Source organism: Pseudoalteromonas sp. Z9A5 (assembly GCF_011378875.1).
GTDB lineage: Bacteria > Pseudomonadota > Gammaproteobacteria > Enterobacterales > Alteromonadaceae > Pseudoalteromonas.
This window is the reverse complement of the sequence record NZ_WTLC01000025.1, coordinates 1,360-59,030: the sequence shown is the minus strand read 5'-3', so window position 1 is coordinate 59,030 and position 57,671 is coordinate 1,360. Positions and strand designations below refer to the sequence as shown.

Genomic DNA, 57,671 nt, shown 5'->3' with positions numbered 1-57,671 from the left:
AACCTTCATCGTGAGTAACCAAAATAAGGGTAGTTCCATGCTGGCTATTTAAATCAAATAACAACGTTTCAATCATTTTGCCATTTTTGCTATCTAAATTAGCCGAAGGTTCATCGGCAAATAATATTTTAGGCGTACCAATAAATGCACGCGCTATAGCAACACGTTGTTGTTCACCGCCAGATAGTTGCGACGGGTAGTGATCAACTCGATGGCTCAAGCCCACCTTTTCGAGCAACGCAAGGGCTTGCTCTTTCGCATCGCTTTCACCAGCAAGCTCTGCTGGTAGCATAACGTTTTCTAGTGCAGTTAAACTTTGCACCAACATAAACGACTGAAAAACAAATCCAATTTTTGCCGCTCTAAGGGCCGCACGTTCTTCTTCATCTAAATTATGAAGTGGCTCACCATCTAAAAATATTTCACCACTGCTAGCAGTATCAAGCCCTGCTAATAAACTAAGTAACGTAGATTTACCTGAGCCAGACGTGCCCACTATTGCAACAGACTCACCATGCTTGACATTAAAGCTGATGTCGCTGAGGATGGGCAACTCTCCTTCAAAGGTAGAGACAACTTTAGACAAACCATTTACTTGAATTATATTTAATTGAGAAAGCGCTGACATATGACTCATTCAATCCTACGTTTAGTATTCATTTTATTTTTAGTTATCAAACCACTAACAGCAGCAGCCGACAACACGATTTTAATACTCGGTGACAGTTTAAGTGCAGCCTACGGTCTTCAACAAGAAGAAGGCTGGGTAAAGTTGTTACAAGATAAATACGACGCAGAACAAAGCGATATTGTACTTATCAACGCCAGTATTAGTGGCGAAACATCTGGTGGCGCCCTACGTCGTTTAGATGCATTGCTTGAGCAATACGAACCCACTCATGTACTTATTGAGCTAGGTGCCAACGACGGTTTACGTGGTTTTCCAGTTAAAAAAATGCAAACTAACTTAACCGCTCTCGTTAAAAAAAGCCAAGCAGCTAATGCGATGACCGCCTTAATGGAGATTTACATTCCACCTAATTACGGTCCGCGTTACAGTAAGATGTTCACAAGCAGCTTTACACAAATTAGTGAAGATACAAATGCTCACTTAATGAACTTTTTTATGCTCGATATTGCTAGCAAATCTGACTTAATGCAGAACGACAGTTTACACCCTAACAAAAAAGCTCAGCCATTAATACGAGATGAGATGTATGACTCGATCAAAAAGTGGTTAAATAACGACTAGTAAATTAATACAGCGCAAGAGCGCTCTTTTAGGGCTCTTGCGTAATAAATACTCAAACAAACAATCGTTTATTGATTTTTAAAAAAATACACGTACTATTGCAATCAAAGTCGGTATGTGGCGCAGCTTGGTAGCGCACTGTCATGGGGTGGCAGGGGTCGAGAGTTCGAATCTCTCCATACCGACCAATTTATAACACCCTCTCAAGTCTCTAATTATCTATGTTCATCTAAATCTATTTATTAAATCTCTTCTTGTATTATTTATACTTTGCTTCTCAATCATTCCAACATTATTTACGCTCTTAGCTTAAAGTTTTACACATTTAAGGAACCATTTTTATTAAAATGTTTCTTAGCTTAGCTGTAATATAAATTGATGAGCTAATTATCGTTTCTGTGAATTAGTGAATAAAATCATATGCAATTGATATAACGTGATTTATATCAACCACTAAGTTTAAAAACAGATAATTAAGCGTATGATTTTTGCTCAGATATTAATAATAGGTTTTTGTTACCAGTGTACGATACAACTCCACAAAACTAAGTTGAATTTAAGACTACGCATTAAGTAACTTAGAATAACGATGATTTCAGTCATTCTGTAAAGGAAATAAAATGAAAATAGGGATAGATCTCGGCACAACTCATAGTGTGGTCGGCATTTGGCAAAATAACGCCGTTAAATTAATTCCAGATATGGAGGGGAACGTTCTTGTCCCTTCAATTGTTGGCTTGTCGGAAGACAATTATATTCTTGTAGGCCAAGCAGCTAGGGATCGATTAGCAACCCACCCCGCACACACAATTTGTGAATTTAAACGTTTTATGGGCACTGATAAAACCTTTTCATTGGGCGAGCAAGATTATAGCGCAACTGAACTCTCTGCCATTTTATTAAAAAGCCTTAAAGAGCAAGCTGAACATTATTTACAAGAACCAATAACTGAAGCCGTTATTTCGGTACCTGCCTATTTTAATAATAAACAACGCCAAGCAACGCAACAAGCGGCTTTACTTGCAGGCCTTAAAGTTGAGCGATTACTTAATGAACCCACAGCCGCTGCACTCGCTTATGGGCTCGATAATAAAGACTGTGAGCAAACTTACTTAGTACTGGACCTTGGTGGCGGTACATTTGATGTGTCGGTTATTGAGGTATTTAACGACATATTTGAAATACACGCCTCAGCAGGTGATAACTATTTAGGCGGTAACGACTTTACTAACGTAATTGAAGAGGACCTTTATAAGAAGAACGATTTATACAGAGGTTTTTTCTCAGATAGTGAAAACCGTAATATTTGGTCTTTGTGTGAGCGCTTAAAGTGCCAATTAACTAACGAGCCAGTAGCGAGTTTTAACTTTGAATATAAAGAAAAAACATACCCATATACTCTTACGCTGGAAAATTACCGTACATTATGTAGCGAGTTAATTGAACGTATTAAGTTTCCTATTAACCGTGCAATGTCGGATGCTGATTTAAAACTTGATGAGATTGATGGGCTAATTTTTGTTGGTGGCGCTACACGTATGCCTATTTTTCAGCAGCAAATTAGTCGTGTATTTTCGCGTATTCCGCAAACCCAATATAACCCTGATCATGCCATTGCTATTGGCGCTGCAATTCAAGCAGGAATGAGCGCACGTGATAAAGAATTGAAAGATGTAATAATGACTGATGTGTGCCCTTATACACTCGGTGTAGAAGTAAATAATAAACATAATCAATCAGAATTCTTACCTATTATAGAGCGTAATGCCACTATTCCTGTTAGCGAAACCCGCTCTGTTTATTCAAGTCATCCACAGCAAGAAAAAGTGCTTATTAAAATTTACCAAGGTGAAAACTACCTTCCCAAAGATAATGTTTTTTTAGGTGATTTAGAAATTGAGCTTGAACCGCTAAATACAGTACAAGAGTTTTACCTAACCTATACCTACGATCTTAATGGTGTGCTAGAAGTTGAAGTGACTAATGTTAAAAGTGGCAAAAAATACTGCACTTATGTAGGCGAGAAAGAAGAAAGCGTGAGCGAAAATGAGCTGCGTGAACGTTTTGCACGTCTTAACGCACTTAAAGTTTTACCTAAAGACAAACTTGTAAACACTGCATTTAAAGCAAAATTAGAGCGTTTATTCCAAGAAAACCTAGGGGATAAAAGGCGTGAAATTGGTGAGGCTATTGGTCAATTTATGGATGTATTAGAAACTCACGATAATCATAAAATTGAACGTATGATCGAGAATATAAAGCATTATTTAAGTTTTTAATATTAACTGATAAATAATTTAATTAATAAATATCACAAGCATTAAATAAAGAGTGAAGTAATGAACCATTGGAAAATACTAGGCATTGAAGCCACTACAGATAAACGGCTAATTAAACTCGCTTATACAGAGCTTCTAAAAAAAACATCGCCAACTGAGTTTCCCGAAGAGTTTAAAAATTTACGAAAAGCGTACGAGTTAGCAAATAAAGAAGCTAAACGACCTACTCAAAATGAAAACAAAGCACCCAATCAAGTATTTGAAGATGAGTATGAAAAACAAGGGGTTGTTGATGAGTCATTTTTTGATGAAGAAGAGCCCTCGCCTGCACTTACACAAGTTGAAGTAGTTAAGCCACAACCTATCGAGTTAAATTCTGTTAGTTCTATTTCACAGCTACAAATAGCGCTCAATGAATTATATTGTAATGTGACATCTCGCAGCGATGTTGAACAATGGAAGTTATTATTTTCATCGCCTTTATTTTGGGATGTTGACCAAAGTCAGCAAGTCTCATTCACTTTAATTGATTTCTTTTCAGAGCATTACTTTTTATCAGCCATGGTATTTAGGTTTTTAGATGAGAGTATGAAAATCTCTAGTGAACTCGTCACTAGTAAAAACAATCATTATCGCGAACTTGCCATTGCACTGCATCATTATATTAAGAGCCTCCCACTGCGCATAGATTCACCATCAAATATTGATGTGAATATCAGCTTTGAACAACTGCAGCAGCATCTTCAGCTACGTAACTTAATAGAAGAGCAATGTATATATTCTAAGCTTACAGCTGAGCAGCTAATTACGCTAATGCAGCGGGTCAACTTGGTATTTTATAATGATGAGTCACTGTATCTTTATGCTGCTAACTATTTATGGACATTGGGTGCATACACAGAAATCAGTAAGTTACTTGGCTCATTACCACCACCTACCGATGCAAGCATAGAACATCTGCGAGATTTACAAGCACACGCAGAATTTAAGCTTGAAAACTATGATATAGCACTCAATATTTATCTTGCGCAGCGAAAACTTATAAAAAGTTTTTATGCGATGAAGATGACTAAAGAGATTGGCCTGTGTTATTTGCACCTTAAAGATTATGAAAAAGCTTATATATTTTTAAACTCTTATTTTTATGTTTGCCCTGAGGATATAGACCTACGCTCTTCTTTGATTATCGCTCGTCGATACTACATAAAAGATCTTAAAAAAAATGAGGAAAGTAACGCGCTTAAAATAGCGACGTTGCAATTTGAAAATGGTCGCTATCAAGATGCGTTAATAACGACTCAAACATACTCTTTGGTTTTTGACGCTAATTGCAATTATTTACAGGCTTTATGCCTTGCTAAGCTAGAACGCTTAGATGAAGCATTTGACGTTTTTATCGCCTTTATGAATCTACATTTACAAAAACAGATAGATCCTTGGCCACTACTGGTTGATTTATTTATATATTGCCCAGATTCAATTGATTTCAATTTGATAATGGAAACTATCGCAAAAAAAATAAAACCATCTCCTAACACGTTTTATAAAACCCCTCGCGTGCTAGGCTCTGTACAAGAGAATATATACTCAGAATTAGAACTCAAAACATTAGATCTTCCAGCGACTGATCATGATGGAAAACCCAATAAACCCAAGGGTTACGCCCTCTATGCTGATTTAGACTATAAACAGCAATATGCGTGGGCAATGCTACATGCGTTAATGGCTAAATTAGTAAATATCGAAAACGAAGCGGTTATGAAGCAAATAAAACAAGCCGCTATTTATGCGATTAAGCAAGCTATGCCAAAAATCACACACCAACCAAGTTGGAGCTTAAAGTTTATTCACATAGCTTTTGATATAGATGATTTTGATACCTGTATTAAGCTCGCAAACATCACGATTAGCACGTTTTCTAATTTACCACAAACCTACTATTACAAAGGGCGATCGCTAGCTGCCTTAGAGCAATATGATGCAGCAATACCCATATTAATATTAGCCGCAGATAAATACGGACATCAGAGGCTTGGGATATACTCACTTGAATTTGCAGTGGAATGCTGTGAAAAACTCGTTGAATTTGGACAGCCAATGCATCCTAATTACAATGAGATATGCCTAAAACTGCAAACAACAAAGGAGATTGTAGATGCACAATCAAAGTGAAGTACCTTGTGTAATTGCGGATGATACGGACTTAAGTTCAGAGCAAAAATTATGGCTTATTAGCCTCTCAGGGCACCTTTCAATGCAAAATGGCTATTCATTGAATACCTTAAAGCATCACAATAAAAACTACACTGACGAGTCAGTTGCTAACGGTAATTTAAGTATTTTAGATAATGCTTATGGCGTTACAACAAAAGAAGAATTGATTAAAACTTTAAATGTTTTTTATAACACATCAAATAGTCAAGTTTTCATGAGTTGTATGGCTGAACTCACCAGAAATGATTTATTAGCAAGATACTACATTGAAAATAAATTTACCGCCTATCAAAATACGCCTATAGGTATTATGTCGGACTGGGCAGGAATACATAAATTCTCACTGGCTCGTTGTGGTATTAGAGCTTTTGATATTGGTCGCTATGCTTTTTTATGTCGTTGTGGTGTTAGCGTCAATTTTTTAACCGAAGAAGAAGCATGGCATTACCTTAAGCCTATTGGAAAACTGGCACAAACCTTATTTATTAGCTGGCAAGAATATGCAACTAGTTATGTAGTTGGTCGGTGTATATGGCAAAAGATTACAACTCAAGAAACGTACAGCGAGCCAAACCCTGACTTTAATTTTAGTCATGATTTATTTGAGAAAATAAATGATACGGCTGCTACATTACAAAGTATATTAGCTGATGACGAGCACCCTTGGTGCCAATTAGATTGGGAGATACACTTTTAATTTCAATCAAAATTGTAGTATTTTGATTTTATGGATACTTACTGAATAACGCCTTTTTGCAGTGGCGTTATTCAGTAAAATTAATATTAGTGCTTGCGCCCTACACCATTTCGTACCATGTCTTGCCCTGTTTGGAATACGTCTTCTGTAATCATGCGTGCTAAAAGTAGCTTTTGATTATCGTCAAACACAGCAACAAAACGGCTGCCATCTTTGTTATTAGTTGCCATACCAACACCTGCAACACCTTTAAGTCCAAAACCACCGTTTTCGACATCTATTAAAAAGCTTTCTAGTTCAGCTAAAGTATCAATTACGTCACTTTCATTATTCATTTTAAACTCTTTTATTAATGCCCCACACTGACTGAAGCTTTTAAATCATTTATGGATACTATTTTATAGAGTACAGCTAAAAACTTAAACCCTTTGTTGAGCACTAGGTTCTAAATTTGGGGTATAAATAGTGGGGTTACTATATTTTATGCAGTTTTATTTCTATTGAGTAAAGTAAAAGCGCTTTAGTAATTATTCTAATCAAAATAGTTAATCCCATTTCCTAATACAAATCTCAGCGTTAAAAAGGCAATAAGCGCTGTAACACTTATTGCCTTTAATTAAATTTAACTATTTTTTGTTTTATATTCATTCTTTAATTCAGCGTTGAGTTTAAGAATGAACAGTCGTTATCTCCGATTTTTTTGTAAAACGTCCTTTATTGTCATTTTAACTTTTTCATACTTTGATGACTCAACAAAACCAATCGAAAATGTTTGTGGCGTACTAAGGTATTTATTTTTATTACTCCGCCCAAAACCAAATACGGTCATGTCTGGCCTGCTTACATAATTATCTGGATGGTTATCATCTTCATGGTGTAAAAGGTAAAGCACGCGCGGGCTTTTTTCATCCCCAAATGCTATCCATTCTGGGGATGGTAAATCACTTAAAAATGGCTCATTAATTAAGTGTTTTTTATTATTAGCGCTATTAAACCAAAAATCAGTATCATCCATTTCACCAAAAGGTACACCTTCGTATTGAATCCAATATTTATAACCTGCACTTACTTTACTCATAGTAAAGTCTAAGCGCTCTGGGTAAAAGTCCCATTGCCCTTCCCACTTTTTATTTGCTGAGGTGAAAGTAATACGAACATGTTGCGCAGTATTAATATCAATTACTGACGTTGATAAATCTGTACCTGCATTTAGAGCATGAAAATAATTTCCATCCTGTTTATGAATTGCATTTGGAAATCCACGATACTCCCCTTTATGCCCAGACCCTTTTGCATTATGAAAACCAATCCAATCAATTCCATCACTATCTAACAAACTTGATAAACCACCGCCTTGTTTTTCAAGGTAATAAGTCGCGTTAGCTGTTTTAATAATATAGCTGGGTACATCACCGGCTGAGCTATCAATACCATGAGTAAGTAGAACCGTTTGTTTTTGTAAAACCTGTTGATTTTCAGTAGTGCAGCCATAAACAAAAAACATTAAACCTGATAATAAAACCAACCATTTTATTTTTATTAATATTGCTAATCTCATATACATCCCTTCAAAACTTATATTGCCAGTGTTATTATTTTTATAAAAGCGCTACATTAGTAATGAATATATGTAGCGCCAATAAAATTAATAATTACATTAAAGTTGTGCTGTAATTTGTGTTGGCTTTGCGCTTTTTTTCAATAAAAACCCCGTGCTTAAAATAATTAATGCACAACAAACAAAAATTAAGCGCCCCCATAACGGATTAGGTATTAAAGCCATAAAAATAATACCGCACCCCATGTATATCACCATAGATCCCAGTTTATTACGTTGTTGGCGGTCATAATCATCTTGCTCGTTATCAGCAATTACTGGCGTTTCTAAATCTTTAAAGAAGTCATCTGTTTGCTCTTTGTATTTATCGTTTTCTTCTTTATAAAACAATGAAGTTAAACAGAAGAAACCGGCTGTTATTACTAAGTGAGCGCCTATGGTCAATATTAAATTCATGTCTGTTGCTTCTCTTGATGTAAATTCGTCTATACCAATAAAGCGCGAAAAAACATCAGGTGTTAAAACGCTCATTACCAACCAAGATACAAACAAGCCAATTAATACAGTTACCCACGGAGCCCAAGACGGTGTTTTCTTAATAAATAAACCAAATATTAATGGGATAAGAATAGGCACTTGAATCATTACTGAAAAAGACATCATTAAATCAAACAAACTAAGCTCTTTTAATGACTTGAAAAACAATGCCATTACAATAACTAGTAAGCCGCTGATAAAACTTAATATTTTACCCATTTTAAGTAAATGTGCGTCATCAACTATTCTATTGCGTTTGGCTAAAAATGGTTGATAAATACTACGGATAAAAATACCTGAATTTTTATTAAGTGCTGAATCCATTGACGACATAGAGGCCGCAAATAAAGCAGCAAGTAATAAGCCAACGGTACCAATAGGCATCGCGTTTCTTGCAAAAACCAAGTACACAGCATCCGATGCTTTATTACCAAGTTCTGCATAAGCTAATGCCGCATCGGGGTATAAAATGGCTGACGCCCAAGGAGGAATAAACCAAATAATGCTACCAACACCCATTAATACCATGGCAAGTAGTGATGCTTTTCGTGCATTATCAGAATCTTTAGCGTTTAAAAAACGAAATGAATCATTTAAATTCATAATGGTTATGAGTTGCTTAGCAAGAAAAAATACAAAGGTGCCGACTAATAGCAAACCATAGTTCATATCTGGTCCCATAATAAAATCAGACGGGAACTTAGTAACCAACTCAACAGGTCCACCTACCATTACAAGCGCGACAATTGCACACGCAATAGATACCACTGCAACCACTAATGTTTGTACAAAGTCGGAAGCAACGACCCCCCAAGCACCCGACAATACTGAAATAAACAATACAGCTAGGCCAGTAACAATAATCGTAACGTTAATATCTGCTTCAAACACGGCGCTTGTAAATACACCTAAAGCATTTAACCAAATACCCGCGTTTAAAAAGCTAAATACAATTAAGGCGCATGAAAAAAACAATTCATTTTGACTGCCAAAACGGCGCTTAATTCCCTCTGTTGGTGTATCTACACGCATTTGACGAAAGCGGTAAGAAAAATATGCCCAACCGCAAAAGTAGGCAAAGGTATTTGCAAAAAACACAAGGCTTACAGCAAAGCCATCGGTAAAGGCTTTACCTGCTGCACCTGTAAAAGTCCATGCAGAAAATTGTGACATGAAGGCAGTTGAACCCACCATCCACCACAACATTCTACCGCCACCACGAAAGTAGTCACTCGTTGATTTAGCTGCCATTTTTTTGAAGGTAAAACCAATACCTACAACTAAAAGGAAATAACCAACTATTACCGCGTAATCATAGATCATGTTATTACCCTTTGATTAAAGTTTACTTACATCTACCCAGTAATCATTTTTACGAATTAAATCGATGAGTTGCTGATATTGGCTGCCTTCTTTGAAAGTTTGATAAGGCGCTACGTCTTCACCTTTAATATCATTAACTAGCTCGCGAATAAGGTAACGCCAGTTACGCTCTGTATCGCCTTCAACATCAGGTACATCTGCAGCAATATCGGCAGGTAATGCTTGCTCTAGCCATTCTTTATGGTCACCACCATTGTTTTCACCATATAAATAAAGCGGACCCGCACCGTAATGACCTTTAATATAAATAGCGCCTTTACTACCATAAAAAACGATATGATCTTCGTTAAAACGAGGGTGTAAACCACCATGTTTAAACATCACAGAAACCGGTTTTTTAGCAAATTCGCTTTCTAATTGAGCTAGCACGTTATATGACCATTCAACGTTAGATTCGCCCCACTCTAATGATGGATCGTTAATATCTTGCGGGATGAAGTCGCGGCGGGTTTTAAAGTTATGAACGCCCTCAACAATAGGTGCTTTACCTAAGTCGTCACGTACTTCACCCATAATTGACAATATTTTTTCACCTACTACAGACGTTACAATCGACATCATATGCGTAAAGTTATTATTTAAACGACCACCCCCCTCTTCTTGACGATGTGACCAACCAAAGGGAATATCACGCTCTAAATTAAAGTGAGATATGCATTCAACTTCTAATGGCTCACCAATTGCGCCTGCGGCAACTAACCGTTTTGCGTGTAATATTTCAGGCATGTATCTAAAGCTTGAAGCGAAGGCTGTTTTCACCCCTTTTTCGACAGCTAATTTGTATAATTCTTTTGAAGTACTGCCGTCAGCTGTTAGTGGTTTATCTGAAAAAACATGACATCCAAAAGCAATCGCTTGTTTTATTGGATCAACATGCGCACCACCTGGTGTAGCAATAGACACAACATCAGGTTTGCAGTCCTCCAGTGCCTTTTGCCAATCAGTTCCTGAGTAAGGAATTGCCATATCTTTGGCAACTTGTTGCACAACACTTTGTGTTCTTCCTACTATTCCTACTATTTCTGCACCAGCATATCTAAAAGCTTCAGCGTGACCTTGACCTGCGAATCCTGTTCCATGTATTAATACTTTTACTTTGTTACTCATGTCTTAATCCTAATTCTTTTAAATTATTTATTGTTACAACCATTATTTTTATGCGCTACCAGTTCCAAAGAGTACCGTCTTCTAAACGGCTAATAGGCAAATACGAACGTTTGTATGGGTACTGTGCTGCGGCTTCTTCATCAAACTCAACACCTAAACCGGGTGCTTCGCTCATCATGCCCATGCCATTTTCGATAGTGAAGTTATGCTTAAATATGCGATTTAACGCTTCGTTACCAAAGCCAACGAATTCTTGAATACCAAAATTAGGCGCCCAAATATTTAAATGCATGTGCGCGGCAAAACACACAGGTGACAAATCAGGCGCGCCATGTGGTGCAGTTTTAACATTGTAAACACTGGCAAAATCGGTGATTCTTTTAAGTGCAGTGATGCCACCAGCATGAGTTGCAGCGACACGAATATAGTCAATCAACTGATTTTGAATAAGATCTTTGCAATCCCAAATAGTATTGTAGGTTTCACCAATAGCTAAAGGAGTGGTAGTGTGATGGCGAATAATTTTGTAGCTGTCTTGGTTTTCTGCAATAGCTGCATCTTCAAGAAATAATAAGTTGTATGGCTCTAATAATTTACCTAGCTTTGCAGCTTCAATGGGGGTTAAACGACTATGAACATCATGCGTAAAATGTACTTCGTAACCAAAGCGTTCACGCGCCTTTTTGAATAGCTCAACAATTGAGTTAAAGTATTTAGCGGTTGACCACTCTTCTTCTGGGGGTAACGGACGGCTACCTTGTAATTCAAAGTAATCTTTTTTATCGCCTAGTACACCATAAGTTACTTTTAAGCCTGGGATGGCTGACTGTAAACGAATCGCTTTAAAACCACTTTCAATATGCTCTTGTGCTTTATCTAATGTATCGTCAATATTTTCACCGTTAGCGTGTGCGTAAAACGTAACTCCTTTGCGGCTTTTACCACCTAATAATTGATACACAGGTAAATTAGCAACTTTGCCTTTAATGTCCCAAAGCGCCATGTCTATTGCAGCAATAGCTGCCATTGTAATTGGGCCTTTTCGCCAATAAACACCTTTATAAAAGTATTGCCAAATATCTTCAATTTCTTGCGGATCACGACCAATCAAACAAGGAGCAACGTGTTCTTCTAAATAAGCAACTACGGCCATTTCTCGACCATTTACTGTTGCATCACCCAAACCATAAGTACCTTCGTCGGTGATTACCTTAACCGTTACGAAGTTTCTTCCGGGGCTACACACAAATACTTTTATTTCTTTAATTTTCATTGGTTTTCCTTGTATAGGTTACCAATCTTAAGGGTAACTAAATCGGTTTACTAAGCAATTATCTTACTGTTGTAAAATGACTTGGTCAACTAAATTTCTACAACCGAGCAAACCACAAACTAGATCTGTAGCCACCCTCTCCGATAAAAATATAAATACTGATGGGCATAAAAACATAACAAAATAATTTCAAAACCTTGTAGCGTTTCGGATCTTCTTTAAGGCTTTTATATGACAAAGGTCTAATCGTTAGAATGTTGACATTTGGTTAATACATGTTAAATTCGCTTAAGTAAATCGGTTTAGTAAAACGATTTGTTTGTGGTTTTACGCTTATAAACGATTTATTTAAATAAACACTAAATACAACATCACGTAGTAAAAGAGGAATTTATGAAAAATAAATTAAATAAAATAAGCTCTGTACTGCAAAACCGCAGATCACACACAATGCTTTATAGTGCGGCTTTGGCCACATTATTAGCGACCCCATCTGCTTCAGCACAAGAAGCTCAATCAACACAAAATGCCCCTGAATTAGAAGTAATAGAAGTTAGTGGGATCCGGGGGTCACTCTCCAGCGCCCTTTTAGAAAAACGCGATTCTAATAATCTTGTTGAAGTAATTAAAGCCGTTGATATTGGTAAGTTACCAGATCAAAACTTAGCTGAAGTGCTTGAAAATGTAACAGGAATACAAATCACCCGAACAGCAGGAGTAGGAACCGGTGTACAAATTCGCGGCACCAACGCTAATAGAACAGAAATAAATGGCGTTTCGACTGTAGGCTCAGGTACTGGTCGAAGTGGTATAAACTTTGAAGATGTTTCTGCAGGAATCATTGCCGAAGTTGAAGTGACTAAAGCTTCCGAGGCAAAAACGATTGAAGGCTCAGTAGGTGGAACAATTAATTTAAAAACTATCCGCCCTCTTCAATTAAGTGACACATTAGCAACTTTAAGAGTACAAGGTGAAAATAGTAGCCTGTCAGATGATAGTGGTTTAAAACCTAGAATATCAGGTACTTTTGGAGATAATTGGTACACTGACTTAGGTACTTTTGGTGTTGTTATCAGTGCCAACTATGCAGAGCAAGAAGCAACAGCATTTCGCCCCAGATCTGATCGAGACAACTCAGTAGCATCAAATAGCGGTGCTAATAGCGCTCAAGAATTTGATTTTTTGCCTATACAGTTTTTTGTTCAAGATTATGATAATTACGAATCTGAAACTATTAATATAGCCTCTTCTATAGAGTGGGCACCAAATGACAATACCAAATTATATTTTGATGCTGTTATTAACGATCAAGAACGCAGAGAAGAAAGCTCAAGAGTACAAGCCTCTGGTGTGAGCGATCTGATTAGTGAGTCAATTCCTACTGAATTTGAAAATGTTAATTTTGGCGTAATAGACGGCCAAAATCTAGGTTCTATTCAAGCTGCTGTTAAAGGAGTAATTCCGGTTGAAGATGGCGGTGCCGATCCAAATCTTCGTTTTTCTGGTGATACAAACTCACGTTTAACCAGAAGCGAAATATTTAGAATTGGTGGCGAGTGGCAAGGCGATAACCTTAAAATAAATATAGAAGCCTCGTCGTCAAAGTCAGATACAACTACGCCTAGCTTTAACTCGACTCTTAATTTTATTAATCCAAATGTTGCATCTAATGCATCGAATGAAAATGGCACGCCTTTTCAATATGATCTGACAGGCGGTTCGCTCGCATTTGGCATAGCATCAGGTGAAGCAAATGCACCAACAAGCGCTCAATTACTTGATCCAAGCAATACTGTATTACGTGATGTGGAAATAGGTAAAAGCACGGCTAAAAATCGTGAAGATGCATTTCGTACAGATTTTAGCTATTACTTCGACTCAATTATAACCTCAGTCGATTTTGGTTACCGTTATAGTAAAACATCAAGCGTGCAAGATACTGTTATTAGCAGTATTGGTTTAAGAAACATGTCTGACAGCCCATCTGGGGATCTATTTTCGGAGCTTTTAATTGCGGGTCCAACTAACTTTAACGACGCTGATGGAAGAGAGTTATTTGTCCGCGATTACCTACAACTTAATCCAGAAATTGTTGCTAATGATCAAGATAATGCTTTAGCTATATTACAAAGCGCTATCGATACCATTGGTGGCTCTATTGCGCTCAATGCACCAACATCAAGCTCTGACGGATTTTTTGATATTGAAGAAAAAACAAATGCGCTTTATGTGCAAGCTAATTTTGAATACCATATGTTTCGAGGCAACTTTGGTGCACGTTACCTCAAAACTGACGTTAAATCTGTCGGTAATTCAACCACTACAGATGCCAATGGCAATAACTTAGTTTCACAAATAACAACAACCGGTGACTATGACTTCCTATTACCAAGAGTAAACCTAAGCGTTGATTTAACTGACGATATAGTTATACGTTCGGGCTGGGGTAAAGATATTCGACGTCCTGATTTTGACGATCTATCGACCTCATTCACATTTGATACCAGTCCAAACCCTGCTGTGGCTATCGGTAATCCTAATTTAGTACCTGAGGAAGTTACTTCATTTGATCTTTCTGCAGAATGGTATTTTGCCCAAGCGAGTGTATTAAGTGTCGGTATATTCCATAAAAAGCGTAGTAACCTTCATGTTAGCCAACAAGAAGACCCTAGTGAAGACTCTACTACTGGGTATCGTGATTTAACAGATCCATGTGAAGCGGGTGGTATTTTTAACCCTATTGCAGATATAAATGTATTTGGACCTGATATTGGCGTAGGTGTATGTGTTCCCTTTGCGACCACTATAAACGACACAGGTGAAACCACGCAAAAAGGTATAGAAATAGCCGTTCAATATGACCTTGCAGGGTTTGAGGACGATTTAGGCTGGGCTTCTGGGTTTGGTATTATTGCTAACTATACTAAGCAAGAGTTCTCAGGTGGTGAAGCATTTGATACAGCAACTAGTCGTGCAAATGATATTTTTGCTTTAACAACAGGTATTGAAGGTATAAACGTTACCCGTGTGCAAGGGCTTACTGATTTATCTGAGAATGCTTACAACTTCACTCTTTACTACGAAAAATATGGTCTTTCAGCGAGAGCTCGCTACACATGGCGCGAAGCATATCGTTCAGAAGACTTTGGCAGCACAACAAGCTTCCCGTGGGGTTTTCCTGTTGTACAAGAGGACCGAGGACAACTTAATGCCAGCATTAGTTACGATATTAACGAGCAATTTAATGTGGGTATTGAAGCTGTAAATCTTACTGAATCAGATATAACACAATCATGTGTTAATGAAGGCGGATTACTTTGTTATCAAGGTTTAACAGAGCGTCGTATTACTTTAGGAGCCAGTTACCGGTTTTAATACAACACTGTAAAACTTTAAGCTCTGTGGTATTAGCAATACCTACCACAGAGTTTTATAACAATAAAATATCCGTACCTCACTAAACGTAAATCCCCTTTAAAACACCTCCAACATTACTATTATCAACTCACTGTTTATGTTGTTTGTAAGCGGCTCATATAAGCTTTTTTGTAGCGGTAAAACGGAATGATTTTGAGGAGCTCTTCGATGGGGATCATTGCGAAAGCCCAAAAAATAGAGACTTTAAAGTACAAAACTAATAATGCGCAAATTGGCAGCGATATGCTCCATTGCGTTATAAAATGAATTTTAAGAACTAAATTACTATTGCCCAATGCTCGAAGAATATTACCCGCAACGGTATTATACGCTCGAATAACGGGCAAAATAATATACAGAGGCATAATGACCATTAATGCTATTTTCGTTTCAGGGTCAATATCTGGATAAACGAATTCAATGCACTGGCTAAGCACAAAAAACAACCCTGCAATAATCACCGACAACGCCATTCCTACTTGTGTACAACGAGTAATAAATAACGTGAGATTATCGGTTTTGTTTTGCCCCAAAGCCTGGCTTATACTAATTGCCGATGCTTGAGCCCAAGCATTAGGAAATTGCGTGCCAGCACGCACCCAAGGAAAAATCAGAGTAATAGCAACAAATGAGAAAAGATCTAGCTGAGCAAACAACAACTGATAAACCGTTGCCCCAACTGAGAGAACAAAAAAATTGGCTGCAATAGGATATATTTCACGGTATTGCCCTCTAATTTCTGTCCAAAAATATTTGTGCTTAGGATATGTTAAATCAATTTTGTCATCCGTTTTTAAAGCAAAATAGAAAAATATCGCTCTTAATAAAACCGCAATCAAACTACCCCAAGCAGCACCCTCAACACCAAGCCCTTCATGTGCTGCAAACCCATTTATTAAAAAATAGCTGAGGACTGCATTAACCGGTAACTCAATCATAAAACCTTTTAGTGGCACCTTTGAATCGCCTTTACCATTACAAAAAGCGGTGCAAACTTGAGTATATGCAGTTACCACTACAATATATTTGGTAATTGATATGTACTTATCTGCTAGCTGCGCTAAATCACTGTCGTCAGTGATTGCAGCCACCAGCTCAGTGCTCCAAAAGGTTAAAATAAAGAAAAAGATTAATGAAGTAGAAACATTGATTAATAAACCAGACCAATAAGCAATTGCTAAATCGACCTTATTTTTAGATCCAAAAGCCCTGCCTACAAGTAATTGAATACCATTACCAATGGCAATCTCAAGCCCCAGTACAAATGCCACTATAGTCGTTGCAATACCCATAGCTGCAACGGGCAGCTCTCCTAGGGGCGCAACTAGCAATGTGTCAATCATCAACATCGACTGAACTAGCAATGCATTAAAAGCGAGTGGCCACGCTAATGCAAAGTTACGCCAAACATACGCACTGGGATTCATTGAGAAATTACCTTTATCAAAATAACTTCCAAAAAAGCTAAATAATTATGAGAAAGAGGATAAGTTGTTAGTAGGTTTACTGATTAATACATTGCCTATAATCTATATTACCCTCTTGTTACTCCGTTATTATACTCGCCGTGAACGACTAACAAAGGGGTTTAAAGCCGACCAGCCAGATCAACTAAAATAATAACGATTATTTGTGCTGAATTGCTTTTATGATAACCGATAGAAAAACATGTACCTGCCCTATTCAACAAGGCAGGCATAAAACAAATACTTGTTAACCTGAACTCTGGTTAACAGATTTACCAACGTATTGAATTATAGTGATATTTAAATTTATTACCCAGAGTTCGAGTTTGTTAGACTTAATCGATAGTTTGTAATTTGCTATCGACCCATCCATCCGCCATCAACCAATAAAGTAGTGCCATTTACATAACTTGCAGCCTCTGACGCTAAAAATACAGCGGGCCCTTTAAAGTCTTCAGGGTTACCCCAACGACCTTGTGGAATACGTGCCAAAATAGATGCTGAGCGTTCAGGGTCATCTCGAAGTGCCTGAGTATTGTCAGTGTTAATATACCCAGGTGCAATAGCATTTACATTCACGCCTTGACCCGCCCACTCATTTGATAGCGCCATAACTAACTGCCCTATCGCACCTTTACTCGCAGCATACCCAGGGACAGTAACTCCCCCTTGAAAAGTTAATAATGATGCAGTGAAAATAATTTTACCTGCACCACGTTCAACCATTTCCTTACCAATTTCGCGACTAAGGATAAACTGAGAATTTAAATTAACATCAATTACTTTATCCCATATCTCATCGCTGTGCTCTGTTGCTGGTGCGCGTAAAATAGTGCCTGCATTGTTTATTAAAATATCAATTTTAGGAAAGTCAGCTTTAACCTCTTTAATAAACGAGTAAAGTGCATCGCGTTCAGAAAAATCGCATTGATAGCCTTTAAAACTACGCCCTAGTGCGGTTACTTCTTTTTCAACGTCGGAATCTTGTAACTCCAAGCTGGCCGAAACCCCAATTATATCGGCTCCAGCCTCTGCAAGCCCCAGTGCAATTGCTTTACCAATCCCGCGCTTGCAACCTGTAACGAGAGCCGTTTTGCCTATTAAACTAAATTTTTCTAACATTATTACTTTCTCCTAATCGTTATTTATAGCGATTAACTATCCATAAATCTAAAGTGCAGCCTTTGCTATAAATATTTAACAAACACCATCGTAATGTGTTGTTTTAACAACATTACCTGCCTTGTCTTTTAATATAGACACCCATTTAGATTTTGATTGAATATCCTTGTAAGCTATTTTATTTTCATTAGAGAAAATAAACGTTTCAATATGATCATTCGAAGTCACTTCAACACCAATAAAACTATCGCCTTTAATAGGCTTAACTAAAATCTCGCTGCTCGAATCGCTTTGAATTGCATCTTTAGGCTGAAGCACATTGAGGAAATAACTATTTTTATTTTTTTCAGGATTCTCAATTAATAATGTTTTTAAACTAATTCGACGAATATCATCTGGTCGTTGCGGCGTCATTATTTCTTCAACTAGGGTTTCGTCAACGTTAGTTAAGCGGATTTGTGGAAATACAGTAAATACGTTAAGTGCACCAGCCCCATTTATAATTTCAAACTGGTCTTGGCTTACTTGATTTGCATATCTTTCTGAGTGCATTCGCCATGTATATATGTGTTCTAGCTCACTTTCTAGCTCATCTAAAAAGATAAAATAACCACATTCACTATTAATAATATGTCGGGCATTACGTGTTAGTTTCATCTCTGGGTAATACATTTTACTCGATTCGCCAACAACATAGGTATAGCCATTATCATTAGAAAACGCTTCTATTTTTGCTATCGCCTCCTCAGGTACGTCTCTCCATACGTTATGAATACCTTTGCAATTTAAATCAAATAACTGTGGGTCACTTAAATCACCTTCCTCCCATATTTTTTCACCAACGCAACCAGTCCCGTCAACCGTAATTAAATTATGTACCTCAGCTTTAGATGTTCGATTGTAGCCCTCATCAATAGCTAAAGCCGCTCCATTATGAATTAATATAAAATGATTAAAATCAACATGATAGTGAGTTAAACTGCGTGTTTTCCAATCATTTTCTTTATCTAATTTCCAGCTTATCTCCCATTGTTTATGTCCCCCTGCTGGGCTTGATTTAAAAGAAAGATGCGTTGCATCAGTATCCCAACTAGAGCGTATAACAACGAGACCAAGATCAGGAAAGTACTTAGTTAAAGGCAGGCTTTGCGGTGACTTTTGCTCTATTTTTGGATTAAACCAAATAAACTCCAAAAAGGCTTCAGGTAAAATACCAGGGAAAATTTTGCTCTGATAAGCTTCTCTAAACAAGAACTTGGTTCGTACCATTTCACCTAGCCATTGCGCCTGCTCATTATTATATTCTGATGCTATTTTGTAATAGGCTGAAATAGAGTGAGAGCTTCTTCTATCATGCACATCTGCAAAGTTAATGTTTTCTTCCCAATTAGGTGCTGATTGATAAATACGATAATCAAATGAATTTTTTAAAAAGCCTGCTTCAAAGTAATTTGGTCCACCATCTTCACGAATATAATCAGCAGCAGACAGGAAAAAGTTAATTGCGTACCTCCAATAGCCGGTGCCTTCGTAGTTAGATCCATCCTCTGGCAGGTATTCAAATACTTTTTCGAAGTTATCTTTTATTTCATCAATCCATACCTGCGCCCCAGAGTGTTCAGAGCGGATTGCATAAGCTGTGGTTAATAAACCTGAATAATTAATCCAGTTATGATTTTGCCAATAATTAGTAGACCAACAATGACCTAGATTGTCTTGACCGTAGTCAAAAATTTTATTGCCCTGCAAAATCAATTTATTAAGAAATTTACTACGCTCTTCATCTGTTAAGTGATCTTTTAACCAATCATAAGACAGCCCCAAACCGTACAGCAACCACGATGCACTTAAATCTACATCAACTAAAAAACCATAGCCCCATACATCGTAATCAACCGCTGTAAAAATCCAACGCTTAGCTTCTTGCAAATAATGGTCTTGTTCTGTTAATAAATAAGCCAAACTTAAGTTTGCAGCAGCCATTCCTATATAAGTAATACTCGTATGGGGATGCTCTGTTGATAAAACTTCATCTTCATACGAACGACATTGCTCTAACAGTCGAGTTAAATGTTCTTTACGACACGTTTTTAGATCTGCTTTTAATACGTCAAGCTGGTCGTTAATAAGTAAGTAATTCATTGTTAAATCCTGTGATCAAAAGTGATAATAAGTAACTTTTTGAGGAAATAATCCTCATCATTTTATTTGTGATGCCACACCTTTGGTTGTAACAACGGGCTCTTTACCCGCTCTAAGCATTAATATACTGATTACTCCAATTATCACTGCCAGTACCAGAATAACTATTCTGCCCTCTAGTGGGTTTGGGATAATTAACATCAACGCTATAAAACCGGCTACCGCAATACCAAAGCGCCCAATTGCTGTTAGCTGGCTTAAATCATTGCCTTCACCAATTTCTTTTTCAAAATCGATAGGCGTTTTCATTTTAGTAAAAAACGTATCAACCATTTGACGATGAGTAGAATTTTGACTTGGTGCAAAAAGTGTCGATATTAAAAACCCAAATGTTCCAGAGCCTAAAACACCGAAAAACTGCTGTTGAAAATTCCATTCAAAACCATCGCTGTATACCTGTGAAAAACCAAGGTAACTAAGTGGTACTTCAAAAAACGCTAGACTAGAAAAAATTAACGCGCACCCTATAGAAAACAGGGCTGCCCACCACGGCGTTTGTCGAATAAACATACCCAAAAGCAAAGGAATTGTAATTGGCATAGAAAGTAAGGTGCCTACTTGCAACATGATTTCGAATATTCCTGAACCATCTTGTTGAGCAAAATAAAGTGCTAATAAAACAATTAAAAACCCCATTACCCACGTTAAAGTACGTCCATAATTTAATAGCTCAGACTCTCCTTTAGCTTTCCAACGTAATCGGCGTGAGATTTTGGGGTAAATATCTTTGATTAATATGGCAACATTAGTGTTGAGTCCTGTATCCATAGAGCTCATTGTTGCAGCTAGAATCGCAACAACAATTAACCCCACAAGCCCTACAGGTAATAAGCTAATACTTGCAACCGCATAACTCGCCTCTGCAGGTTTAGCAATGTCGAAAGCCATAACCAAATCAGGATATAAAAGCCGAGCAGTAATAGGTGGTAAAAACCAAATAAAACTCCCCAGCAGCATTAACACGGAGCACAGCAAAGCTGCTTTTTTGGCTTCTCGCCCGTCTTTTACAGAAAAATAACGCGGTGCTGCATTCATAGAATTAAATACGATAAATTGTTTTGCCATCATCGCGCTGGCCCAGCCCCATGTATAAGCTCCACCGAAAAGCGTGGCTGAGTTGATCATGCTGTATTCTTCGGTTAAACCTTTTTCTTCAATTTTAACAAATAAGTTATCTACCCCTCCAAGCGCATCTAAACAAAGGTAGGCAACAATTAAAGTAAGTGGCACCAATATCAAACCTTGTAAGAAATCAGTAGCCATAACAGCCCAACGTCCGCCAGTTGCAGAGTAAAGAAGCACAACAACACCACATACAACAATGACGTAATTAATATCGTAGCCAAAAACGGCTGAACAAAATATTCCTAAACCGTAAAGTGCCATAGCCGAATATAAAATACGGATTGGTACTTCGTAATATGCGTAAAAATCACGAGTTTTCTCCCCAAAACGACCCGCAATTGCTTCTGGAAAGGTGGTTACTCTCATTTGGCGCAACCAAGGTCCCATAAATAAATAGTTAACGAAAAAACCAAGCACATTACCAAAAAAGATAAACATAGCCGAAAATCCAGACTCGTACGCAATGCCAGCAGCACCGGTGAAAGTCCACGCACTAAAAGCACTCATAAAAGCACTACTACCAACTAGCCACCACGTCCCTTTACTGCCTCCTTTAAAATAGTCATCCGTATTGCTCGAAAACTTTTTGAAAACAAGACCGACTATAATAATCAGTAAAAGGTATCCAACGATCACTAGATATTCAACATTCGAAATTTCCACTTTTTCTGCCTTATAGTTATGTTTAATTTAATTGACAATGGAAAGTAAACCCATTTACTAAATCGGTTTAGTTGATTAAATTATCATAATATTGCAGAATGTCAACATTCAAGTATTTAGACTTTCGTAGAAAATATACATGCAAAAAACAGTAAGATTGATCGATGTTGCAGACCTTGCCGGCGTTTCAAAAAGTACAGTATCTCAATACCTTAATGGTCGTTTTGATTACATGTCAGAAAAAACAAAAGAACGCATAAAGTTGGCTATAGAAGAACTTGATTATGTGCCAAACCCTATTGCCCGCAGTTTAAAAATGAATAAAACAAAAACAATAGGCGTAATTGTAAGGGACATTACGGGCTTTTATACAAGCCGCACAATTAGAGGGATTGACGACTATTGTAAAAAAAATGACTACAACGTATTAATATACAATACGGATGTCGATCCGCAGATTGAAGCTAAGTCTTTAGATACATTGTACCAATTACGTGTAGACGGAATTATCATTGCTTCATCAGGTCAAAATACAAAATTAATTGATAAATACATTAATAACGGCTTACCTATTATTCATTTTCAGCTAGAACATGATGGCAACGAAAAAAATATAATTGTTTCCGATTATAGAAAAGCAGCATTTGAAGCAACTGAATATTTAATAGAATTAGGGCACAAACGTATTTGTTTTCTTACTCAAGATTTTCAAAGTATGAAATCAAGACAAGATCGTTATTTAGGCTATGTAGATGCTTTAGAAAAATACAAAATTCCTGTTGATGAACAATTAGTTCAATATTGGGATCGTAAGTTAGGTTTTCAGCAAACGCCTAAAAGCATGCTTGAAGCGACTAACCCACCAACCGTATTTTTTACACAGCATTTGCCTATTACTACGGAGCTATTAACTGCTTTTAATAACGAGAATATCTCAATACCTGAAGATGTTTCATTATTAGCTTTTGACGAATTGCCTATGGCAGAGTATTTAAAAGTACCTATTACAGTAATAACTCAAAACCCTTATGAAGTAGGTAGAGAAGCAGCAAAGCTATTACTTGATAACATTAACGACAATGAAACGCCGCCTCAAAAAATTATTATTCCTTGTTCTTTTATTAAAAGAGACTCGTGTAAAAGTATAGCGAGCTGACTTGGATTGTCGTTAGGAGATTCATGCTTATCTTGGATTTAAGTTAACGAGTAGTCCTGCTTGGGGTTTATATTTAACCTGAACCCCAATTAAGAGATTTCAGTGAGAACAAGGCAAATTACGTATCAATGTAAGTGAGTTCAGCACGGTTAGCGCTAAAAAAGCGCCTTGAGGTAAATTTATTATCTTGTACTCAGGTTACTTATTTAAAGCTAGAGATTATTTAAATGCAGCGTAAGGTTTATAACCTAACGCTGCAAATAAAAAATCTATTTGTTAAGTACTTTAGCGTTATCGAAGCTCTAATAGGCTGAAGTACTTAAAGTTCAAAGCTCAGTAAATACTAAAACGTACTTACTGCTAAATCTAAATTACTCACCGCACACCCAAACTCTCTTACATTTACACGATAATAGTCAGTGTTCTTGGTTGCAGTAAGGCTAATTATAAACTCGTCTTGCTGTGCAACTACGCTCTGCTCTTGGCTTAAACACATAGCTTGAGTGAGTGAACGAAGTTTTGAATTAGTTAAAATTGTTCCAAAGCGTTGCACTGGTAATGGCGGTATTTTAATACTCGGGAGGGCTTGGTTAATGGTTCGTTGGCTTAGCGTATACTCGTTATTTGTAATATCGATTACGCTACCTGCAGGCCAGTACGAGTAACTGTATTTTTTACTACTCGTTTTAGTTTTACCTTCAGTTTTTCCCTCATTATTAGATGTTAAATGCACTACACCACTTTTACCTATTACGGTCATTAAATTACCGCCAGGGGATTTAATAACAACCAAAGCAGTATTTTCATCTATACCAAAGCCATTTTGCTTTACTGAATTATCAGCATTAGTTTTACTAAGTAAAGATGCGAGTCTAAACGTGCGATTTTGCTCACTAAACTCTGTATCAAGTACACCGTAATTAAAACTTCCTAGCCCACCTGCAAGATTGTATACAAGGCGCTCAGTATCAGTTACCTCACTATCAACGTTCGCTTTATCTATTTTTGGTTTAATCATGCCATCGCGAAGTGCTATAAGGCTTTTGCCACCGGTGATCATAGCCACTGTGTTTTTAGAATTTGCGCTCTCATTATCATCAATAATATTACCGCCACTTTGTATAGCAGTGCCCGCGCCCGTACTTACAATAACAGGACGTGATTGCAGTGCTTTAGTCCATGGATAAGGTTTATTATTTTGATCAAATAAAACACTACGCATTAAATCAGCATCACCGTCGTTAAACATAACTCCTGTTGTGTTTTTTATAAGAGAAACAAGTGCATCGCTTCCATTTTTACAAAGAGTAAGTTCTGCTTGGGTTAAATCGGGATAGATAGCATCTCGATTATATACATTCATTAAAGTGTTTCTAAGTGCAGGCAAGTTGTCGCACGAATTGCTGGTAATTGCTTTTGCAAGCGCAGGCGTTAATGCTAACCACTGCGTATTTATGTTAGGTAATGATAGTTGTGCTTGTACTAAATCGGCTGCTGCGTAAGGGTCGCGACTCGCCGCCGTAATAACCATCATGGTTGGGGCTTTGCTATTTACTTTTAAACTGCCAGATACAAATTGCAGAATATTATTTGTCGCCGTTTCATTATTAAATTCATTGTTTGCTTGTGCTTTTATACGTTTATTATTTTTATTCAGCAAAGGGGTTTCTAACATATCAAATATAAAGTTGTATTCTTGATCTGAAAGGTTTTCGAGTTGCTGGTTATTTATATCGCGCCAAAGCCATAATAAATCAGTTTTTGATATGTTTTTTGATTGTTTAAATTGTATTGCTTTAAGTGTTGTTAGTACCTCAGTTTTTGTTTCATTATTAGTGGGCCAATGCTGCATTATGTTTTTAATTTGAGGGTCATTAACCGTATATAAATTATGTAGCTTCCCTTTTAAAATGGACTCTTCTTGGCAGTTTTCAGGATTTACACTAGCGCATGTTTTAAGTTCTGAACCTACTAAAACCAAAGTTTGGCTTTGCTCTTGAGCAACTGCACTTATTGAAAAACCAGTACTAAGTAATGCAACTAACGCACTCAATAATTTAGGTTTTTGATCACGTAAAAATCCACATATCATAATGTTAACTCTAATAAAAAATGAAACTAATAACGAATAGTCTAACAGCTAGCTACTTTAGCCTAAATATATATTTATACATGCTAAATAATTTATAGAGTTATATATGTTTGAGTAAAGTCACTGGAAAAATTCATATTAAAATCTACACTTAATTTAAAATAGATTAGAACTTTACTATTCAATGCTAAAAATTATTATTTTTGTGTTATTACTTTTACCTACTTCGACCTGGGCTGATAATAATAAAATTATTATTGCTGCAGAAGACGCTTGGGCACCTTTTGCTAACCCAAATGGCACTGGAATGGCGCATGAAATTATAACTGCGGCATTCGCTACACAGAATGTTGATGTTGAGTTTCATGTGTTTCCGTATGCGCGTGTACTTCACTACCTAGATACAGGAACTTACATTGCGGGCTTTAATGTTCCAATAGATAAAATTACAGAACAAAAATACCTACTTGGCAGCACACCACTATACGAAGCCTATTCTGCGTACTATTACAATACGGATAAACCGTTAATAGCAGTTGATAGAGAAACCTTTAGTGGTGAATCTGTAGGTGTTGTTCGTGGGTTTGGTTATGGGCAACATCATATCGATTTAGTTTCTGAGCAGTATATATACGCCCAGCCAACAAGCTCCGATGAAGTTAATGTAAAACGTTTAATACTGGGAAGATTAGATAGTGCTTTAATATTTGTTAAAGTGGCTAATTTACTAAAAAGACAACATAAACTCCCTGACGAAATTGAATTAGCTTTTATCAATGAAAGCACTGATATTTATTTGGCATTTTCGAAATTGCACCCTAAAAGTCAACACTACCAGGTAATATTTGAAAAAGGCTTATTTGCTATAATAGCTAACGGCGAAAGAGAGCGTATAACGTCTAGTTATTAATTAAACCCTAATTTAATTAATAATAGCCCCCTCCCTCTGTATTACTTTTTATCTAAACAATACCTAAGCAACACCTAAGCAACAGCCAAACATATTTAAACAATGTGTTTATTGACCATAAGCTTTGTTTGAACTACGGTTGCGTTTTATTGTAGCAAAGGTGAAATATGGATTTTTCAACCGACGAACTCGACTTTTTCTCTGAATTATTTAAACCAGAGCAAAAAGCACTTTCTGCTCATAATCATATATTGACGATGCAAAGCAATGTGCCTGCAAGTATTGCCCATCTATTGAGTAATGCCAATTTAACATTGTTGGCAGAAGTGGCGCATTACCAACTTTGGTTTCCACTTCATTTAAAAATTGATACATCTGGAGTAATTAACCCAACTTTAAGTGCACCCGAAGTTATAGATACCAAGGGTACTCAACGTAGTTGGCGTTGGAGTCAATTAAATATTAAAAGCCAAGGATTTTGTATTGAATCAATATCAAGCACTGGGATATTTTTAAAGCCTTTAGCTAAAAATAAGCGCTTAAGTAGAGTAAAGCATATGCAATTTACTTTACCAAACGAAGAATGTATATCGATGGATATTGAGCCTATAAGGCAAAGTAGTGATGGAATAGCAGCAAAGATCACGCGTATCCATGCTGGTAAAGAACAATTAAGAACTTACCTCTTTGAAGAACATAAACGCCAATTTGCTAACTTATATAACCACGGACACTTGGTTGATAAAACAAGCTAGATCATAAATATAAGCTTACGCTTCATCAATTAAAAATCTCAATCCATACCTTTTAACATGATCGCGATAAGCATCTGCTGCCATTGGTTTTGCAAAGTAAAATCCTTGAAATTCTTTACAGCCCATTTGCGTCATTATTTCTACTTGATCTTGAGTTTCTACGCCCTCGGCTACACATTTTATATCAAGCTCTTCGCACATAACATGTATTGCTTTTACTAAGCTTTGTTGACGAGCAGAATTAGTTACTTGGCTTATTAAAGAGCGATCTAACTTGAGCTTATTAATTGGGTAATCAGCAAGGCGCGCAATATTAGAGTACCCTACCCCAAAGTCATCTACCGAAATTGTAAAACCCCACGACTGTAGTGTTTGCATAAGATTTAGTGAGTGAGCTTGGTTAGCCTCAAGAGAGGTTTCGGTAAGTTCTAGTTCTATTTGATGAGGTTTCACATCAAAATCGGCTAAATGCTTTACAAGTTTTGACATGAAATCGGTTTGACTAAAATCAATCAACGATATGTTTATTGCCACCGGTACATTAGGTATACCGGCTTTGTTCCAATCGGCAATTTGAGCACATACTTTTTGAATAATTAGGTCGGTTAATCGACTAACCATCCTGTACTCTTCTGCAATAGGAATAAAAACTACCGGCGATACATTACCAAGTATTGGGCTATTCCAACGCGCCAATGCCTCAAGACCTATACATTCGCCACCTGAGTTAACTTTAGGTTGATAATATACCGACAGAGCATTTTGCTGTAGGGCTTCGTCTAATAACATTGAAATTTCGTGTTTTTCTATAAAAGCTTGTGATTGTTTCTCGTTATAACCACTAAGAGGAATATTACAATTTGCAAGTTTAAGAGCTTCGCATGCATTACTGAGTACTATTGCACTGTTTTTTCCATCATCTAGGTATTTTGCAAAGCCAAATAAAAACGATTGCTGGCACTTAATACCAAGCACATTGTATGTTTTATCTAATGTGCTTTTAATTTGCGTTAACAGTTTATTCTGCAACTCACTTTGCAAATCAGCGCTAATAATAAAGGCAAGCTTTCCTGCACCTATATACGCGCATAAAAGCGGACCTTCTGTCATTGTTTTCAAACGTTTGTAAGCATTAATAAGTAATGTTTGGGAATCGGCTTTAGTCAGCTTTAAGTCTAAGTATTCATTATTTGCGCTTTGTGTAACAACGATATAAAAATCTTTTTGATATTTAGCGCTTAACTTATCGCATTGTATTTCAAAATATTCTCGATTTGGTAATTTTGTTTGTGAATCTCTAAAACGTAAACGTTTATTTTCTTGCTCCATCATCGATAAGTTTTGTTTAATGAGTTGCTCTTGCGTGCAATCATAAAAGTCATACACTCGGTAATTTGCACTCATAACGTACTGATAATTAGCTTGTAAATAATTCCCTTTATATTTCACAATCTGATTTTGAGTGTTTGGCTTATTATAATCAAGTGAAGGAAGTAAGCTTGATAGCTTTATATTTTTATCTTTAATGTTATTTTTAATAGCAAACATCTCGATAGCTTGCTGATTCAAATCACTAATAACGAAATTTTCATCAACAATTATTTTTGCTTTATTTGACTCAGTGAAAAGAGTTCTATATAGCTCATTTTTATCTTTAAGGTGGGTATTAGCTGTCATTATTGTTTTGTTTAAACGCTTAGCGGCAACAATCGTGCGCGCAACGGCAAGCGGAATACAAATATTAAAAAATAAAAATATTAATCCCGTAATGTATAAGTTTGCATCCGGTAATTGCTGTGCTATCCCCGTAACATCAGACAAATCTATATTTTTAGTAATCATATAAAAAGGGACTATATTTAAAACAGCATAGCTAAGCGCTGTTTTATAGCCCAACAGCATCAACGAAATAATGGGGCAAGAATACATAAACATAGAGCCTACTTTAGCGAGCTCTAAATCAGTTAAAAATAAGTTCATTGCGACACTAGCGGCAACAATTGCCACTAATAATGCATGAGCACTAAACACATAAAACCGTTTGCTTGCTATGAGCAAAATTAATACACTTACAAAAAAGCTAATTGTGAGTGCGACTATATAAATTAAATTTAATTCGATAGCGCTTGAGTAAGTGTGACATGCGATCCCAAAACACAGCAGCATTACTAAAGTAAGTGTTATACGCAGTGCACTTATTCGCCAATTAGCTATTTGCCCGTAAGGCACGAGTTGGTCATTTAATAAAAAAAAGTTACTTAAATAGTGCATAACAAACAATAATGGGGACAGATTGCGCAATTAAACCCCTATAGTGCAATTAAATCAATAAAATCAATGTAACCGAACTATTAACGCGACATTAACGGGTGTGCATCATTTGAATTGTTTTTATTTTAAACACCTGTTTCCCTTGTGTTTTTACAATTATTGTCTTTAATAGAAAAACCACTACACCTTAAAGTATCACCCTGTTTACTTTTTCGTTTACGCATTTCTCGTCCACATATTTCACAAATAGGGATCCGTGCATTACATTCTGTATTTACACACTGTGAGTATGTAGTTTTATCAATAGCAGGACCTTTACAGCCTTTACAGACCCGTAATTTAGTTTCGCAAATTTGCATGTTAGTGCAAGTATAGTAATTACCATACTGTCCTTTTTTAGGCATAACTAAACCATCACTACATGTACTGCACTGTCTTTGTTTTAGTTGCGACTTAGTAAACAATGCTGAGGCTATTTGAATTGGATAATCGTCATTTACTAATTCTTTTATAAATGCTGAACACGCATAGGGGTCAGCAATTAAATACGCTTTATGCCTAGCGCGCGTAATACCTACATACAGCAAACGCCTTTCCTCAGAGTGAGTAAAGCTGTCTTGCTCTGGTAATAACGACTCCACCAGCAAATTATTTTGATTATCATTAGGAAAACCCAATTTACCTTGCTCTAAACCAATAATTATACAGTAATCAGCTTCAAGCCCTTTAGCACTGTGCAACGTCCAAAAATGTAATTTATTAGTATGCTTTTTATTTTTTAAGTGTTGTTGCACGCTATTAAGCATGTACCGGTATCGACTAAGTACCGCAATACTTGCTGTTGCATCATTTTTTTGAATAGTACTAATCGTTTGCTGAACTTTTATTTCAAGTGATTTAGAGCCTTTATATAAGTCATCTAATAAAGTAACTTGAGGAGTGCTTACTTGCGTGTGGGTGGAAATATGCTTTTTATATTGCTCTGGGTTTTGCATTACAAAACGCCCTGCCACATCACTTATACTGTTGTTATACCTAAATGTTTTTTGCAGCATAGTTAGGGAGTGGCTTCCAACCAATTCATTAAAGCGCGTAGTAAGAGCAAGGTTACCACCTGAAAAGCGATAAATAGCCTGCCAATCATCACCTACCGCAGTAAAGCGCACACCTTGCCCTTTATTAATAAGCGTATTTAAAAAAGCCATACGCGCACCCGATATATCTTGAAACTCATCAACTAAAATATGACTCCAAGGCACATCAAATTCACCTTTTTTTACAGCTTTAGTGGCATGAATAATCATATCGTCAAAATCAATGGCGTTTTGCGCACTTAGCTCTTGCGTGTAAGCATTATGAATAGCTGTAAGCATGCTTGCATAACGCTGATAGTTTTTAAGACTACTTTGCTTTATACGCTGCTTTATTTGCGTATTATTGAGTTGCTCAGCCCTTATGGCTTGCAAACACTTTAAGTATTTTTCAACCCCTTGCTGTAACTGCCCTGAGTTATTTAACGTGGTTAATACTTCGTCATCGCTCAAGGGAGTAAGCGCAACACTATGTTGCTTTAAAAGTGTACTTAAACGCTGTTCTAACTTGCCTTCAAGCCAATTGTAATGAAAGGTTTCGAGCAAAGTAGTGCCATTGTTTTTATGTAAATCACGCTTGAAAGCTATTTGCTTGTTATAGCGTTTTTTATTTATATCAGCGCGTGTATTACCTTTCCTATCAATACCAAAGTGCTCTAGATAAATATTGTATTTTGATAAGTAAAAATCAGGATTATATTGCACATTTGGGATTATGTTTTCTCCTGATAAACCCTGCTTTTTTTTATAGTTTGGCTCGTACTCGTGATCAACCGAATGTAAATATAACCAATTTGAAATAAGTAGTTCTTGATAGCTCTTAACTTTATAGCCCGCAAGGCTTTGATACTCGTTATCTCGTATGTAACGCTCGTAAGCTGCACTGCTTTTAAAACTAAAAATATCGACAGGCTCGTGAAGTAAATCTATAAATTTTTTTAAAAATTTGGGGTCAGTTTGTATTTGTTTAGTAAGCCATGCCGTTAACCAGTTTTTTTGCTGCAAGTCATCAGTAGCAAATGTAGAAAGTTCAATAGGCTTTTTAGCGCTTTGTAATAACTTTAGTCCTAACGCGTGAAACGTTAAAATAGTCGGTGGTTTAGTATTTAAATTGACGTGCGCTGCGCGTTTAATAAAACGTTCTTTTAGCTCCTCTGCTGCCGTTTTATTATAGGCAAGCACTAATATTTTCTCTGGTTTAGCTACTTCTCGCGCTATTAAATCAAGTGATTTAGCCACCATAACTGACGTTTTACCTGTACCTGCTGCTGCTAGTACTAAATTTTTATCGTTATCGCGTATAACAGCTAAGCGTTGCTCTGTTGTTAGCGGGTTAGACTCAACACTATTATAAAAGTCATCTCTGAGGGTAAGCTGCTTTTGTTCATATTTATGGCGTAACTGCGCTACAGCGTCTGCTGTTTTTGGTGTACTACCTAAAATACTTAAAAACTTTACACTAACGGGCGTTAAATGCTGCTGCCATACTATTTGGTTATGTGCGTAATCTTTACTTAAAGAAAAAACAGCTTTATCCAATATTTCAATGGAACTATCGCGTAAAAACTCATCTAAAGAACAATGCTTTAAAAGTGTTTTAGCGTTATCTATTTTTTGCTCTAGTGTATTTGCAAAATGTTGATTTAACGCTTTATTAAGCACGTCTGCTTCGGCTTTATTTAAAAAGCTAATACATGTGTTGTTACGATCACTTAAATTAATTTTTGCACTAAACAAGCTATTTTGCAGCACAGTAAAGTTACTAAAATCGCTTAATAAAAATTGCTGCTTAGTGTTATCTCTAAAGTAGATAACAAGCATTTTTTGCTCAATATTTACCTGCTTAATACGGGTAAAAAAACGACCTAACCAACTTGGTGTGGCAATATACTGCGCCATAATACTCAATACAAAAACAGACTATAAAGCGATTGTAACATACTCTTTTATAATAAATTTACTCATAACACAGGCTACTATTTCACTAAAAAAAGAATAACGCAGTTTGTTTAAATCTTTTATTTAAAATTTATTTTACACTTGTTAACAAATTTAAACATTTATAAATAATGCTCTGTGTAACAATGCGCTCACAAATGAAGGAGCTTACATGTTAAAAAAATGCTTTGCCCTAGCGACTATAGTTTTAATTTTATGCGCTTGCATATCAGAAACAGAGTCTGACTTAATAAAAACAAAAGGGATATGGGCGGGTTTTGAGCTTGTATCTGACGGAAATCGTACTCGCGTTAACGCTGAGTTAAATGCTGGCGACGCTAACGGTTCAAATATTGTATTAAGCGATAACGATGCACTGCAGGTAATAATAAGAAACACGGCTGTTGAACTTAAAAAAGATACCGACTTTTTAGACGTTGATTACCAAGCGTCTATAAATATAACTGACGATAATGAGCCGTTTGATCTTTTATTTAATCGTGATAATAAAATAAATGCACACTCAAGTGTTGAACTCCCACTTAATTTTATTATTTTAACACCAAGTAACGAACAAAACTTTAGATTAAATAACACGATAACCGTACAACTAGACGGTACTGATCCTAATAGTGTGAGTAGTATTGAGTTAATCAGTAAGTGTACAAATAGAAACGGCGAAACATTAATACAATCAATGCTCAGTGAGATTAAATATTCTAGTTACTCATTTAAGCTAAACAGCTTAGCTATGTTTAACAACGCGAAAATAGATAAAAGTAAAACATGCAATTTAACTATTATGGTTGAACGAGTACGCTTTGGTGCTATTTCAGATGAATTTGCAAGTCAAAGTTATATTCAAGCAAAGCAACAGCGCACAATAAACAATATGACTTTAACGTTTTAATTTGCACGCTATTTTACTCAGCGTTAAGCTATGCCTTTATTAAGTAATTTTACCAATTGCATTTAATACTTCTTCTCTATGTAGGAGCTAATTGCAATTGATATAAAGGTTTATTATGACTAACAGCACATACTCTATTGGCACACCTGGCAAAAAATGGAATGACAACGATAAAGCCCAGTGGTTAACACGCCAAAACATTAAACGCAGTTACAAAAACGAAGTCGTAACGCTAATTAATGACCTTAAAAACATATTAAATATAGAGCAATACGGCGAACTTAATTACGCCGCTGGCATTTACCCATTATATATATTAAAAACACCTAATTTTAATGTTAATAAACCAACTGTTTTAATCACCGGTGGTGTACATGGCTATGAAACCAGTGGCGTACATGGCGCGCTTAGGTTTGCTAAGACATCGGCTATGCAACACTCAGAGCAGTTTAATATTATAATTGCACCCTGCATTAGCCCTTGGGGATATGAAACTATAAACCGCTGGAACCCAGACGCCATTGATCCTAACCGCTCATTTTACGAGGGCAGCCCAGCTCAAGAATCAGCAGCTATTATGGCGTTTGTAAAATCATTAGGTACTGACTTAGTCGCTCATATTGATTTACACGAAACAACCGACAGCGATAACAGTGAATTTAGACCCGCACTCGCTGCGCGTGAAGGCACTACTAATACTAACTGGAACATACCTGACGGGTTTTATTTAGTTGCAGATAGCAAAAAGCCTGAGCCGGAGTTTCAAAAAGTCATCATAGAAAGCGTTGCAAAGGTAACTCATATTGCACCGAGCGATGAAAACAACCAGCTAATAGGCGTACCTCAAGAGCAATTTGGTGTGATTAACTATGCTGCTCGAGAGTTAGGTTTATGTATGGGCTTTACTGATGCACCCTATGTAACAACAACAGAGGTATACCCAGATAGCCCAACTGCTACAGATGAAGAATGTATATTGGCACAAGTCGCCGTTATAACGAGCGCGCTAAATTACATTAAAACCTCTATATAAGATTAATCCCCACTTCAAATACGGGTATTCATTAAATTCGATACCCGTTAAAACAACTATGTACAAGTAACAACTTAACAACAAAAAACAACCCAAAAGAACTGGTTTTATTGAGTTTAAAAGTATAAGGTTAACTTTCCCTCAAATTTAAGGAGTATACATTGGGGTTTAAGAATCAATATGGACAAGTAAGTCTTTATACTGAAAATAACGTTGTTATAGCTCACTTTACGGGGTACATCACCTCGGCGCTTCTTCATGCGTTTAAAATTGAACTATGCGAAAAAATAAAATCCCTCAAAAATCGACCTTGGGCTTATATTAGTGATTCTTTCGATGTTTTAGCTGCAACACCTGAGGCAGAAAAAGAAATGATAAATATTAGCCGTTTAATGGCAGCAAATAATTGCCTAATTAGCGCGTTTGTACTCACATCCGCTATAGCTATAAATCAAATGAAGCGTATTTTAAAATGCGCCAAAAGAAATGTTAATTTTAGTGAATGCCTGTTTACAGATTTAGATAGCGCAAAGCAGTTCATTTTTCACAACTTAAAAAGTAAGCAGGTCAACTGATATAAAAATTGCTGACCTTACTTTATCAATCTCAGTTTTTATAAAACTGACTGTCTTTGGTTATCGTAATGCTGGCGTCTTCTTGCGCTGTTACAATAAATTGTAACTTACTCACTTTACGCTCAATATCGTAACCATCGGCTGTTACAGTAACGGGTACTCTTTTCATCGTCCCAGGCTGTACAAGCGTAGCTCTGGGACTTGAGAGCGTTGCCCCTGGCAAACCCTCTATGGCAATACTGTAATGCAGTGCTTGCTGTGTTTTATTAATAATAGTAAGTGTGTAAGGATTTTCTACTAAGCCCTCGTAGTTCACTCTGTAGAGCGCATTCCTATCTCGTAGTACTGAGGCTTCTATTGGTGTACGTTGCAGCATCCATGCAAACATAGAAATGATTAACAAAGCTGTTAATGCGCCGTACCCTACTAGCTTTAATCTAAATGGATTGGTTTTGCCTCCCTCCATTTGTTTTTCACTGGCGTATTTAATTAAGCCTTTTTCGTAACCAAACTTATCCATGGTGTCGTCGCAGGCATCAATACATAAGCCACAGTTTATACATTCATATTGCAAGCCATTTCGAATGTCTATTCCTGCAGGACAGACCTCTACACACAAGTTACAGTCTACACAGTCACCTAAGTTAAGCTCTTTTGGATCTGCTTTGCGTTTACGTGGTCCACGGTTTTCACCTCGCTCGCTATCATATGTAACAAGTAACGTATCTTTATCAAACATAACAGCCTGAAAACGAGAATACGGGCAAGCAATTGTGCACATTTTTTCGCGTAAAAACCCTGCATTGCCATAAGTACAAAAAGCGAATAAAAACACCCAAAAGCTCGTTATACCTGACCATTCAAACGTAAACATTTCCATATACAAACTTTTTGCCGGAATAAAATACGCCATAAACGAGGTGGCGGTGAAAACTGAAATAACAATCCACGCGCTGTGCTTAGTTATTTTTTTGCGCCAAGTGCTTAGCGTCCACTGTGATTTATCTAATTTAATTCGCTGATTTCGAGTGCCTTCTATGCGTTGCTCTACCCACGAAAACATGAGCATCCATATAGTTTGCGGGCACGTATAACCACACCAAACCCGACCAAGCCAGTTAGTTACAAAAAATAATGCAAAAGCCCCCACCATAAATAGCAGGGCTAAAATCATAAAATCCTGAGGAAGGAGTGTTAGACCAAAAATAGTAAAGGTTTGCGTTGCCACATCAAGCAGCACAGCTTGTTGTCCGTTATATTGGATCCACGGTATTGCAATAAAAGTTAGCATTAACAGCCAACCTAAATTACGGCGTATGCGCTGAAAAAATCCTTTTTGCTCGCGGATATAAATTGGCCCTTCGGTGTTATAGGGCTTAATGATCATGTCTTCTTCTTTAATATCAAACTTCATAGTACTTGCTTCATAATGACGGGTATTAAGCAAGTACTTGCAACTTTCAGACCAAGCTGAAACTTTGTTTAAACTATTGATACTAAACAGTTTATTTCAACGCAATAAAATAGAATTCGCGACATTAAACGCGCTTCGCGATATATCACGAATTTTTAGCAATTCCTAACTTTCGCATTTTTGAGCGTAGTGTACTCTCAGGTAAGCCCAATTTAACTGCTGCCCCTTTATCACCCGATATTTGCCAGTGCGATAACGCGAGAACAGAGGTTATATGGTGTTTTTGCGCCTCATCAAGCGTAAGTGAAGGGTTAATAACTACTTCACCACCCGCTTGCAAAGGCTGACTTAGCTGTAGTACAGCCTGATTAGATAAAATAGCTTCGCGTTCAAGTACATTTTGCAGCTCTCTAATATTGCCTGGCCAATCGTAGGCTTGCAGCTGCGTAATTGCTTTTTTACTTAGCCCTTTTAAATGTTTACCCAATCGTTTATTTAGCTGCGCAATTAAATTAGCGCATAAATAAGGAATATCCTCTTTTCGATCTTTAAGGGCGGGTACTTTTATTGGAAATACATTAAGCCGATAATACAAATCAATTCTAAACGTGCCTTTTTGTACCATTTCCCACAGGTCGCGGTTAGTCGCTGCAATCACTCTAATATTTACTTTTAGCGTATTGCTGCCACCCACACGTTCAAACTCTTGTTCTTGCAGGACTCTTAGTAGTTTACTTTGCGCCTCAAGTGGAAGCTCTGCTATTTCATCTAAAAACAAGGTGCCTTTATCAGCAAGTTCAAAACGCCCTTTACGGCGTTCATTGGCACCTGTAAACGCGCCTTTTTCATGACCAAAAAGTTCCGATTCTAGCAAACTTGGGGTAAATGCGGCGCAATTTACTTTTATAAAAGCTTGTTCGCTACGCTTGCTTAGTCGATACAAATTACGAGCTACTAATTCTTTACCCGTGCCATTTTCGCCAAGTATAAGCACTGTGCTGTCGGTTTCACTTACCAGTTTTATTTGATCTAACATGGTTTGAAATATATGACTTTGTCCAACTAGCCCTGAGTCTTGCCAATCTTCGTTAAGTTCTGCAATTAAGTAGTTGTTTTCATCTTTTAGCTGCTCACTTAAATGCTTTACTTGCTCAAGTGCCTCTTGCAGTGCATTTTGTGTTTGCTGTTGCAGTGATATGTCGCGAAATACCGCTACAGCACCAATTAACTCATCACTTTTATAAACAGGTGTTGAGGTGTATTCCACTGCAAATGAGCTACCGTCTTTACGCCAAAAAACTTCATTTTTAACTTCACGACGTTTTCCGTCAAACATGGTGCAATATATTTGGCATTCATCAGCGGGATAAGGTGTGCCATCAGCATGAGTATGGTGATGATATTGGTGTATTTTTTTACCTAATAGTTCCTCAGCGCACCAACCTGTCATGCGCTCAGCGGCAGGATTAACAAACACCGCATTACCCGAGAGGTCAAAACCGTATATGCCCTCACCTACTGCGTTTAGCAATAGTTTAGGATCGTTTAAAAATTGTTTTATCATAAATGCACCTCGCGAAATATCGCGAGCATTATGGCAATTTTATACACTAAGCGCACTCATTACTTAAAATGCACTCACGTGTAAATTAAAACGCTATAAATAGTGCTGAAATAGCATTTTTACATCGATTTTTGCACCTAGCCTTGCGGCTATTAAATAAAGTCCTGCAAGTTTTCGGTGAATAAACAGCGCATCAACGGGCGGTGTATGCCATTGCTGAGATTGCCCACTAAGAGCAAGCCCTGCATTTTTAATTTTGAGCGCTAGTTCGCTATTTTTAAAATCAAATTCCCCTTCTGCTCTCAGTGGCTCGCACGCCATTAAGAATAAATCAATGACGTTATTTTTATACTCATCAACTAAGTCATTTTTAAAATAACCAATGTGTGAAGCCGCTCTAAGTACACCTTCTCTGTTGTTTTCACTACCCGCTTTAAATAAAGCTAAATAAGCGCGGCTAAACTCGGTTGATATTTCTCGCGTTGCACCAAAATCAAATAAAACAATTTTTTGTGTATCAAGCTGATAATGAAAGTTGGCAAAGTTAGGGTCGGTTTGAATTAATTTAAATTCAAACATTTCTTTAAAAAACAAATCAATAAGTTGCTCTGCAACAAAGCTTTTTTGACTATCAGGTAGCTCTGTAATGCTCTCAATGGGCTCTGCTTTTATATATTCCATAGTAAGTACTTGTTGTGTGCTGTGCTCTGGATATACGCTAGGCACTTTAAAGTGGGTATTGCTTGCTAGTGCATTTTTATAACGTATTAAGTACTGAGCTTCCCGCTTATAATCAGCCTCGGCTAATAACTGCGCCTTAGCCTCACCAATAAGTGGTTTAATATTAAGATCTTTTGGCAATAATCGAGAAATCGTTAATAAAGAAATAACGTTATCGACATCACTTACTACACTTTTTGCAATACCCGGGTATTGAATTTTAACAGCAAGCTGATCGCCATTTTCTTTATAAGCTAAATGAACTTGCCCTATAGAAGCCGCTGCAAAAGGCCTTAACTCAATATGAGAAAAGCGCGCTAGCCACTCATCCCCCCATTGCTCTTTTAACACCTCAACAAGCTGCTTATGAGGCATTGGATTCGCGTCCGAGCGCAGTAAAGCAAGTAACTGAGCCAATTCAGGACTAAGTAAATCACCGGCATCCATTGAAAGTAATTGCCCGAGCTTCATTGCAGCGCCACGTAAATGAGATAGCTGTGTGGCTAGCTTTTCAATATTTTTAGGTTGTAGTAGCAAGCTTTTATTGTCCCAACCTTTACCGGTTAACGCGCTCTTAGCGCCATCAACTAACATATTGGTAGCAACACCTGTGGCAAGTGAGCCTAATTTTGCAAAGCGAGAAAGCCGAGAAGTGGGAACAGTACGAGGAGCCGCCATAATATTAAAACCTAATTAGCCTGAAAGTCAGGCTAATTAATACGTATATTGTAAGTAGGTAGATCTACTTATAGACGAGGTACTAGCTTAATTGCACCTTCAACCACTTTCATATCAAGTGGAAGCTTACTAAGTAGCATCATTTTAGGGTCATCCATATTTAATGTATAAACAGGGTTAACCGCTAAAAAAGCATTAATAACATCCATTGCTTGGCTATCAAGTGCACCTAAATTACCTTTAAAACCACCGGCATCAACACTCGAATCAAGTAACTTAATATTACGTAAAAATACCGCTTTTTTCTCACTGTCGTAAAATGGGCTGCCTTCAATTTGTAGCTTTAAACGCACTGGGTATTTAAGTGCGAATGCATTAATTTCAGCGCTTGAATCGGCACCAAGCACAACAACATCGCGGTTATCAGGTCCAATATTTACACTTAGGTCGTTTACATCAAACTGAACCGGTAAACCCATTAAGCTTACTTTTTCACTTAACTTTGGTAATTGCTTACCCAGTACAGACTCAACCTCAGAGTTAGTAAATGAATATACTGATATGCCTTGCGTGGTATTACAGGCTGTTAAAAATAACGCTGCAATAATAACTAAAATTCTCATGAGAACCCTTTTGTTTATAAATTAGTGGTACATAAAAAAGCCGCTATTAAAGCGGCTTATTAAAATAGTAACCAGCACATATTACGCTGGTTTTAGTACATTAAGCTGCAAGTGTCGCTTTAAGTCGCGTTAGTGTGTCAGGTTCAACTGAACCAGCACTGAGCGCTAATAACTGTTTTAAATAATAGTTTAAATCAGCATGTTCGCCACGATGTTTGTCATCTAACATGGCTACTTGTTCTGCCATTCTAAGTGACTTATCTGTTGAACTTACGTTCGCTAATATTTCCATGCGCGTAATAAGTTGATCTGTATTTAATGCTGTTTTAAGCGGTGCTTGATACTGACTTGGTAACGCTTCATTGTTTTCAAGTGCTGTAATTAATGCATCTAAATTAGCTTGCTCTGATTTGCTTGTAAGCAATGCAAGTTTATCGTCAATAGCTGCTAGTAGCTTAGTTACTTTTGGCGCTAACGATCTAAATTGCGAGTACCCTTTCACTTTTGTTTCTAGGTCGTGCAACTGTGCTCTTTGATTTACATCGCTAAGTGCTGCTTCAAGTTCAGCAAGCTCTGCAACTGCTTGTTTATCTGACTCATTTTGGTCAAGTTTTTGCTGCTCAAACTCACTACTACGTTTAGTAAATGTTTCATCGTTAAATTGACGAAATTTTTGCCATAACGCATTTTCAGCTTTTAAACCTGCAAAACCAATTGTTTGCCATTGCTGCTGCATTTGCTTCAACTCTTGGCACGCAGCGGCTAAATCATCGCTTTGTGATAATTGCTGCGCTTTTTCTACTAGCTCATTTTTAAGCGCAGCATTACTTTTATGAAATGCGTTTAATAAAGCCAGTACTTGTTGTTGCTCGCTTTTATAACGATCGTTTAGTGTACGGTATGTTTTAGGGTCAACTTTACCTACACTGCGCCACGCTTTGTTTAAACGATTGTATTGGCCTTCATATTGCTTCCAATCAAAGTCATCCTCAACCGTAGGCTGTAAATGAAGCGCGTGCATGTCGCTAATAATACTTTCGCGTTGTGCTTTTGACGCTTCGCGTTGTACTTCTTGCTCTGCAAAGTAACTACGACAAGGTGCAAATAACAGCTCGATTTTTTCATCAAACTGTACGCCTTGTTGCTTTTCTTCATCTGTATCTAAACGACCTAACTCATTCCAACGTTTGCGTAGCACTTTTACTTGCTCTGCGCGTTGTTGTGGGTCAATACACTCTTCACTTACTAATGCACTTACTTCTTCTAATAAAGCTTCACGCTTTGGTGCTGCAGCGTATTTTTGCCAATCCTTAGCATCTGCAAGTTGCGCTTCAAGTTCCGCTTTTATATTTACAAGCGGCTGTTGATATTGCTCAGTAAGTGTATTAAATAACTCTTCAAACCCTTTAAACACGCCAAAGGCAACATTAAATCGACCTTCTTCAATTAGGCGTTTAACATCACGAGCTTTGCGTTTTGCTTGGCTTTGGTTTTTTTCAAGTGGCTTAACTAGCTCATTCATTGGTGCTAAAAATTGCTTTTTATACGCATTTAACTGTGTTTTAAAGGTACTTTGCAGTGCACCATCTAAAATATTTAAATGATTACGCGCTGCTTTAAAGCCATTATTAAATTCAGTTAGAGTTGCATCGTATTGCGCTAAATCTTCCGCTGGTTTAATTTCGCATAATGATGCAAAAGCGAGCTTATATTCTTTAATCGCAGTTGTTAACTCAGGTAACTTAGCAACTTGAGTAAATAACTTTTCTAACTTGCTTACAGCAAGTTTAGATTGTGCATTATTAGCAAGTTCTGTTTCGCTAATAGCTTGCTTAGCTTGTGCTACTTTTGCATCAAGCCAATCTTGTTGAATTTGCTCTGGTGTTTCAAGACCTAGCTGTAACGCGTTTTCAATTTCTTCGCTTAAAGCTTCAACAGTTGCAAGTGCTAGCAATTGACGCTGTTGTAGCGCTAATTGTTGTTGCTCTTTGTCGTGTACAGCTTTTAACTGTTCTATGTGTGCATCTAGCTTAGTGGTAATCGAAGTGTATTTTTCATCAAGAAACTTAACACGTTCATCACTTAACCATTTAAGCTCAAGAGCTTGCCACTGGGCTATTAACTCGCCAGCTTGTGGATTTACAACACCAAAATCTGTTTTTTCACGTAAGGCATTTAACTTAGCTAAAATAACACGTGTTGCACCTTCCACTTCAAGTGGCATTTCAATTGCTAAACGCTCATTTTCAATATGCGTTTCAAGTGCTGCTTTTGCACCACCCTTTGCATGCTTTAATAATGGCTTAATTAATTGATGAGTAATAACAAGTTCAACTAATTGAGTTTGTAGCTCTTCGCTACCTTCTTTAAAGGCTTTTTCTACTAGTTTTGCATTTGCTAAACGCTTTAATAATTTAACGCGTACTTGCAGTTCTTTTTCTGCAAATGCTAACTTTTCGAGTGTTTTAACTGATGCAAAACGCTCAATATATTCATTTTTAATTTGCGGTGTTAATGAACTTTCACTATTTAAAACTGCATTAGATATTTGCAGATCTGCTATATCTTTTAATGCTTGATCTTGTTTATACGCTTTCCACCAAAGTGGTAAGTCATTTACTTTTTGCAGTGCTTTACGGCGTATTTCTGCTGAACTATCTTCTAGCGCTAATACATTTAAAATTGCTGCATCACGCTGTATATCAAGTTTTTCTATCGCATCAAGGCGTACTTGTTGCTTTGGGTGTTTCCACTTTGGTGTAAAAAGGTGCTTAAAGATCATGTTCACTAAACCTAGCTATTTCGTTGTCTGATTTAAATTCTTTTTGCAGTTGTGCTTTCGTTTTTTGAACCATTTCGCCATTTGTACCAATTGTAAATTGCTCATTTGATTGAGACACTTTTGCTTGATACAACATAACTAACTGCACTGTTTGTTGCTTTTGCTCATCTGATAAAACGGTACCATCAGGCCACTTACCTGTAGAAGCACCGTATTGCAAACGCTCAAATAGTTCTGGTGTAATATTTTGTACGAGATTATCGATATTCATGTCATTTTTTCTTTTTTAGAGTCACTAAAACAATGCGGTTAATGAGGTACCAAATACATCCCACGCCAATAGCGGCAGTGTAAGCATACCACTGAAGTGTTTTTTCTTGCGGTTGTAAAAAATACAAACAGAAAAACCCACCTAAAAATAAGATAAGCGCTAAAAAGGAGTGGTTTATAAACATCTGCTTTTTTTTAATTCGCTGCTCGCGCTGAAGTTGTTGAACTTGCTCGTCGTTTAGCTCTGCAATGTTACTTTCGCAATGCGGACATTGCTTATGTTTATCTGAAATTGATTTTGCACATTTTGGGCAACGAATAATCGCCATACTTCTCTCCATACTACGCATAAAAAAAGCGCCTTTCGGCGCCTTTATTGTACTTGTTTTATTTCTCGTTGTCTTTTTTGAATTTAACCCAGTAGTCATCTACTGACTGTTTCATCTCTTTTCGCAGTAACATAATGCCCAGTAAGTTAGGCAATGTCATAACGACGATGGCAACAGCTGCCAATTTCCATACTAAAGTGGTATCGGCAAACGATGCCCAAAAGAATGCTGCAACGTAAAATACACGGTACGGCATTACTGAGCGATGCCCTAATAAGTAAATCATTGCACGGTCACCGTAATATGACCATGCTATTGCTGTTGAGAATGCAAATAGTAATAAGCCAATTGATACGATGTACTGACCGCTATCACCAAAGTAACCACGTTTGAATGCTTTAGTTGTAAGCTCCGCTGAATGCACTAAAGACTTACCCATTAAGCTAATGCTATCGTCGGTTGGCATACCATCTTTTACTTCAACAATACCCGTGTACTTGTGCTTTTCAGTTATGCCATAACGGACATCTTCTGCAATTGAACGTGAGTTGATAACAGTATAACCCGATGATGTTGCTACACCATTTACAACATCAATATTACCGTTAAATAATTCTATGCTACTGTTGTTACCGTTTAGGTAATTATAAAGCTGCGAACGTTGTTCTTCATTTGTTTCAGAGTAATCCCCTTTAACAATACTCATTGAGGAACGCTCAAAGTGAGTTTCGAATTTTTCGTTCCACACTCCCGACGATAAAATAACTAAACCCGTAAGTGTACAAATAATTATAGTATCGATGAATGGTTCTAGTATAGATACTATACCTTCAGATACTGGTTCGTCGGCTTTAGCTGAAGCATGCGCAATTGGTGCAGAACCTTGACCAGCTTCGTTCGAAAACAAACCACGGTTTACACCTTTGTTAAACGCATAAGCAAACGAAGCACCTAAAAAGCCTCCCGCAGCAGCAGAGCCGGTAAAAGCATCCATGAAAATAGAAGCAAATGATGGACCGATATTTTCTGCATTATAAAAAATAACAGCAAGTGCGCCAATAATATAAATAGCAGCCATTAAAGGTACTACGCGTGATGTAATAGCAGCAATACGTTTAATTCCACCTAGAATTACAAGTGCGAGTAGTACAGATAAAACAGCACCTGTTGCCATTGGCGCAAAGCCAAATGTAGCTTCCATACCTTGAGCAATATTATTTATTTGTGGCAAGCTGCCAGTACCAAATGAACTAATTACAGTCGCTACTGCGAACAAAACAGCCAACCATTTCATGTTGAGGCGCTTATCCATGTAATACATAGGACCGCCAGACATAGTACCGTCTTCAGTTTTTTCACGGTATTTGTGTGAAAGTGTTACTTCAACAAATTTAGTAGTCATACCAAAAAAGGCTGTCATCCACATCCAAAATAGCGCAGCAGGACCACCAATTGAAATAGCCAAAGCTACCCCACCAATATTACCTGTGCCAACCGTACCAGAGAGCGCAGTAGCTAGAGCTTGGAAATGTGTGGTGTCACCTTCTGTATCTTTTTTATCAAACTTGCCCGATACAACTTTACACGCATGCTTGAAATAACGAATTTGTGGAAACTTTAAATAAATGGTAAAAAATAAACCAACCCCTAATAACACGTAAGGAAACCAAACAGCCCCCCCTAACATGCCATCGAGGCTATCTAAAAACTGTCCGAATACATCCACGCTGAATTCCTCTTATTATTTTATTTGAAACTGTTGACTAAATATTGGCTTAAATTGCTTTAAACCATATTTTATTATGCTATTGCATATTTTTATTTTTTTGTAACTTTTATATTTTGTAAATAATGTAACAAAAAAGGGCAACATTTTAATGTTGCCCTTACCTTATACCAATTTATCTTAGTTTATCAACGACATTTACGATTGCCGCCAAAGTATCTTGACCAAATTGATACGAACGACGGTCTGACCAGCCATAATCTGGATCAGGTAAGTCGTTATTATCTTTAAATGGCATCTCTACGGTGTAAGTTAATGCATTAAACTCTTCAGCCGTTGCTGACGAGCCTACCGTTAGGTTAGCTTGACCAGGCTCATCTTTAGGATAGCCATGCTCATCTTGAAATTCTGGCGTAACAGTTAAAAGTGCTGCTTTAAAGCTATCTTCAAGACCTTTAAGACGCGCATCGTAACTTGGAATACCTTCACTACCTGCGACAAAGTTATACGGAATAGCTTCGTCACCGTGAATATCTAGGTGCATGTCTAAACCAACTTCGCGCATTTTATTAAGCACTAAGTAAACTTCTGGGCTGTTTTCCATGCTTGGTGTTTGCCATTCACGGTTTAAATTAACCCCTTTAGCATTGGTACGTAAGTGCCCGCGTGCACTGCCATCTGGGTTCATGTTTGGCACAACATAAAATACTGCTTTTGATAAAAGTGCCGCAGCATGAGGGTCTTCGTCATCTAGTAGTTTGTGAAGTAGCCCTTCTACATACCATTCTGCCATTGTTTCGCCTGGGTGCTGACGTGCTGTGATCCAAATAATTTTTTTATCTTCGCTTGGCTCGCCAATTTTAAGCACACTCATATCGCGACCATCAAGTGTTTCACCGAGAGTTTCTAATTTGCAAGCACCTTGGCTTTGCGCCCAAGATAGTAAATCTAAATGACGGTCGTAGCTGTATGGTGCAAAGTAAGCAAAATAGACACTGCCGCACTCTGGCTCAATTTCAAAACTTAATGTGCCATTTTCATAACTTGATGGTACGCGAAACCATGTTTGACGATCATATGATGCAACTGCTTGATACCCTTCCCAACCATCTGGGTAAGCTGATTTTTCAAGCTCGTTAATATTTAACTTGTGCAATTGGTAAGGCGTTGTTTCAAGACGAAAGTGAAACCACTGATAAAATTCAGACTCGTAATCTTTATTAATTTCTAATTGGATATTTAAAGGGTCTGTGGCTTCAATAACTTTGATATTACCACTGTCAAAATTGCTGCTGATTTTCATGAAAAAAACCTTAAGTTAAATAAGTTTATCTGCCTTTTACTTTGCAGAACTAACACTACTGGCATTAAATACAAGTAGTAAAATACTGGAATATTTTAAAACACAATATTGCCAACATTTGAATGATTAAAGCCTATCACAAGGCATAAGCTTTAAAAATAATACAAGACCAAAAAAGCCAGCAAAATGCTGGCTTATAATTCACTACAAATGAATTAACGAGGTAAACTTGGGAATGACACTTCGGCCATATCGCGCATACAACGAACTACTTGGCAACTGTAACCAAACTCATTGTCGTACCATACGTATAAAACAATGCGGTTATCTTCCACAATAGTGGCTTGCGAATCAACAACACCAGCATATCGGCTACCTACTAAATCGGTAGATACAATTTCCGTTGATGCAGTGTAGTCAATTTGGTCACGTAACTCTGAATGAAGTGCTGTGTGACGTAAAAATGCGTTTAGCTCTTCAACAGACGTACTTTTAGCTAAATTAAGATTTAAAATGGCTAGCGATACATTAGGTGTAGGTACGCGGATTGCATTGCCTGTTAATTTGCCTTCAAGCTCTGGTAATGCTTTTGAAACTGCTTTTGCAGCACCTGTTTCAGTAATTACCATGTTAAGCGCAGCAGCACGCCCACGTCGCTCTGCTTTGTGGTAATTATCAATAAGGTTTTGATCGTTTGTATACGAATGAACAGTTTCAACATGACCGTTATTAATACCAAACTTATCGTTTAATGCTTTAAGCGTTGGTGTAATTGCATTGGTTGTACAACTTGCTGCACAAACAATTTTATCTTCAGGTAAAATATCTTTGTTATTAACACCATATACGATGTTTTTGATATTACCTTTTGCAGGCGCTGTTAATAATACTTTTGCAGCACCTTTGCATTCTAAATGCTGACCAAGACCTGCTTCGTCTTTCCAAATACCGGTGTTATCAACAATAAGTGCATTGTCGATACCATAAGCGGTGTAATCTATTTCGCTAGGAGAGTTAGCGTAAATTACTTGAATGTAACTGCCATTAGCTTTAATTGCGTTACGTTCTTTATCAATCGTAATCGAACCATTAAATGGACCGTGAATTGAGTCTCGGCGTAATAAGCTTGCACGCTTTTCAAGATCACCATCTTTACCGCCACGAACAACAATAGCGCGTAAACGTAAATCTGAATATGGACCAGATTTTTCAATTAATAGGCGCGCTAATAAACGCCCTATTCGACCAAAACCATACAACACAACATCGCGTGGCTCTTTAGCTGGTAAATCAGCTATTTCTGCAAGTTCGTCTTTAACAAACTCTTCAACTGAGCGACCTTTTGCAGCTTCAGTAAATAAATAGCTATACGCAAGTTTACCTATATCAATACGTGCAGAGTTTAAATCCATTTTACTGATTGCTTCTAAAAACGGGAAGCTTTCGCGTAAACGTAATTTAGTGCCTTCAAACTGAGCAACTGTTTTATGTGATTTGATAATATCGATAGTACTGGCATTTACGAGAGGACGGCCGTACACAGCGATTTCAATACCACGATTACGGTAAAGCTTACCAATAATTGGTTGCATGCTTTCGGCGTAATCTTGGCGCTCTTGCCAACTATTTGTATATTCTAACTCGTGAGATGAGGTCATTTTATTTACCTAAGTTAAACATTTTGAACGGATAGCCCAAATGGGCACAGCCATTCTAATTTAATCTGAAGTTATTCTCTACTGTTAGGAGTTAAATGATTGCGCTAGAATAACAAGGTAAATATTCATTTGGGGTTAAGGGATGCAGCTAAAAGCAAGTGTTTTACTAGGATTACTGGTGTTGACTGGGTGTGAAGATCAGTTGACACTCTCAAAAGTATGTAAAGAAACACCCGGGTTCTGCGCCGACTTAAATAAAGATAGCCACTGTAAAGAGCCTCGAGCAGAGGTAATTATGAAGCGCTACACTGAATATAAAGCCCCTACAGATGAAAATAAATATCAGTTGCTCAAAGGGTTTGAAGCATATAATCAATGTATTACGCTTGCTGCAAAAATTGAGCACATAAAACTAAAGGCAAAAACAACGTCACGTATTGAAGGTCAATTTACTAGCATAAAAGAAATAGCGCGCCTCTACCAAGACACTCGAAATACCAATCACCCAGGTCTGCTTTATTATCAGTGGTCGCGTAATAACAACCAAAACGCACTTACTAAACTTCTCTCTCTTGAAAATGATGAAAGCGTAACGCAAAGTGCTGAAATGCAGTTTTTTTTAGCATCTTACTATATTAAATTCGACGATGAAAAAACCATTGATTTACTCTATAAAACGTTAGAATTGAATAAAGAAGGGAGCACACCAAATCCAGAAGTTCTTACATCCTTAATTAGTCTGTTTTACAAACATGATAAATTTAAACATGCTTATATTTTTTCTAAAGTAGCCCAAATGTCTGGCATAGAAAATATCGATTTGTTGCCAATAGAACAGCAACTAGTAAGTATCGGTAAAAGTATTGATAGCCTAGATACACTGGCACAACAAACATACGAACAGATACAAACTGGTGAGTTTGTATCACCAAGAGAGTTTTAAAACAGTTTTCTAACGGTACAACTAAATAACTCCGCTAGAGCGGAGTTATTTTAGACAATAAAAAAGGCAGCTTTCGCTGCCTTTTTTTATTTTGCTTTGCTTGTACCCACTTCTACACGGGTTTTAAGCTTTTGACCTGGTCGAAAAGTCACCACGCGGCGTGCCGAAATAGGTATATCTTCACCTGTTTTCGGGTTACGGCCTGGTCTTTCTTTTTTATCTCGAAGATCAAAGTTACCAAATCCAGAGAGCTTAACTTGCTCGCCTTTTTCTAGCGCTGAGCGGATTTCTTCAAAAAACGCTTCAACTAAATCTTTGGCATCTTTTTTATTGATCCCGAGCTTTTCAAATAGGTGTTCAGCTATGTCGGCTTTAGTAAGCGCCATATCTAGTCCCTCAACGATGCATTAAACTGTTCGGCCAATTCGGCCACCACGTTATCAACTACTAGATTGATATCTTTCTCTTCGAGTGTTCTATCAACCGCTTGCAGTGTTAGAGCAATCGCCAAACTCTTATAATTTGGCTCAATACCTTTGCCCTTATACACATCGAATAAGTTTAGGTCAACCAATTGATTTCCGCCAACTTTTTCGATCACGCTTAAAATGTCACCAGATTTAACGCTGTCCGCCACTAAAATCGCGATGTCGCGGCGATTTGAAGGGAATTTAGACACCCCTTCTGCTTGCGGTAAATTTCTTTTTTCTATTGCTGACATTTCAATTTCAAAAACAAAAGTTGCGTTGTTGATATCTAACGACTTTTGAGCTTGTGGATGTAAAGCACCAAAAAAACCAACCTTTTTGCCATCAACATATATTACTGCTGATTGACCAGGGTGAAGTCCATCTGACTGCTCTGCTTTAATTTCAAAACGAGTAACGTCGTTAGTAATTGCAAGCAAGGCTTCAACATCACCTTTTAGATCGTAAAAATCAACATTGCGTTTTTCTTCAACCCAATGCTCACCATTTACAAGACCAGTAATAGCACCACCAATAACCGGTACTTGGTAAACACCGTTTTCTGCACTTTCGTCGCTTATAAATTTAAGACCATGTTCGAATAAACGAATACGAGGTTGTTGACGGTTTTGGTTATACGCTACAGATGCTAATAAACCCGGCATTAAACTTACGCGCATTGCCGACATTTCAATTGAAATAGGATGCGGTAATACCATTGCTTTACACTCTGGGTGTAAAATAGCTTGTGCTTTAGGGTCTACGAAACTGTATGTAATAGCTTCTTGGTATCCACGAGTAACCAACGTATTACGAAACTTACTAAGCGCAATAGTTGCTTCGTTATGTGTCGTCATTTTAAGTTTTGCAGTTGGTGCAACATTTGGAATGCTGTTGTAACCGTAAACACGTGCTACTTCTTCAATTAAATCTTCTTCGATGCGAATATCAAAACGGTAGCTTGGTACGTCCGCACTCCAGCTTTCATTTTCTACTTTAACATCAAGACCTAAACGCGTAAGAATATCTGTTACTTTAGCGTCTTCTATATGATGACCAATAACGCGGTCTAAACGTGCACGGCGAAGACGTACTTCAGTTACTTTTGGTAGTTTATCAGCCGCTACAGCTTCAACAACTGGACCTGCTTGACCACCTACAATTTCAAGAAGTAGCGCTGTTGCACGTTCCATTGCATCATGTTGTAGAGCAAAATCAACACCGCGTTCATAACGGTGTGAAGCATCAGTGTGTAAACCGTAGCTACGTGCTTGCCCTGCGATTGCAACAGGATTAAAAAATGCGCTTTCGAGTAATATGTCAGACGTTTTATCTGTAACACCTGATTGTTCACCACCAAAAACACCCGCAATTGCAAGTGCCTTGTTATGATCGGCTATCACAAGTGTTGTGTCGTTTAATTTAGCTGTATTACCGTCTAGTAAAACAAGCTCTTCACCGGCGTCTGCACTACGTACTTTAATACCACCTTCAATCGCATTTAAATCAAATGCATGCATAGGGTGACCAAGTTCAAGTAATACATAGTTAGTAACATCAACTACTGGGTCGATCGAACGTACGCCACTACGGCGTAGCTTTTCAACCATCCAAAGAGGTGTTTCTGCGTCAAGGTTAATGCCTTTTATCACACGACCAAGATAACGAGGACATGCATCTTCATTAACTAATTCAATTGATACTTGATCGTCAATTGTTGGTGTAACAGCTGGAATATCTAATACATTTACGTCAATACTATTTAAAACGCCTACTTCACGTGCTAGACCTTTAATACCTAAACAGTCGCCACGGTTTGGCGTTAAATCAACATCAATAATATTATCATCAAGCCCTAAGTAATCACGTAAATCAGTGCCTACTGGCGCATCACTTGGCAATTCCATAATGCCGTCGCCTTCTTCGCTAATACCTAGCTCAACAAAAGCACATAGCATTCCGTTTGAAGGTTGACCGCGTAGTTTGGCTTTTTTAATTTTAAAGTCACCAGGAAGCACAGCGCCCACAGTTGCCACGGCAACTTTAATACCTAAGCGACAATTTGGTGCACCACACACGATATCAAGTAGCTCATCGCCACCGACGTTAATTTTGGTAACACGCAGTTTATCTGCATCAGGGTGTTGCCCACATTCAACAACTTCACCAACAACTACGCCATTAAATTTGGCAGCAGCAGGCTCAACGCCATCAACTTCTAGACCAGCCATTGAAAGCTGTTCCGAAAGAGCTTGCGTATCAATAGCAGGATTAACCCACTCTCTTAACCACTTTTCACTAAATTTCATTTTATTGTTTCACTCTTAACGGAACTGGTTCAGGAATTTTAAGTCATTTTCGAAAAATGCACGTAAATCGTTTACGCCATAGCGCAACATAGTTAAACGCTCTACACCCATACCAAAAGCAAAGCCGGTGTATTTTTCAGGGTCGATACCCACAGACTTAAGTACATTTGGATGTACCATGCCGCAGCCTAGTACTTCTAACCACTTACCGTCTTTACCCATAACATCTACTTCAGCTGAAGGTTCTGTAAATGGGAAGAATGAAGGACGAAAACGAATTTCCATATCTTCTTCAAAAAAGTTACGTAAAAAATCATGCAAAATACCTTTTAGCTCAGTAAAGCTAACATCGGTATCAACCATTAAACCCTCTACCTGATGGAACATAGGAGTATGCGTTTGGTCGTAATCATTACGGTATACACGTCCAGGTGAAATAATACGCAGTGGTGGCTGCTCTGTTTCCATAGTACGAATTTGTACGCCACTTGTTTGTGTGCGCAGTACTAATTTAGGATTGAAATAAAAGGTATCGTGATCAGCACGTGCTGGATGATGCTCAGGAATATTTAGTGCATCAAAGTTATGAAAATCGTCTTCAATTTCTGGGCCTGATTTAACTTCAAAACCTAACTCACCAAAAAAGCTTTCTATACGTTCGATAGTGCGCGTAACTGGGTGTAAACCGCCAGCTGGCATAACGCGCCCTGGTAGAGTTACATCTATAGTTTCAGCAGCTAGCTTTTCTTCAAGTGCTTTGCTTGCTAACAACTCACGCTTTTCATTTATAGATGCTTGCACATCTTGCTTGGCTTGGTTTATAACTTGGCCTGCTTCTTTACGTTCTTCAGGTGCTATTTTACCTAACGTTTTAAGTAAGCTGGTGATTTCGCCTTTTTTACCAAGATAATTAACCCTGATTTCTTCTAACTGCGCGATTTCACTGGCACTGGCTACCGCCTCAAGTGCTTGCGCTAATATGTTTTCTAAGTTCATTCGATACCTGATCTTTCACAGAAGGTGATTGCTTAAGAGCGTGTTGACCTTTCAAAATTGCTTTGACAGCAATTTAGTTGGCTTTTTGCAAGACTGAGCACGTGTATTGTAGTTCCCTACAGAAATAGTGCGATGCGTTACATAAAAGCCAAACTAGTGCTGTCTAAACGGTTCTACTTAGGGGCGTTTTTTCTTTGTTGCTTGAGTTTTACATAAAACGACTATGCTATTGCCCTCACGACGCAATTAAAACGCTCCTAAGTTAAACAAATACCAATCAGGAAAGGTAAACACGCTCTGGTAATAGCTTATGATAACTGAAAGCAGGGTCTAGATTCTAGACCTACTACAGCTTTAACGTTGATTTTATAAAAGGAATTGTTAATTTTCGCTGTGCAGCCATCGATGCATGATCTAATTTATCAAGTACATCTAATAAAGCACGCATATCACGACTTAAACGCGTTAATAAAAAGCGCGCACATTCATCACTTAATTCAAGACCACGCATATGAGCACGCTTCACAAGTGCTTGTGCTTTATCGTCATCACTCATAGAGCGAATTTGGAATGTTGTTCCCCACGTTAAACGAGACTCTAAATCTGGCAAAGTGATATTAAGCATACTAGGGAGTAAATCAGCCGTTACAACCAACATTTTACCGGGTTCGTTGAACCGATTGAAAAAGTTGAATAATGCTTTTTCCCATGCATCATTTCCAGCTACAAGGTGCACGTCATCAATGCATAAAACATCGAGTGCTTCTAAGCCATCTAGAACCATAGGCCCAAAATCAACAACTTCGCGCATAGAAAGTAGCATATTAGACAATCCACACTCTTGTGCTTTAATGCAAGTTGCATACAAAAGGTGAGATTTACCTGAATCGCCTAATCCACATAAATAAGTGTATTGAAACGTTTTTGCTAACTTCGAAAAACTATCTTTTAAATGGTTAACTTCTAACGAATTTTCTCCACCAAAATACGATGCAAACGTTTCGTCATCCGGTAACGTAACTGGTAATGCCATTTGCATCGGCTCAGGGGTTAACACTATTGTTTAACCCACTGGTACTCAAGACTATTTTTATCAACCACATGATAAAAAGCACGAGGGTCTTCATAATCTTTAAATGAAGAGTCAAGCCCTAAACCTTTTTTAAGATCAGCGACATTACCAGTATGATTTATTTTAAATTCAACTAGCTCCGGTGTTTTACGCACAATAGTTACTTGTGTAACCACGCTTAAACTTAGTAATCTTCTTTTTGCTAATTCAATATCAACAAAACTGTCTGTGCCTTTTAAAGTTAAGGTAGCCGCCGCTTGCTCATAATAAGCATTAGGATCGATAGCATACTCACTGGCTAAACCCTGCGCTAAAGTATCAATCATTTGACTAACAATTTGTTGCTTATCACCCGTTAATCTATTTGAATCAAACTGATCATCGTTAGTAAAACGCCAGTCTAAAATCCAATTTTCACTATCTGGTTCTTTGTACATTCTAGCCGTAATACTTCGCTCAGCACTGTAGCGTTTAGAAGCTTCTTCTACTGGTTCTGAAAAATTACCCCATACTTCAGGAATACCAACTAAGCGTCTATCTTGTAAATCAAGCAAAGGTACAACCACGGGTAATCCACGACGTCCTGCTTTGTCATATATTAGCTGTTCTAACTGAGGATAGCTTTCTTGAGTAACTAATTCTCTACGCCAATTGTCTTCAATACCTAACCATATTGCGACTAATGGCCGTTGCACTCCCCATAGAGGTAAATTTAACTCTTTGATTAACGCATTGATCTTTCGAGCTTCAAATTTAACAACGAGTTTCAATTGTCCATTTGCTCTCTCGTCATATTCAAACTTGAGCATATAATCAGAAATATCTTTAGTGCGTTGCTGTGCTAATTTATTTTGATCCGCAGTTTCATCACCGCTTACTTTCACTAAAACATTGAGCAAAGCTTTACGACTCGCAGCTAATCGAGTGTCTCGTGTTTTGTCATCCACTTTTAAAATATCTTGATATAGATCAGTTACTTCAACTGCCGACGCAGAAAAACAAAATAAAATGGATATGGTGCTAATTAATAATCTATACACAGGCTATTAGTTCTTGGTTTTAAACTGATTTGATCCTAAATCAAAGACAGTAACAAAGCAAAATTAAATTTGTTATCTAAGGAAATGAAAGTAATTAGCTTTATAGAAAGTAAAAAAGATCAAATATGAATAAGATAGTTAAGTAAGTAGTACGTTATTCACTTACGTTTAACTTTATCACACTCTTCAAAAGGCGAACCTTTCGGGTTTAGTTTGATCATGAAGGTATTTAATGTAAGCACTTAATTATGTTATGGCATGGATTGTTCGTTATTCACTCACATTTCAATTTTCTGCAGACGTAAAAAAGCCCGAATCGTTAGATTCGGGCTTTCTACAATGTGAAGTCGGTGCGCTACGCATACGCAGTATAATGCTTTAGTGCCCAAAGCGGTGGTGAGCCACAGTGTAAATACACCACTATCATTCTCTCAAGCTGCTTATTATCGCGCTATTGCTGAGACTGGTGAGCTAAGTGGGCTTCTTTAAAGTCGGTCATGAGCTGAAATCGAATGAAATAAGGGATATTAATGGGAGTGTAGGGTGCGAGTTGTTTATTATTAACCCACATTTCACTTTTCTGCAGACGTAAAAAAGCCCGAATCGCTAGATTCGGGCTTTCTACAATTTGAAGCCTGGAATGTCGTGGTGCCCACAGCGGTAGAAAGTCACATAGCAAATACTAGACTATCATCGGTCGGGGCTCGGCATGGGCTTTGGCTATTTAGTAAATCCAAAACAGCAAAAAACCCGTCACATTGCTGTAACGGGTTTCTTTAATTTGAAGCCTGGTAATGTCCTACTTTCACATAGCAAATGCTACACTATCATCGGCGCTGTTTCGTTTCACTACTGAGTTCGGCATGGAGTCAGGTGGGTCCAAAACGCTATTGTCACCAAGCAAATTTGGGCGTTAATTCGTATCGCTACGCACTAACTGAATTTGGAAAATATCTGATAATATTTTTAAGTCTTTCTTAAGTAATATCTACTTTAGTCATATTAACTTCTTCGCTTGTTTCACTATCACATAAAACGCGTTTGGCGTTGTATGGTTAAGCCTCACGGGTAATTAGTACAAGTTAGCTTAATGGCTCACACCACTTCCACATCTTGCCTATCAACGTTGTAGTCTTCAACGGCCCTTCAGAGACTTTAAAAGTCTAGTGAGAACTCATCTCGAGGCCTGCTTCGCGCTTAGATGCTTTCAGCGCTTATCAGTTCCGAACGTAGCTACCGGGCAATGCCATTGGCATGACAACCCGAACACCAGCGGTTCGTTCACTCCGGTCCTCTCGTACTAGGAGCAACCCCTCTCAATTCTCAAACGCCCACGGCAGATAGGGACCGAACTGTCTCACGACGTTCTAAACCCAGCTCGCGTACCACTTTAAATGGCGAACAGCCATACCCTTGGGACCGACTTCAGCCCCAGGATGTGATGAGCCGACATCGAGGTGCCAAACACCGCCGTCGATATGAACTCTTGGGCGGTATCAGCCTGTTATCCCCGGAGTACCTTTTATCCGTTGAGCGATGGCCCTTCCATTCAGAACCACCGGATCACTATGACCTACTTTCGTACCTGCTCGACGTGTCTGTCTCGCAGTTAAGCTGGCTTCTACCATTACACTAACCGTACGATGTCCGACCGTACTTAGCCAACCTTCGTGCTCCTCCGTTACTCTTTAGGAGGAGACCGCCCCAGTCAAACTACCCACCAGGCACTGTCCGTAACCCCGATTCAGGGGCCAACGTTAGAACATCAAAACTACAAGGGTGGTATTTCAAGGTTGACTCCACAACAACTAGCGTCGCTGCTTCAAAGTCTCCCACCTATCCTACACATGTAGGTTCAATGTTCAGTGCCAAGCTGTAGTAAAGGTTCACGGGGTCTTTCCGTCTAGCCGCGGGTACACAGCATCTTCACTGCGATTTCAATTTCACTGAGTCTCGGGTGGAGACAGCGTGGCCATGGTTACACCATTCGTGCAGGTCGGAACTTACCCGACAAGGAATTTCGCTACCTTAGGACCGTTATAGTTACGGCCGCCGTTTACCGGGGCTTCGATCAAGAGCTTCTCCCTAAGGATAACCCCATCAATTAACCTTCCGGCACCGGGCAGGTGTCACACCGTATACGTCATCTTGCGATTTTGCACAGTGCTGTGTTTTTAATAAACAGTCCCAGCCACCTGGTCACTGCGGCTCCCGTCCGCTTAGAGAGCAAGTCTCGTCACAGATAGGAGCGTACCTTCTCCCGAAGTTACGGTACGATTTTGCCTAGTTCCTTCACCCGAGTTCTCTCAAGCGCCTTAGTATTCTCTACCTGACCACCTGTGTCGGTTTGGGGTACGATTCCATATAATCTGAAGCTTAGAGGCTTTTCCTGGAAGTATGGCATCAACAACTTCATCACCTTAGTGACTCGTCTCGTGTCTCAGTCTTAATAGCAACCCGGATTTACCTAAGTCACCAACCTACTCACTTTCACATAGACTACCAACGCTATGCTTGTTTAGCCTGCTCCGTCCCCCCATCGCAATTATATAGAGTACAGAAATATTAATCTGTTTCCCATCGACTACGCCTTTCGGCCTCGCCTTAGGGGTCGACTTACCCTACCCTGATTAACATGGGATAGGAACCCTTGGTCTTCCGGCGTGGGAGTTTTTCACTCCCATTATCGTTACTCATGTCAGCATTCGCACTTCTGATACGTCCAGCATACCTCCCGGTACACCTTCAACC

Annotated in this window: 40 protein-coding genes, 1 tRNA gene and 2 rRNA genes (2 of these 43 only partly in view); 13 read left to right on the top strand and 30 right to left on the bottom strand. The window is 37.9% G+C overall.

The window, feature by feature from the left end; genetic code table 11:
• Positions 1–628, bottom strand: the 5' portion of a protein-coding gene (locus tag GQR56_RS13565) for an ABC transporter ATP-binding protein (RefSeq protein ID WP_166112402.1). 86 nt of this gene lie to the left of the window's left edge; 628 of the gene's 714 nt are visible here — the first part of the coding sequence; its start codon is at positions 626–628; the stop codon falls past the left edge of the window.
• On the opposite strand from GQR56_RS13565, the gene GQR56_RS13560 reads away from it, so the two are divergent.
• From GQR56_RS13560 to GQR56_RS13540, 5 genes are all read left to right on the top strand, one after another.
• Positions 629–1,252 carry an arylesterase gene (locus GQR56_RS13560; protein WP_166112381.1) on the top strand — a complete coding sequence of 208 codons (624 nt, stop codon included), beginning with the start codon at positions 629–631 and terminating at the stop codon, positions 1,250–1,252. It abuts the gene before it with no gap.
• A gap of 111 nt (positions 1,253–1,363) precedes the next feature.
• Positions 1,364–1,440 (top strand) — tRNA-Pro (locus GQR56_RS13555).
• 432 nt (positions 1,441–1,872) lie between these two features.
• Complete coding sequence (locus tag GQR56_RS13550; protein ID WP_166112379.1) at positions 1,873–3,531, top strand: molecular chaperone HscC; 1,659 nt, start codon at positions 1,873–1,875, stop codon at positions 3,529–3,531.
• Between the two features lie 60 nt (positions 3,532–3,591).
• A complete protein-coding gene (locus GQR56_RS13545; RefSeq protein WP_166112375.1) occupies positions 3,592–5,703 on the top strand; it encodes a CDC27 family protein in 2,112 nt (703 codons plus the stop codon).
• Entirely contained in the window at positions 5,687–6,442 is a 756-nt protein-coding gene (locus tag GQR56_RS13540) for a DUF1266 domain-containing protein (RefSeq protein WP_166112372.1), read from the top strand. The genes GQR56_RS13545 and GQR56_RS13540 overlap by 17 nt, the downstream gene beginning before the upstream one ends.
• Before the next feature lie 86 nt (positions 6,443–6,528).
• Here the strand turns inward: GQR56_RS13540 and GQR56_RS13535 are convergent, their stop codons facing one another.
• The 5 genes from GQR56_RS13535 to manD form a co-directional block, all read right to left on the bottom strand.
• On the bottom strand, positions 6,529–6,777 hold the full coding sequence (locus GQR56_RS13535) for a hypothetical protein (RefSeq protein ID WP_166112369.1): 249 nt from the start codon (positions 6,775–6,777) through the stop codon (positions 6,529–6,531).
• A gap of 350 nt (positions 6,778–7,127) precedes the next feature.
• Positions 7,128–7,946 (bottom strand): hypothetical protein, encoded by an 819-nt coding sequence (locus GQR56_RS13530; protein WP_240920937.1) that lies wholly within the window; start codon positions 7,944–7,946, stop codon positions 7,128–7,130.
• Between the two features lie 153 nt (positions 7,947–8,099).
• Entirely contained in the window at positions 8,100–9,860 is a 1,761-nt protein-coding gene (locus tag GQR56_RS13525; RefSeq protein ID WP_024611046.1) for a transporter, read from the bottom strand.
• A gap of 15 nt (positions 9,861–9,875) precedes the next feature.
• Entirely contained in the window at positions 9,876–11,027 is a 1,152-nt protein-coding gene (locus GQR56_RS13520) for a Gfo/Idh/MocA family oxidoreductase (RefSeq protein ID WP_166112363.1), read from the bottom strand.
• Between the two features lie 55 nt (positions 11,028–11,082).
• Entirely contained in the window at positions 11,083–12,300 is a 1,218-nt protein-coding gene (manD, locus tag GQR56_RS13515; protein ID WP_024611048.1) for a D-mannonate dehydratase ManD, read from the bottom strand.
• 450 nt (positions 12,301–12,750) lie between these two features.
• Here manD and GQR56_RS13510 point away from each other — a divergent pair, with 450 nt between their 5' ends.
• On the top strand, positions 12,751–15,675 hold the full coding sequence (locus GQR56_RS13510; protein ID WP_231613178.1) for a TonB-dependent receptor: 2,925 nt from the start codon (positions 12,751–12,753) through the stop codon (positions 15,673–15,675).
• 137 nt (positions 15,676–15,812) lie between these two features.
• On the opposite strand, the gene GQR56_RS13505 is transcribed toward GQR56_RS13510, so the two are convergent.
• The 4 genes from GQR56_RS13505 to GQR56_RS13490 all read right to left on the bottom strand — a co-directional run bounded on the left by GQR56_RS13505 (position 15,813) and on the right by GQR56_RS13490 (position 22,295).
• Positions 15,813–17,144 (bottom strand): MATE family efflux transporter, encoded by a 1,332-nt coding sequence (locus GQR56_RS13505; RefSeq protein WP_166112357.1) that lies wholly within the window; start codon positions 17,142–17,144, stop codon positions 15,813–15,815.
• A gap of 396 nt (positions 17,145–17,540) precedes the next feature.
• Positions 17,541–18,305, bottom strand: coding sequence for a 2,5-didehydro-3-deoxy-L-galactonate 5-reductase (locus tag GQR56_RS13500; RefSeq protein WP_166112354.1), 765 nt, complete (start codon positions 18,303–18,305; stop codon positions 17,541–17,543).
• 75 nt (positions 18,306–18,380) lie between these two features.
• Positions 18,381–20,447, bottom strand: a complete 2,067-nt coding sequence (locus GQR56_RS13495) for a DUF4962 domain-containing protein (RefSeq protein ID WP_166112351.1) — start codon at positions 20,445–20,447, stop codon at positions 18,381–18,383.
• 57 nt (positions 20,448–20,504) lie between these two features.
• The gene (locus GQR56_RS13490; protein ID WP_024611053.1) at positions 20,505–22,295 is read right to left on the bottom strand and encodes a hypothetical protein; all 1,791 of its coding nucleotides are present in this window, start codon (positions 22,293–22,295) and stop codon (positions 20,505–20,507) included.
• A gap of 139 nt (positions 22,296–22,434) precedes the next feature.
• Between GQR56_RS13490 and GQR56_RS13485 the strand changes: the two genes are divergently transcribed.
• Positions 22,435–23,451, top strand: coding sequence for a LacI family DNA-binding transcriptional regulator (locus tag GQR56_RS13485; protein ID WP_166112348.1), 1,017 nt, complete (start codon positions 22,435–22,437; stop codon positions 23,449–23,451).
• A gap of 343 nt (positions 23,452–23,794) precedes the next feature.
• Here GQR56_RS13485 and GQR56_RS13480 read toward each other — a convergent pair whose 3' ends face one another.
• Positions 23,795–25,543: a cyanophycinase gene (locus GQR56_RS13480; RefSeq protein ID WP_166112346.1), complete on the bottom strand. Its 1,749-nt coding sequence runs from the start codon at positions 25,541–25,543 to the stop codon at positions 23,795–23,797.
• A 184-nt stretch (positions 25,544–25,727) separates the two neighbouring features.
• Here GQR56_RS13480 and GQR56_RS13475 point away from each other — a divergent pair, with 184 nt between their 5' ends.
• Both GQR56_RS13475 and GQR56_RS13470 read left to right on the top strand, forming a co-directional pair.
• A complete protein-coding gene (locus GQR56_RS13475; protein ID WP_166112343.1) occupies positions 25,728–26,453 on the top strand; it encodes a transporter substrate-binding domain-containing protein in 726 nt (241 codons plus the stop codon).
• Between the two features lie 167 nt (positions 26,454–26,620).
• Positions 26,621–27,208, top strand: a complete 588-nt coding sequence (locus GQR56_RS13470; RefSeq protein ID WP_024609824.1) for a hypothetical protein — start codon at positions 26,621–26,623, stop codon at positions 27,206–27,208.
• A 15-nt stretch (positions 27,209–27,223) separates the two neighbouring features.
• Here the strand turns inward: GQR56_RS13470 and GQR56_RS21370 are convergent, their stop codons facing one another.
• Positions 27,224–29,479, bottom strand: coding sequence for a GGDEF domain-containing phosphodiesterase (locus GQR56_RS21370; RefSeq protein WP_206018176.1), 2,256 nt, complete (start codon positions 29,477–29,479; stop codon positions 27,224–27,226).
• 125 nt (positions 29,480–29,604) lie between these two features.
• Positions 29,605–32,469, bottom strand: a complete 2,865-nt coding sequence (locus GQR56_RS13460; protein WP_166112340.1) for a UvrD-helicase domain-containing protein — start codon at positions 32,467–32,469, stop codon at positions 29,605–29,607.
• Positions 32,470–32,680: 211 nt separating this feature from the next.
• Between GQR56_RS13460 and GQR56_RS13455 the strand changes: the two genes are divergently transcribed.
• The 3 genes from GQR56_RS13455 to GQR56_RS13445 all read left to right on the top strand — a co-directional run bounded on the left by GQR56_RS13455 (position 32,681) and on the right by GQR56_RS13445 (position 35,026).
• The gene (locus GQR56_RS13455) at positions 32,681–33,418 is read left to right on the top strand and encodes a hypothetical protein (protein ID WP_166112337.1); all 738 of its coding nucleotides are present in this window, start codon (positions 32,681–32,683) and stop codon (positions 33,416–33,418) included.
• 115 nt (positions 33,419–33,533) lie between these two features.
• Positions 33,534–34,451 carry a M14 family metallocarboxypeptidase gene (locus GQR56_RS13450; RefSeq protein ID WP_166112334.1) on the top strand — a complete coding sequence of 306 codons (918 nt, stop codon included), beginning with the start codon at positions 33,534–33,536 and terminating at the stop codon, positions 34,449–34,451.
• A 161-nt stretch (positions 34,452–34,612) separates the two neighbouring features.
• Positions 34,613–35,026 carry a hypothetical protein gene (locus tag GQR56_RS13445; protein ID WP_166112331.1) on the top strand — a complete coding sequence of 138 codons (414 nt, stop codon included), beginning with the start codon at positions 34,613–34,615 and terminating at the stop codon, positions 35,024–35,026.
• 31 nt (positions 35,027–35,057) lie between these two features.
• Here GQR56_RS13445 and ccoG read toward each other — a convergent pair whose 3' ends face one another.
• From ccoG to GQR56_RS13395, 10 genes are all read right to left on the bottom strand, one after another.
• A complete protein-coding gene (gene ccoG / locus GQR56_RS13440) occupies positions 35,058–36,440 on the bottom strand; it encodes a cytochrome c oxidase accessory protein CcoG (RefSeq protein ID WP_166112328.1) in 1,383 nt (460 codons plus the stop codon).
• A 145-nt stretch (positions 36,441–36,585) separates the two neighbouring features.
• Entirely contained in the window at positions 36,586–38,004 is a 1,419-nt protein-coding gene (locus GQR56_RS13435) for a sigma 54-interacting transcriptional regulator (RefSeq protein WP_166112325.1), read from the bottom strand.
• Positions 38,005–38,097: 93 nt separating this feature from the next.
• On the bottom strand, positions 38,098–39,402 hold the full coding sequence (locus tag GQR56_RS13430; protein ID WP_166112322.1) for an AarF/ABC1/UbiB kinase family protein: 1,305 nt from the start codon (positions 39,400–39,402) through the stop codon (positions 38,098–38,100).
• Between the two features lie 68 nt (positions 39,403–39,470).
• A complete protein-coding gene (locus tag GQR56_RS13425) occupies positions 39,471–40,025 on the bottom strand; it encodes a DUF1439 domain-containing protein (RefSeq protein ID WP_002960677.1) in 555 nt (184 codons plus the stop codon).
• 100 nt (positions 40,026–40,125) lie between these two features.
• Positions 40,126–42,807 carry a DUF349 domain-containing protein gene (locus tag GQR56_RS13420; protein ID WP_166112319.1) on the bottom strand — a complete coding sequence of 894 codons (2,682 nt, stop codon included), beginning with the start codon at positions 42,805–42,807 and terminating at the stop codon, positions 40,126–40,128.
• Complete coding sequence (locus tag GQR56_RS13415; RefSeq protein ID WP_024609814.1) at positions 42,797–43,078, bottom strand: DUF1315 family protein; 282 nt, start codon at positions 43,076–43,078, stop codon at positions 42,797–42,799. The genes GQR56_RS13420 and GQR56_RS13415 overlap by 11 nt, the downstream gene beginning before the upstream one ends.
• A 1-nt stretch (position 43,079) precedes the next feature.
• The gene (locus tag GQR56_RS13410) at positions 43,080–43,406 is read right to left on the bottom strand and encodes a hypothetical protein (protein ID WP_166112316.1); all 327 of its coding nucleotides are present in this window, start codon (positions 43,404–43,406) and stop codon (positions 43,080–43,082) included.
• Positions 43,407–43,464: 58 nt separating this feature from the next.
• A complete protein-coding gene (locus GQR56_RS13405; RefSeq protein ID WP_139015420.1) occupies positions 43,465–45,093 on the bottom strand; it encodes an AGCS family amino acid carrier protein in 1,629 nt (542 codons plus the stop codon).
• A 214-nt stretch (positions 45,094–45,307) separates the two neighbouring features.
• Positions 45,308–46,435 (bottom strand): M14-type cytosolic carboxypeptidase, encoded by a 1,128-nt coding sequence (locus GQR56_RS13400; protein ID WP_166112313.1) that lies wholly within the window; start codon positions 46,433–46,435, stop codon positions 45,308–45,310.
• Positions 46,436–46,650: 215 nt separating this feature from the next.
• Positions 46,651–48,093 (bottom strand): glyceraldehyde-3-phosphate dehydrogenase, encoded by a 1,443-nt coding sequence (locus GQR56_RS13395; protein ID WP_024609810.1) that lies wholly within the window; start codon positions 48,091–48,093, stop codon positions 46,651–46,653.
• Between the two features lie 142 nt (positions 48,094–48,235).
• Here GQR56_RS13395 and GQR56_RS13390 point away from each other — a divergent pair, with 142 nt between their 5' ends.
• Positions 48,236–49,036: a DUF2989 domain-containing protein gene (locus GQR56_RS13390; RefSeq protein WP_166112310.1), complete on the top strand. Its 801-nt coding sequence runs from the start codon at positions 48,236–48,238 to the stop codon at positions 49,034–49,036.
• 86 nt (positions 49,037–49,122) lie between these two features.
• Here GQR56_RS13390 and ihfA read toward each other — a convergent pair whose 3' ends face one another.
• From ihfA to GQR56_RS21365, 7 genes are all read right to left on the bottom strand, one after another.
• On the bottom strand, positions 49,123–49,422 hold the full coding sequence (gene ihfA, locus GQR56_RS13385; RefSeq protein WP_002960690.1) for an integration host factor subunit alpha: 300 nt from the start codon (positions 49,420–49,422) through the stop codon (positions 49,123–49,125).
• Positions 49,423–49,424: 2 nt separating this feature from the next.
• Complete coding sequence (pheT, locus tag GQR56_RS13380) at positions 49,425–51,812, bottom strand: phenylalanine--tRNA ligase subunit beta (protein WP_166112307.1); 2,388 nt, start codon at positions 51,810–51,812, stop codon at positions 49,425–49,427.
• A 15-nt stretch (positions 51,813–51,827) separates the two neighbouring features.
• On the bottom strand, positions 51,828–52,808 hold the full coding sequence (gene pheS / locus GQR56_RS13375) for a phenylalanine--tRNA ligase subunit alpha (RefSeq protein WP_033024224.1): 981 nt from the start codon (positions 52,806–52,808) through the stop codon (positions 51,828–51,830).
• A gap of 346 nt (positions 52,809–53,154) precedes the next feature.
• Positions 53,155–53,865: a DnaA regulatory inactivator Hda gene (gene hda, locus GQR56_RS13370; RefSeq protein WP_024609806.1), complete on the bottom strand. Its 711-nt coding sequence runs from the start codon at positions 53,863–53,865 to the stop codon at positions 53,155–53,157.
• Positions 53,865–54,920, bottom strand: a complete 1,056-nt coding sequence (locus GQR56_RS13365) for a DUF2066 domain-containing protein (RefSeq protein WP_166112304.1) — start codon at positions 54,918–54,920, stop codon at positions 53,865–53,867. Before GQR56_RS13365 ends, hda begins: the two co-directional genes overlap by 1 nt.
• A gap of 786 nt (positions 54,921–55,706) precedes the next feature.
• A 5S ribosomal RNA gene (gene rrf, locus GQR56_RS13360) occupies positions 55,707–55,821 on the bottom strand.
• Between the two features lie 150 nt (positions 55,822–55,971).
• Positions 55,972–57,671: ribosomal RNA gene (locus tag GQR56_RS21365) — 23S ribosomal RNA — on the bottom strand (it continues 1,268 nt past the right edge of the window).

Coding starts and splice junctions, on each gene's coding strand:
- GQR56_RS13480 (WP_166112346.1), bottom strand. CDS start 25,543: ATGATATGTGGATTTTTACGTGATCAAAAACCTAAATTATTGAGTGCG.
- GQR56_RS13495 (WP_166112351.1), bottom strand. CDS start 20,447: ATGAATTACTTACTTATTAACGACCAGCTTGACGTATTAAAAGCAGAT.
- GQR56_RS13475 (WP_166112343.1), top strand. CDS start 25,728: ATGCTAAAAATTATTATTTTTGTGTTATTACTTTTACCTACTTCGACC.
- GQR56_RS13505 (WP_166112357.1), bottom strand. CDS start 17,144: ATGAATCCCAGTGCGTATGTTTGGCGTAACTTTGCATTAGCGTGGCCA.
- GQR56_RS13525 (WP_024611046.1), bottom strand. CDS start 9,860: ATGATCTATGATTACGCGGTAATAGTTGGTTATTTCCTTTTAGTTGTA.
- pheS (WP_033024224.1), bottom strand. CDS start 52,808: ATGAACTTAGAAAACATATTAGCGCAAGCACTTGAGGCGGTAGCCAGT.
- GQR56_RS13430 (WP_166112322.1), bottom strand. CDS start 39,402: ATGGCGGCTCCTCGTACTGTTCCCACTTCTCGGCTTTCTCGCTTTGCA.
- GQR56_RS13530 (WP_240920937.1), bottom strand. CDS start 7,946: ATGTTTTTTGTTTATGGCTGCACTACTGAAAATCAACAGGTTTTACAA.
- GQR56_RS13400 (WP_166112313.1), bottom strand. CDS start 46,435: ATGAAAATCAGCAGCAATTTTGACAGTGGTAATATCAAAGTTATTGAA.
- GQR56_RS13390 (WP_166112310.1), top strand. CDS start 48,236: ATGCAGCTAAAAGCAAGTGTTTTACTAGGATTACTGGTGTTGACTGGG.
- GQR56_RS13415 (WP_024609814.1), bottom strand. CDS start 43,078: ATGAATATCGATAATCTCGTACAAAATATTACACCAGAACTATTTGAG.
- GQR56_RS13450 (WP_166112334.1), top strand. CDS start 33,534: ATGACTAACAGCACATACTCTATTGGCACACCTGGCAAAAAATGGAAT.
- GQR56_RS13545 (WP_166112375.1), top strand. CDS start 3,592: ATGAACCATTGGAAAATACTAGGCATTGAAGCCACTACAGATAAACGG.
- GQR56_RS13405 (WP_139015420.1), bottom strand. CDS start 45,093: ATGTTAGGGGGGGCTGTTTGGTTTCCTTACGTGTTATTAGGGGTTGGT.
- GQR56_RS13550 (WP_166112379.1), top strand. CDS start 1,873: ATGAAAATAGGGATAGATCTCGGCACAACTCATAGTGTGGTCGGCATT.
- GQR56_RS13510 (WP_231613178.1), top strand. CDS start 12,751: ATGCTTTATAGTGCGGCTTTGGCCACATTATTAGCGACCCCATCTGCT.
- GQR56_RS13535 (WP_166112369.1), bottom strand. CDS start 6,777: ATGAATAATGAAAGTGACGTAATTGATACTTTAGCTGAACTAGAAAGC.
- ihfA (WP_002960690.1), bottom strand. CDS start 49,422: ATGGCGCTTACTAAAGCCGACATAGCTGAACACCTATTTGAAAAGCTC.
- ccoG (WP_166112328.1), bottom strand. CDS start 36,440: ATGAAGTTTGATATTAAAGAAGAAGACATGATCATTAAGCCCTATAAC.
- GQR56_RS13560 (WP_166112381.1), top strand. CDS start 629: ATGACTCATTCAATCCTACGTTTAGTATTCATTTTATTTTTAGTTATC.
- GQR56_RS21370 (WP_206018176.1), bottom strand. CDS start 29,479: ATGCACTATTTAAGTAACTTTTTTTTATTAAATGACCAACTCGTGCCT.
- GQR56_RS13460 (WP_166112340.1), bottom strand. CDS start 32,469: ATGGCGCAGTATATTGCCACACCAAGTTGGTTAGGTCGTTTTTTTACC.
- GQR56_RS13470 (WP_024609824.1), top strand. CDS start 26,621: ATGGATTTTTCAACCGACGAACTCGACTTTTTCTCTGAATTATTTAAA.
- pheT (WP_166112307.1), bottom strand. CDS start 51,812: ATGAAATTTAGTGAAAAGTGGTTAAGAGAGTGGGTTAATCCTGCTATT.
- GQR56_RS13420 (WP_166112319.1), bottom strand. CDS start 42,807: ATGATCTTTAAGCACCTTTTTACACCAAAGTGGAAACACCCAAAGCAA.
- GQR56_RS13395 (WP_024609810.1), bottom strand. CDS start 48,093: ATGACCTCATCTCACGAGTTAGAATATACAAATAGTTGGCAAGAGCGC.
- GQR56_RS13540 (WP_166112372.1), top strand. CDS start 5,687: ATGCACAATCAAAGTGAAGTACCTTGTGTAATTGCGGATGATACGGAC.
- GQR56_RS13455 (WP_166112337.1), top strand. CDS start 32,681: ATGTTAAAAAAATGCTTTGCCCTAGCGACTATAGTTTTAATTTTATGC.
- GQR56_RS13410 (WP_166112316.1), bottom strand. CDS start 43,406: ATGGCGATTATTCGTTGCCCAAAATGTGCAAAATCAATTTCAGATAAA.
- manD (WP_024611048.1), bottom strand. CDS start 12,300: ATGAAAATTAAAGAAATAAAAGTATTTGTGTGTAGCCCCGGAAGAAAC.
- GQR56_RS13435 (WP_166112325.1), bottom strand. CDS start 38,004: ATGATAAAACAATTTTTAAACGATCCTAAACTATTGCTAAACGCAGTA.
- GQR56_RS13500 (WP_166112354.1), bottom strand. CDS start 18,305: ATGTTAGAAAAATTTAGTTTAATAGGCAAAACGGCTCTCGTTACAGGT.
- GQR56_RS13425 (WP_002960677.1), bottom strand. CDS start 40,025: ATGAGAATTTTAGTTATTATTGCAGCGTTATTTTTAACAGCCTGTAAT.
- GQR56_RS13485 (WP_166112348.1), top strand. CDS start 22,435: ATGCAAAAAACAGTAAGATTGATCGATGTTGCAGACCTTGCCGGCGTT.
- GQR56_RS13520 (WP_166112363.1), bottom strand. CDS start 11,027: ATGAGTAACAAAGTAAAAGTATTAATACATGGAACAGGATTCGCAGGT.